Origin of the sequence: Catellatospora bangladeshensis, from assembly GCF_016862575.1 — a bacterium.
Classification (GTDB): Bacteria; Actinomycetota; Actinomycetes; order Mycobacteriales; family Micromonosporaceae; genus Catellatospora; species Catellatospora bangladeshensis.
This window is the reverse complement of record NZ_BONF01000029.1, coordinates 55437-112585: the sequence shown is the minus strand read 5'-3', so window position 1 is coordinate 112585 and position 57149 is coordinate 55437. Positions and strand designations below refer to the sequence as shown.

Annotated in this window: 49 protein-coding genes and 1 pseudogene (2 of these 50 cut by a window edge); 34 read left to right on the top strand and 16 right to left on the bottom strand. The window is 72.5% G+C overall.

From position 1 onward, the window contains the following. Positions 1 to 105, bottom strand: partial view of a phosphoketolase family protein gene (locus Cba03nite_RS24175; RefSeq protein ID WP_203750481.1) — the 5' portion only. The gene continues 2256 nt to the left of window position 1, outside the view; 105 of the gene's 2361 nt are visible here — the first part of the coding sequence; the start codon lies at positions 103 to 105; its stop codon lies off the left edge, out of view. Between the two features lie 213 nt (positions 106 to 318). Here Cba03nite_RS24175 and Cba03nite_RS24170 point away from each other — a divergent pair, with 213 nt between their 5' ends. The 8 genes from Cba03nite_RS24170 (at position 319) to Cba03nite_RS24135 (ending at position 10380) form a co-directional block, all read left to right on the top strand. Then, entirely contained in the window at positions 319 to 2877 is a 2559-nt protein-coding gene (locus Cba03nite_RS24170) for a cation-translocating P-type ATPase (protein ID WP_203750479.1), read from the top strand. A 474-nt stretch (positions 2878 to 3351) separates the two neighbouring features. Further along, entirely contained in the window at positions 3352 to 3438 is an 87-nt protein-coding gene (gene kdpF / locus Cba03nite_RS40675) for a K(+)-transporting ATPase subunit F (RefSeq protein ID WP_144119385.1), read from the top strand. A 23-nt stretch (positions 3439 to 3461) separates the two neighbouring features. Then, on the top strand, positions 3462 to 5132 hold the full coding sequence (gene kdpA / locus Cba03nite_RS24160) for a potassium-transporting ATPase subunit KdpA (protein ID WP_203750477.1): 1671 nt from the start codon (positions 3462 to 3464) through the stop codon (positions 5130 to 5132). A gap of 32 nt (positions 5133 to 5164) precedes the next feature. Next, complete coding sequence (kdpB, locus tag Cba03nite_RS24155) at positions 5165 to 7324, top strand: potassium-transporting ATPase subunit KdpB (protein WP_203750475.1); 2160 nt, start codon at positions 5165 to 5167, stop codon at positions 7322 to 7324. A 1-nt stretch (position 7325) separates the two neighbouring features. Beyond that, positions 7326 to 8207, top strand: a complete 882-nt coding sequence (locus tag Cba03nite_RS24150; RefSeq protein WP_203750473.1) for a potassium-transporting ATPase subunit C — start codon at positions 7326 to 7328, stop codon at positions 8205 to 8207. A 130-nt stretch (positions 8208 to 8337) separates the two neighbouring features. Then, entirely contained in the window at positions 8338 to 9027 is a 690-nt protein-coding gene (locus Cba03nite_RS24145; RefSeq protein WP_203750471.1) for a response regulator, read from the top strand. A 127-nt stretch (positions 9028 to 9154) separates the two neighbouring features. After that, the gene (locus tag Cba03nite_RS24140; protein WP_203750469.1) at positions 9155 to 9751 is read left to right on the top strand and encodes a ClpP family protease; all 597 of its coding nucleotides are present in this window, start codon (positions 9155 to 9157) and stop codon (positions 9749 to 9751) included. A 5-nt stretch (positions 9752 to 9756) separates the two neighbouring features. Then, positions 9757 to 10380: a ClpP family protease gene (locus Cba03nite_RS24135; RefSeq protein ID WP_203750612.1), complete on the top strand. Its 624-nt coding sequence runs from the start codon at positions 9757 to 9759 to the stop codon at positions 10378 to 10380. A 134-nt stretch (positions 10381 to 10514) separates the two neighbouring features. On the opposite strand, the pseudogene Cba03nite_RS40550 reads toward Cba03nite_RS24135, so the two are convergent. Next, positions 10515 to 10760, bottom strand: a pseudogene (locus Cba03nite_RS40550) (helix-turn-helix domain-containing protein); the annotation flags it as partial. Between the two features lie 131 nt (positions 10761 to 10891). Further along, positions 10892 to 12739, bottom strand: coding sequence for an RICIN domain-containing protein (locus Cba03nite_RS24125; RefSeq protein ID WP_203750463.1), 1848 nt, complete (start codon positions 12737 to 12739; stop codon positions 10892 to 10894). Between the two features lie 322 nt (positions 12740 to 13061). Here Cba03nite_RS24125 and Cba03nite_RS24120 point away from each other — a divergent pair, with 322 nt between their 5' ends. The 3 genes from Cba03nite_RS24120 (at position 13062) to Cba03nite_RS24110 (ending at position 15562) form a co-directional block, all read left to right on the top strand. Then, on the top strand, positions 13062 to 14327 hold the full coding sequence (locus Cba03nite_RS24120) for a sensor histidine kinase (RefSeq protein WP_203750461.1): 1266 nt from the start codon (positions 13062 to 13064) through the stop codon (positions 14325 to 14327). Further along, positions 14324 to 14971 carry a response regulator transcription factor gene (locus tag Cba03nite_RS24115; protein ID WP_203750458.1) on the top strand — a complete coding sequence of 216 codons (648 nt, stop codon included), beginning with the start codon at positions 14324 to 14326 and terminating at the stop codon, positions 14969 to 14971. The genes Cba03nite_RS24120 and Cba03nite_RS24115 overlap by 4 nt, the downstream gene beginning before the upstream one ends. A 126-nt stretch (positions 14972 to 15097) precedes the next feature. Further along, positions 15098 to 15562, top strand: coding sequence for a hypothetical protein (locus tag Cba03nite_RS24110; protein ID WP_203750455.1), 465 nt, complete (start codon positions 15098 to 15100; stop codon positions 15560 to 15562). A gap of 53 nt (positions 15563 to 15615) precedes the next feature. Here Cba03nite_RS24110 and Cba03nite_RS24105 read toward each other — a convergent pair whose 3' ends face one another. Further along, entirely contained in the window at positions 15616 to 17913 is a 2298-nt protein-coding gene (locus Cba03nite_RS24105) for an MMPL family transporter (RefSeq protein WP_203750452.1), read from the bottom strand. A gap of 211 nt (positions 17914 to 18124) precedes the next feature. Here Cba03nite_RS24105 and Cba03nite_RS24100 point away from each other — a divergent pair, with 211 nt between their 5' ends. Further along, positions 18125 to 18685 (top strand): TetR/AcrR family transcriptional regulator, encoded by a 561-nt coding sequence (locus Cba03nite_RS24100; RefSeq protein WP_203750449.1) that lies wholly within the window; start codon positions 18125 to 18127, stop codon positions 18683 to 18685. Positions 18686 to 18754: 69 nt separating this feature from the next. Here Cba03nite_RS24100 and Cba03nite_RS24095 read toward each other — a convergent pair whose 3' ends face one another. Continuing rightward, positions 18755 to 19369, bottom strand: coding sequence for a HemK2/MTQ2 family protein methyltransferase (locus Cba03nite_RS24095; protein WP_203750446.1), 615 nt, complete (start codon positions 19367 to 19369; stop codon positions 18755 to 18757). A gap of 177 nt (positions 19370 to 19546) precedes the next feature. Between Cba03nite_RS24095 and Cba03nite_RS24090 the strand changes: the two genes are divergently transcribed. The 6 genes from Cba03nite_RS24090 (at position 19547) to Cba03nite_RS24065 (ending at position 24059) form a co-directional block, all read left to right on the top strand. Further along, positions 19547 to 20593, top strand: a complete 1047-nt coding sequence (locus Cba03nite_RS24090) for an iron-containing redox enzyme family protein (RefSeq protein ID WP_203750443.1) — start codon at positions 19547 to 19549, stop codon at positions 20591 to 20593. Next, a complete protein-coding gene (locus Cba03nite_RS24085) occupies positions 20590 to 20853 on the top strand; it encodes a CDGSH iron-sulfur domain-containing protein (RefSeq protein ID WP_203750440.1) in 264 nt (87 codons plus the stop codon). Before Cba03nite_RS24090 ends, Cba03nite_RS24085 begins: the two co-directional genes overlap by 4 nt. Before the next feature lie 20 nt (positions 20854 to 20873). Continuing rightward, positions 20874 to 22019 (top strand): carboxylate-amine ligase, encoded by a 1146-nt coding sequence (locus Cba03nite_RS24080; protein WP_203750437.1) that lies wholly within the window; start codon positions 20874 to 20876, stop codon positions 22017 to 22019. A 124-nt stretch (positions 22020 to 22143) separates the two neighbouring features. Next, positions 22144 to 22593 carry a hypothetical protein gene (locus Cba03nite_RS24075; RefSeq protein ID WP_203750435.1) on the top strand — a complete coding sequence of 150 codons (450 nt, stop codon included), beginning with the start codon at positions 22144 to 22146 and terminating at the stop codon, positions 22591 to 22593. 10 nt (positions 22594 to 22603) lie between these two features. Next, positions 22604 to 23338 carry a phosphotransferase enzyme family protein gene (locus tag Cba03nite_RS24070; protein ID WP_203750431.1) on the top strand — a complete coding sequence of 245 codons (735 nt, stop codon included), beginning with the start codon at positions 22604 to 22606 and terminating at the stop codon, positions 23336 to 23338. Between the two features lie 46 nt (positions 23339 to 23384). Then, a complete protein-coding gene (locus tag Cba03nite_RS24065) occupies positions 23385 to 24059 on the top strand; it encodes a cytidylate kinase family protein (protein WP_203750428.1) in 675 nt (224 codons plus the stop codon). A gap of 101 nt (positions 24060 to 24160) precedes the next feature. Here the strand turns inward: Cba03nite_RS24065 and Cba03nite_RS24060 are convergent, their stop codons facing one another. From Cba03nite_RS24060 to Cba03nite_RS24040, 5 genes are all read right to left on the bottom strand, one after another. Continuing rightward, on the bottom strand, positions 24161 to 25123 hold the full coding sequence (locus Cba03nite_RS24060; RefSeq protein WP_203750424.1) for a phosphotransferase: 963 nt from the start codon (positions 25121 to 25123) through the stop codon (positions 24161 to 24163). Between the two features lie 93 nt (positions 25124 to 25216). After that, complete coding sequence (locus tag Cba03nite_RS24055; RefSeq protein WP_203750421.1) at positions 25217 to 26242, bottom strand: FUSC family protein; 1026 nt, start codon at positions 26240 to 26242, stop codon at positions 25217 to 25219. Positions 26243 to 26515: 273 nt separating this feature from the next. Next, positions 26516 to 27151 carry a carbonic anhydrase gene (locus Cba03nite_RS24050; RefSeq protein WP_275411614.1) on the bottom strand — a complete coding sequence of 212 codons (636 nt, stop codon included), beginning with the start codon at positions 27149 to 27151 and terminating at the stop codon, positions 26516 to 26518. Positions 27152 to 27376: 225 nt separating this feature from the next. Further along, entirely contained in the window at positions 27377 to 27784 is a 408-nt protein-coding gene (locus tag Cba03nite_RS24045) for a hypothetical protein (RefSeq protein WP_203750417.1), read from the bottom strand. A gap of 55 nt (positions 27785 to 27839) precedes the next feature. After that, a complete protein-coding gene (locus Cba03nite_RS24040) occupies positions 27840 to 29072 on the bottom strand; it encodes a serine hydrolase domain-containing protein (protein ID WP_203750415.1) in 1233 nt (410 codons plus the stop codon). Between the two features lie 447 nt (positions 29073 to 29519). On the opposite strand from Cba03nite_RS24040, the gene Cba03nite_RS24035 reads away from it, so the two are divergent. The 4 genes from Cba03nite_RS24035 (at position 29520) to Cba03nite_RS24020 (ending at position 32815) form a co-directional block, all read left to right on the top strand. Next, positions 29520 to 29942, top strand: a complete 423-nt coding sequence (locus Cba03nite_RS24035) for a nitroreductase family deazaflavin-dependent oxidoreductase (protein WP_203750414.1) — start codon at positions 29520 to 29522, stop codon at positions 29940 to 29942. 90 nt (positions 29943 to 30032) lie between these two features. Beyond that, positions 30033 to 30377, top strand: a complete 345-nt coding sequence (locus Cba03nite_RS24030; RefSeq protein WP_203750412.1) for a PadR family transcriptional regulator — start codon at positions 30033 to 30035, stop codon at positions 30375 to 30377. A gap of 1 nt (position 30378) precedes the next feature. Continuing rightward, positions 30379 to 31344 carry a hypothetical protein gene (locus Cba03nite_RS24025; protein WP_203750410.1) on the top strand — a complete coding sequence of 322 codons (966 nt, stop codon included), beginning with the start codon at positions 30379 to 30381 and terminating at the stop codon, positions 31342 to 31344. Between the two features lie 220 nt (positions 31345 to 31564). Continuing rightward, positions 31565 to 32815 (top strand): cellulose-binding domain-containing protein, encoded by a 1251-nt coding sequence (locus Cba03nite_RS24020; RefSeq protein ID WP_203750408.1) that lies wholly within the window; start codon positions 31565 to 31567, stop codon positions 32813 to 32815. 129 nt (positions 32816 to 32944) lie between these two features. Here the strand turns inward: Cba03nite_RS24020 and Cba03nite_RS24015 are convergent, their stop codons facing one another. Together Cba03nite_RS24015 and Cba03nite_RS24010 are read right to left on the bottom strand one after the other, a co-directional pair. Continuing rightward, entirely contained in the window at positions 32945 to 34207 is a 1263-nt protein-coding gene (locus Cba03nite_RS24015; RefSeq protein WP_239125982.1) for a hypothetical protein, read from the bottom strand. Positions 34208 to 34286: 79 nt separating this feature from the next. Continuing rightward, positions 34287 to 34826 carry an arsinothricin resistance N-acetyltransferase ArsN1 family B gene (locus Cba03nite_RS24010; protein WP_203750406.1) on the bottom strand — a complete coding sequence of 180 codons (540 nt, stop codon included), beginning with the start codon at positions 34824 to 34826 and terminating at the stop codon, positions 34287 to 34289. 47 nt (positions 34827 to 34873) lie between these two features. Here Cba03nite_RS24010 and Cba03nite_RS24005 point away from each other — a divergent pair, with 47 nt between their 5' ends. Beyond that, on the top strand, positions 34874 to 35443 hold the full coding sequence (locus tag Cba03nite_RS24005) for a helix-turn-helix domain-containing protein (RefSeq protein WP_203750403.1): 570 nt from the start codon (positions 34874 to 34876) through the stop codon (positions 35441 to 35443). Positions 35444 to 35491: 48 nt separating this feature from the next. On the opposite strand, the gene Cba03nite_RS24000 is transcribed toward Cba03nite_RS24005, so the two are convergent. Together Cba03nite_RS24000 and Cba03nite_RS23995 are read right to left on the bottom strand one after the other, a co-directional pair. Further along, on the bottom strand, positions 35492 to 37153 hold the full coding sequence (locus tag Cba03nite_RS24000; protein ID WP_203750605.1) for a cellulose binding domain-containing protein: 1662 nt from the start codon (positions 37151 to 37153) through the stop codon (positions 35492 to 35494). Between the two features lie 471 nt (positions 37154 to 37624). Beyond that, positions 37625 to 37975, bottom strand: coding sequence for a hypothetical protein (locus tag Cba03nite_RS23995; protein WP_203750400.1), 351 nt, complete (start codon positions 37973 to 37975; stop codon positions 37625 to 37627). A 505-nt stretch (positions 37976 to 38480) separates the two neighbouring features. On the opposite strand from Cba03nite_RS23995, the gene Cba03nite_RS23990 reads away from it, so the two are divergent. After that, positions 38481 to 39518 (top strand): hypothetical protein, encoded by a 1038-nt coding sequence (locus Cba03nite_RS23990; RefSeq protein ID WP_203750398.1) that lies wholly within the window; start codon positions 38481 to 38483, stop codon positions 39516 to 39518. Positions 39519 to 39582: 64 nt separating this feature from the next. After that, the gene (locus tag Cba03nite_RS23985) at positions 39583 to 39753 is read left to right on the top strand and encodes a hypothetical protein (protein ID WP_203750396.1); all 171 of its coding nucleotides are present in this window, start codon (positions 39583 to 39585) and stop codon (positions 39751 to 39753) included. Between the two features lie 13 nt (positions 39754 to 39766). Here Cba03nite_RS23985 and Cba03nite_RS23980 read toward each other — a convergent pair whose 3' ends face one another. Beyond that, entirely contained in the window at positions 39767 to 42406 is a 2640-nt protein-coding gene (locus Cba03nite_RS23980) for a helix-turn-helix transcriptional regulator (RefSeq protein ID WP_203750394.1), read from the bottom strand. 370 nt (positions 42407 to 42776) lie between these two features. Between Cba03nite_RS23980 and Cba03nite_RS23975 the strand changes: the two genes are divergently transcribed. The 8 genes from Cba03nite_RS23975 to Cba03nite_RS23940 all read left to right on the top strand — a co-directional run bounded on the left by Cba03nite_RS23975 (position 42777) and on the right by Cba03nite_RS23940 (position 52797). Further along, positions 42777 to 42959 carry a mersacidin/lichenicidin family type 2 lantibiotic gene (locus tag Cba03nite_RS23975; protein WP_203750392.1) on the top strand — a complete coding sequence of 61 codons (183 nt, stop codon included), beginning with the start codon at positions 42777 to 42779 and terminating at the stop codon, positions 42957 to 42959. Positions 42960 to 43069: 110 nt separating this feature from the next. Then, complete coding sequence (locus Cba03nite_RS23970) at positions 43070 to 46228, top strand: type 2 lanthipeptide synthetase LanM family protein (RefSeq protein ID WP_203750390.1); 3159 nt, start codon at positions 43070 to 43072, stop codon at positions 46226 to 46228. Then, entirely contained in the window at positions 46225 to 48453 is a 2229-nt protein-coding gene (locus Cba03nite_RS23965; RefSeq protein ID WP_203750387.1) for a peptidase domain-containing ABC transporter, read from the top strand. Before Cba03nite_RS23970 ends, Cba03nite_RS23965 begins: the two co-directional genes overlap by 4 nt. Further along, complete coding sequence (locus Cba03nite_RS23960; protein WP_203750384.1) at positions 48432 to 49007, top strand: flavoprotein; 576 nt, start codon at positions 48432 to 48434, stop codon at positions 49005 to 49007. Before Cba03nite_RS23965 ends, Cba03nite_RS23960 begins: the two co-directional genes overlap by 22 nt. Further along, a complete protein-coding gene (locus tag Cba03nite_RS23955) occupies positions 49000 to 49647 on the top strand; it encodes a DUF3105 domain-containing protein (protein ID WP_203750381.1) in 648 nt (215 codons plus the stop codon). Before Cba03nite_RS23960 ends, Cba03nite_RS23955 begins: the two co-directional genes overlap by 8 nt. A gap of 644 nt (positions 49648 to 50291) precedes the next feature. After that, positions 50292 to 51389: a phospho-N-acetylmuramoyl-pentapeptide-transferase gene (mraY, locus tag Cba03nite_RS23950; RefSeq protein ID WP_203750378.1), complete on the top strand. Its 1098-nt coding sequence runs from the start codon at positions 50292 to 50294 to the stop codon at positions 51387 to 51389. A 51-nt stretch (positions 51390 to 51440) separates the two neighbouring features. Next, a complete protein-coding gene (locus Cba03nite_RS23945; protein WP_203750375.1) occupies positions 51441 to 51803 on the top strand; it encodes a hypothetical protein in 363 nt (120 codons plus the stop codon). A gap of 112 nt (positions 51804 to 51915) precedes the next feature. Then, on the top strand, positions 51916 to 52797 hold the full coding sequence (locus Cba03nite_RS23940; RefSeq protein WP_203750372.1) for a Calx-beta domain-containing protein: 882 nt from the start codon (positions 51916 to 51918) through the stop codon (positions 52795 to 52797). On the opposite strand, the gene Cba03nite_RS23935 is transcribed toward Cba03nite_RS23940, so the two are convergent. After that, complete coding sequence (locus Cba03nite_RS23935) at positions 52794 to 55814, bottom strand: BTAD domain-containing putative transcriptional regulator (protein WP_203750370.1); 3021 nt, start codon at positions 55812 to 55814, stop codon at positions 52794 to 52796. The two genes, Cba03nite_RS23940 and Cba03nite_RS23935, sit on opposite strands and share 4 nt — an antisense overlap. Positions 55815 to 55925: 111 nt before the next feature. On the opposite strand from Cba03nite_RS23935, the gene Cba03nite_RS23930 reads away from it, so the two are divergent. After that, positions 55926 to 57149: the 5' portion of a S1 family peptidase gene (locus tag Cba03nite_RS23930; RefSeq protein WP_203750368.1), read on the top strand. It continues 45 nt past the right edge of the window; 1224 of the gene's 1269 nt are visible here — the first part of the coding sequence; the start codon lies at positions 55926 to 55928; its stop codon lies off the right edge, out of view.

Below are 57149 nucleotides of genomic sequence, written 5' to 3'. Positions count from 1 at the left end.
CATCAGGTAGATCTGCCCGACGGACAGGTAATTGGCGGCGCGCCAGTGGGCGTCGACGCGGGCGAGTTCCTGCGCGCCCAGCGGGGCGCCCTCCACGGTATGCATGAGGCAAGCGTGGCCATAGTGACCGCTGCGACGTAGGGCCTGCCCGCCCGACACCGAAGGACTTTGGTCCCGCCGCTCCAGGGCGGTGCAGGCCGACACCTGTGTCTCAGCAGAATCCGGGACTTTGGTCCCGTCAGGCGGGGGCGGTCGTCCACCCCGGCGCGAGGCCATCTGCCCTGGCCTGACGGCAGTGCCTGCGGCGAGGGTTAGCGTATGACGGTCACCGGCCTGCCTGGCGTATCCGGCACGACCCGGCCGGGCGGGCTCACCGGCGCCCAGGCGGCCGCGCGACTGGCTGAGGACGGCCCGAACGCCGTCGCCCGCCCGCACCCACCACGTCTGCTGCGCCGCGTCGGCGCCCAGCTCGCCGACCCCCTGGTGTCGCTGCTACTGGCCGCGGCGGCGGTCACCACACTGCTCGGCGACTGGGCGGACACCGCGATCATCGTGCTGGTCGTGTGCCTCAACACCGCGATCGGGGTAGCACAGCAGGTGCGCGCCGACCGGGCGGTCGCGGCGCTGGACTCGCTGACCGCCCCCACGGCCCGGGTGACACGGGACGGCGCCGAGAGCGTCATCCCCGCCGCCGGTCTGGTGCGCGGCGACCTTGTGCGGGTCGAGGCCGGCGACATCGTCGCGGCCGACCTGCTCATACGGGAGGCGTACCGCTGCCACGCCGACGAGGCGGCACTCACCGGCGAGTCCGTCCCCGTCGCCCGGGAGTCGGGGGACGAGCTCTTCGCGGGCACCGTGCTGGTCACCGGACGGGCGGTAGGCACCGTGGTGCGTACCGGCGCGGCCAGCGCGCTGGGGCGTATCGCACAGCTGGTCGCGACGACCAGCAGCGGCCCTACGCCGCTGCAGCGGCGACTGGCCCGGCTCAGCCGTGTCCTGGGCGCCACCGCGGTCGCGCTGTGCCTGGTCGTGTTCGCCACCGGACTGCTGGCCGGCCGGCCGCTGCTGCTCATGGCGCTGACGGCGGTCAGCCTCGTCGTGGCCGCCGTGCCCGAGTCCCTGCCGGCGGTGGTTACCCTCGCCCTGGCGCAGGGCGCCCGCCGGATGGCCCGCCACCGGGCCATCCCACGCAGCCTGCACGCCGTGGAGACGCTCGGCTCGGTCACCGTCGTCGCCTCCGACAAGACCGGCACCCTCACCGAAGGCCGGATGACCGTGCGGCGGGCCGTCGCCGGCGGCTTCCACGCGCGGATCACCGGCGACGGCTACTGCCCGCAGGGCACGCTCGGCGGCGTCTCCGACCCACCACCCGGCGCGCTGTCCGAGCTGGCCCGCGCCGGGCTGCTGTGCTCCGACGCCACCGTGCTGCCGCCCGACGCCGACCACCCCGGATGGACCGCGGCCGGTGACCCTCTCGAAGCAGCCCTGGTCACTTTCGCCGCCCGATGCGGACTCGACCCGGCCCGCACCCGCGCCGCCACGCCCCGGCTGGCCGAACACCCCTTCGACCAGGCCACCCGCCAGATGACCACCGTCCACCGCGACGGCGACGGCTACCTGACCGTCTGCAAGGGCGCACCGGAGACCGTCCTGGCCGCACCCGTCGTCGACCCCGCCGACCCCGACACGGCCGCCGCCCGCCGCGCCGCCACCGAGCTCACTGCCGCGGGACTGCGCGTCCTCGCCGTCGCCGCCGCCCGCACCGACACGCCGGGCAGCCCCATCGCACCGACCGGGCTGCGGCCGCTGGGCGTCGTCGGCATCGAGGACCCGCTGCGGCCGAACGCGGCCGCGACCGCCGCCGCGTTCGCCCGAGCCGGGATCCGGCTGATGCTGATCACCGGCGACCATCCCGGCACCGCCGCCCACATCGCCGCCCAGGTCGGCATCTGGGCCCCCGGCGACCCGGTCGGCACCGGCGACCGGCCTGATCTGGCCCACCAGGTCCACGTGTACGCCCGCACCCAGCCCGAGCAGAAACTGGCCATCATCACCGAGCTGCAGCAGCACGGCCACGTCGTCGCGATGACCGGCGACGGCGTCAACGACGCCCCCGCACTGACCCGCGCCGACATCGGCGTGGCCATGGGCGGCGGCACCGAGGTCGCCCGCCAGGCCGCCGACCTCGTCCTCGTCGACGACAACCTCACCACCCTCGAACACGCCGTCGCCGAAGGCCGCCGCGTGTACGACAACATCCGCCGCTTCCTGCGCTACGGCCTGGCCGGCGGCGCCGCCGAACTCGCCGTCATGCTCATCGGGCCGCTGCTCGGCCTGGGTGTGCCGCTGCTGCCCGGCCAGATCCTGTGGATCAACCTGCTCACCCACGGCCTGCCCGGCGTCGCACTCGGCGCAGAACCCGCCGAACCGGACGTGCTGCGGCGTCCGCCGCGCCCACCCGACGAGCAGGTCCTGGGCGACGGCCTGCTGCGCGGCATCCTCACCATCGGGGCGCTGCTGACCGCGGCCACCCTCGCCACCGGCGTCTACGCCCACACCGCCGGCTGGCCCTGGCAGTCCATGGTCTTCGTCGTGCTCGGCCTGGCCCAGCTCGGGATCGCCCTGGCGTCACGCGCCACCCGCCCGCCCGGCACCCGCTGGGCCAATGCGGGGCTGCTGGCCGCCGTCGCGCTGTCGGCTGCCGCGCAGCTCGCGGCCGTCGCCGTGCCGGGCCTGCGCACCCTGCTGGGCACCCAGCCGCTCAGCGGGTCCCAGCTGGTGTTCTGCGCCGTGGTCGCGGTCCTGCCCGGCGCGCTCGTCGCCGCCTGGCGCAGCCTGAACCGCCCACCGGCTGTCCCGCCCGTGCAGCGGCGATGAGCAGAACACCCACCACCCGCGACGATCTCCGCCAGCTGCTGCTGCCCGGACTTGGCCTGAACCACGCAGCTGTGCCCGCTACGGCCCACCAGGCGCGCATAGAGTTCCCCACCACTCCGGCGTCCACGTCGCCGACGAGATCGACACCGTTCCTGCCTGTCATCCTCCTGGCTCGCGCTCATTGAGGGCCCGGCCACGCCGTGTCGCTGTGAGCGCGGACACGCCGTCGTCAAACGCGCGTAAAGAAAGCGTCCGCGGTCGTATGGATGCCGTCAAGAACCCTCACCAGGGCGTTTTCGTGCAGTTGTATTGGCCCGTCCCGCCAATCCGGCATCCGCCGAAGCGGACGCAATGCCAGTAAAACGTGAAAACTAGCTCAAAAGGGAGGCAGGCGGTGGCCGATCTGGCTTACGTGCTGCTGACGGTGGGTCTGTTTGCAGTCCTCGCTCTCGTCGTACGGGGAGTGGAACGGCTGTGACCGCCAATCTGATCGGTCTGGTGATCGCCTGCGCGCTGGCGGTCTTCCTGGTCTTCGCGCTGCTGTTCCCCGAGAAGTTCTGAACTCCCGGAAAGAGCTGTCTGACATGACAACGGCAACCGCGGGAGTGCTGTTCATCCTCTCGCTCCTCGCCGCGCTGGCGGTCGCCTACCGCTACCTCGGCGACCACATGTTCCGCGTCGTCGCCGCCGAACACCACGGCCGCGTCGAGCGCGGCATCTACCGAGTCCTCGGCGTCGACCCGCATGCCGAGCAGTCCTGGGGCGGGTACGCCCGCAGCGTCCTGGCGTTCTCGCTGATCTCGATCCTGTTCCTGTACGCGTTCCTGCGCCTGCAGGACGTGGTCTTCAAGGTCCCGGACTTCGCGGCGACCATCGACGAGCGGGTCTTCCCGCACCTGGCGTGGAACACCGCGGTCAGCTTCGTGACCAACACCAACTGGCAGGCGTACTCCGGTGAGTCGACGATGACCCACCTGGTGCAGATGGCCGGGCTGGCGGTGCAGAACTTCGTCTCCGCCGCCGTCGGCATCGCGGTGGCGGTCGCGCTGGTCCGCGGGTTCGCCCGGCGCCGGACCGACCGGCTGGGCAACTTCTGGGTCGACCTGACCCGGATCACCCTGCGGATCCTGCTGCCCATCGCCGTCGTCGGCGCGGTGCTGCTGATCGCCGGGGGCGTGGTGCAGAGCCTCGGCGACGGCACGGCGGTCACCACGCTGACCGGTGCCGAGCAGCACCTGACCGGTGGGCCGGTGGCCGGCCAGGAGGTCATCAAGGAGCTGGGCACCAACGGCGGCGGCTTCTACAACGTCAACTCCGCGCATCCGTTCGAGAACCCGACGGCGTGGACGAACTGGCTGGAGATCTTCCTGATCCTCTGCATCCCGTTCGCGCTGCCTCGCGTGTTCGGCCGCATGGTCGGCGACAACCGGCAGGGGTACGCCATCCTTGCCGTGATGGCGACGATCGCGATCGCGAGCATCGCCCTGACCAACGTGTTCGAGCTGGGCGGGGCCGGCACGGTGCCGCAGGCGGCCGGCGCGGCGATGGAGGGCAAGGACGTCCGGTTCGGCCTGTCCGACTCGGCGACGTTCGCCGCGGCGACGACGCTGACCTCGACGGGGGCGGTGAACTCGTTCCACGACTCGTACACCGCGCTGGGCGGCATGATGCCGATCGTCAACATGATGCTCGGCGAGGTCGCGCCCGGCGGGGTCGGCTCCGGCCTGTACGGCATGCTCATCCTCGCGGTGCTCACCGTGTTCGTCGCGGGCCTGATGGTCGGCCGCACGCCCGAGTACGTGGGCAAGAAGATCGGCGCCCGCGAGATCAAGTTCGCGTCGCTGTACTTCCTGATCACCCCCACACTCGTGCTCATCGGGGTGGCCGCCGCCATGGCCACCGGCAACTGGCGGACCCAGCTCAACGTCGGCCCGCACGGCTTCTCCGAGGTCGTCTACGCGTTCACCTCCGCGGCCAACAACAACGGCTCCGCGTTCGCCGGCATCACCGTCAACACCCCCTGGTGGGACACCGCCACCGGCCTGGCCATGCTGCTCGGGCGGTTCCTGCCGATCGTCTTCGTGCTCGGCCTGGCGGGCTCACTGGCCGGGCAGAGTCCCGTGCCCGCCTCGGCCGGCACGCTGCCCACCCACAAGCCGCTGTTCATCGGCATGGTCGTCGGCGTCGTGGTGATCCTGGTGGCCCTCACCTTCCTGCCCGCACTCGCGCTCGGCCCGCTGGCCGAGGGCCTGTGAACGGCCGCGAGAAGACAAGACAAGGAACAAAGATGACCGTCACATCGGTGGCAACCCCGCACCCGCGGCCGCAGCCGCGCAAGGTCGGCGGCGGGCTGCTGGACCCCCGGCAGCTGTGGAAGTCGCTGCCCGACGCCCTGCGCAAGCTCAACCCGGCGACGCTGTGGCGCACCCCGGTCATGCTGATCGTCGAGGTCGGCGCGGTGTTCACCACGCTGCTGGCGATCGCGCAGCCGTCCGGGTTCTCCTGGGCGATCACCGGCTGGCTCTGGCTCACGGTCGTGTTCGCCAACCTGGCCGAAGCCGTCGCCGAAGGCCGGGGCAAGGCCCAGGCCGCGACGCTGCGCAATGCCAAGAAGGACACCATGGCCCGCCGCCTCACCGGCTGGTCCGAGGGCGCCCCGGCCGACCGGTACCGCGAGGAGTCCGTCGCCGCGTCCGCGCTGGCCCGGGGCGACCTCGTGGTCGTCGAGGCCGGGCAGGTCATCCCCGGTGACGGCGACGTGATCGAGGGCATCGCCAGCGTCGACGAGTCGGCGATCACCGGCGAGTCCGCCCCGGTCATCCGGGAGTCCGGCGGCGACCGCAGCGCGGTCACCGGCGGCACCAAGGTGCTGTCGGACCGGATCGTCGTACGCATCACCCAGCAGCCGGGGGAGAGCTTCATCGACCGGATGATCAGCCTGGTCGAGGGGGCGAACCGGCAGAAGACCCCCAACGAGATCGCGCTCAACATCCTGCTCGCGGCCCTGACGATCAACTTCCTGCTGGCCACGGTCACCCTGCAGCCGATGGCGAGCTACGCCAAGGCCTGGCAGGGCGCGGCGCCGGACACCCCGGCGTTCGGGGCCGACGGCATCAGCGGCATCGTGCTCGTCTCGCTGCTGGTCTGCCTGATCCCGACCACCATCGGGGCGCTGCTGTCGGCGATCGGCATCGCCGGCATGGACCGCCTGGTGCAGCGCAACGTGCTGGCCATGAGCGGCCGCGCCGTCGAGGCGGCCGGCGACGTCAGCACGCTGCTGCTGGACAAGACCGGCACCATCACCCTGGGCAATCGCCAGGCGTGGGAGTTCCTGCCCGCCGCGGGCGTCACCGTCGAGCAGGTCGCCGACGCCGCGCAGCTGTCCAGCCTCGCCGACGAGACGCCGGAGGGCCGCTCGATCGTGGTGCTCGCCAAGGAGCAGCACGGCCTGCGCGCCCGCGAGGAGGGCTTCATGCCCCACGCCACCTTCATCCCGTTCACCGCGCAGACCCGCATGTCCGGAGTGGACCTGAGCGAGGGCAACGCGGACCGGCAGATCCGCAAGGGTGCGGCCTCGGCCGTCATGAAGTGGGTACGCGACAACGGCGGCCACCCCTCCGACGACGTCGGTCCGGCCGTGGACGCCATCTCGGGTCAGGGCGGCACGCCACTCGTCGTCGCCGAGCTGGTCACCGGGCAGCCGGCCCGCGCGCTCGGCGTGATCCACCTCAAGGACGTGGTCAAGTCGGGCATGCGCGAGCGGTTCGACGAGATGCGCCGGATGGGCATCCGTACCGTCATGATCACCGGAGACAACCCGCTGACGGCCAAGGCGATCGCCGACGAGGCCGGGGTGGACGACTTCCTGGCCGAGGCCACACCGGAGGACAAGCTCGCCCTGATCCGCAAGGAGCAGGAGGGCGGCCGCCTGGTCGCGATGACCGGCGACGGCACCAACGACGCCCCGGCCCTGGCCCAGGCCGACGTCGGCGTGGCCATGAACACCGGCACGTCGGCCGCCAAGGAGGCCGGCAACATGGTCGACCTCGACTCCGATCCGACCAAGCTGATCGAGATCGTCGAGATCGGCAAGCAGCTGCTCATCACCCGCGGGGCGCTGACCACGTTCTCCATCGCCAACGACATCGCCAAGTACTTCGCGATCATCCCGGCGATGTTCGCGGTGGTCTACCCGAGCCTGGATGCGCTCAACATCATGCGGCTGTCCAGCCCCGAGTCGGCCATCCTGTCCGCCGTCGTCTTCAACGCGCTGATCATCGTCGCGCTGATCCCGCTGTCGCTGCGCGGCGTGCGCTACACGCCGTCCAGCGCGAGCCGGCTGCTGACCCGCAACCTGTGGGTCTACGGCCTCGGCGGCATCATCGCGCCCTTCCTCGGCATCAAGCTCCTCGACATGATCATCTCGCTCATCCCAGGGATCGGCTGACATGCGTACAACCGGTTGGATCTCCCAGCACCTGGCCGCCGTACGGGCCGTGCTCGTGTTCACCGTCCTGCTCGGCCTGGGATACCCGCTGGCCCTCACCGGCGTCGCCCAGCTGCCCGGACTGCGGGACAAGGCGGACGGCTCCGTCGTCGAGGTGGACGGCAGACCCGTCGGCAGCTCGCTGATCGGGCAGTCGTTCACCGACGCCGACGGCAACCCGGTGGCGAAGTACTTCCAGAGCCGCCCGTCGGCGTCCGGCTACGACCCCGGCGCCACCGCCGCGTCCAACCTCGGCCCGGAGAGCATCGAGGACACCCTCGGCGACCCGGCCCTCGACCCGGACTCCGCAGCGGGCGACGGCAGCAGGCAGGCCCTGCTCACCCAGGTCTGCGCCCGCAGCAAGGCGGTCGGCGAGCTGGAAGGCGTCAGCGGCGCCCGGCCGTACTGCACCCCCGACGGCGTCGGCGCGGTCCTGCGCGTCTTCTATAGCGACGGCCTGTCCGGACGGGTCACCCGCGCCGTCAGCGTTAACCAGGCCTGCCCCGCCACCCCGTTCACCGCCACCTACGAGGGCGTGCGCGTGGAGTGCGGCAGGTTCGGCGAGGACTACGGCAAGGGCGTGCTCGTCCCCGTGCGGGGAGACGCGCCCGAGACGTCCCCGGTCCCTGCCGACGCGGTCACCGCCAGCGGCAGCTCCCTCGACCCGCACATCAGCGTCGAGTACGCCAGGCTGCAGGCCAGGCGCGTCGCCGCCGCCCGCAGCCTGCCCGTCGAGCAGGTCGACGCCCTGATCGACGAGCACACCACCGGACGGGTCCTCGGGTTCATCGGCGAACCCGGCGTCAACGTGCTGGAACTCAACCTGGCCCTGGACCGCCGGTAACCGGCATCCGCCTCGGCGCCGGCCTCGGCTCGGCCCCGGCCTGCGGCCTCAGCGAAGCCATGGACGGCACACTTGTCCCGGAGATCACCCCGGGCACGACCACCGCCCAGCGAACGGAACAGGCGAACCGATGACGAAGGTCCTCATCATCGACGACGAACCGCAGATCCTGCGCGCGATGCGCATCAATCTCAAGGCCCGCGGCTACGACGTCGAACTGGCCGCCGACGGCGCCACGGCACTGCGGGCCGCGAGCGCGTACCTGCCCGACGTGATCGTGCTCGACCTCGGCCTGCCCGACATGGACGGCGTCGAGGTCATCCGGGGCCTGCGCGGCTGGTCGGCGACCCCGATCATCGTGCTGTCCGGCCGCACCGGCAGCGACGACAAGGTCGAGGCCCTCGACGCCGGAGCCGACGACTACGTCACCAAACCCTTCGGCGTCGACGAACTGCTGGCCCGCATCCGCGCGGTGACCCGCCGCCACGCCCCCGCCCCGGAGTCCCGGCGGTTCGTCCGCGTCGGCAGGTTCGAACTCGACGTCGCCGACCACCAGATCCGCGGCGGCGACGTCCGCCTGACCCCGACGGAATGGCAGCTGCTGGCCGCGCTGGTCCGCAACCCCGGCAAGCTCGTCAGCCAGCGGCAGCTGCTGCACGACATCTGGGGCCCGCAGTACGCCACCGAGACCAACTACCTGCGCCAGTACATGGCCCAGCTGCGCCGCAAACTCGAGGCCGACCCCGCCCACCCCCGGCAGCTGCTGACCGAACCGGGCATGGGCTACCGCTTCGTGCCCTCCGACGAACTGCCCGCGTGAGCCGCCGTCCCACCGGCGGCCCGCGGCCGCTCTGCCCTGGGCGAAGTCGCTGACAGCAGATCGCCTTGGTACACCGCCACCTCGGGCCTGATCGTGGAAGGAACGGCCCGAGAACAGGAGTGCACCCATGGGCGCCACCGCCACGCTGGACGACGAACTGAGCACGAGACTGCTGCACGAGCGGATCATCGTGCTCGGCTCCGACGTCGAGGACGACATCGCCAACCGGATCTGCGCTCAGCTGCTGACGCTGTCCGCCGAGGACCCGCGCCGCGACGTCGCGCTGTACCTGAACTCGCGCGGCGGCTCGGTGCTGGCCGGGCTGGCCGTGTACGACATGATGCAGCTCATCCCCAACGACGTGATCACCGTGGCGATGGGGCTAGCGGGGAGCATGGCGCAGTTCCTGCTGTGCGCCGGCACGCCGGGCAAGCGGTTCGCCCTGCCCAGCGCGCAGATCCTGATGCACCAGGGGTCGGCCGGGCTGGGCGGCACCGCGGCCGACGTGGAGATCTACGCCGGGCAGCTGGACCGGATCAGCAACCTGATGAGCGCGCTGACCGCCGGGCACACCGGGCAGCCGGTGACCGCGATCGTCGAAGACGGGCAGCGTGATCGCTGGTTCAGCGCGCAGGAGGCGCTCGACTACGGGATGGTCGATCACATCGTCGCGCACATCGACGACATCCGCCCGCGCGTGGTCAAGCAGCGGATGGGGGTGTGACCGTCGTGGGCCAGTACACGATTCCCACCGTCGTCGAGCGGACCTCGCGCGGCGAGCGCGCCTTCGACATCTACTCCCGGCTGCTGTCGGAGCGGATCATCTTCCTCGGCACGGAGATCACCGACGACGTCGCCAACGTGATCATCGCGCAGCTGCTGCATCTGCAGTCCGAGAGCGCCGAGCTGGACATCTCCTTCTACATCAACTCGCGGGGCGGCTCCTACAGCGCGCTGACCGCGATCTACGACACGATGCAGTACGTCCGCCCGGACGTCGCCACGCTGTGCGTCGGGCAGGCGTCCTCGGCCGCGGCGGTGCTGCTGGCCGCGGGTACGGCCGGCAAACGGACGGTGCTCCGGCACGCCAAGGTGGTGCTGCATCAGCCGTCCACGCAGGAGGGCTCGTTCGACGTGGCCCAGGGCACGCTGCCGGACCTGGCGATCCGGGCGCGGGAGGTGTCCCGGGTGCGCGCCGAGATGGACGGCATCCTCAGCCGGCACACGGGTCACCCGGCGCAGAAGATCCGGCACGACCTCGACCGGCACAAGACGTTCAGCGCCGCCGAAGCCGTCGCGTACGGCTTGGCCGACCAGGTCATCTCCACCGTGAAGACGACGCCGGAGGGCTAGGCGGCCAGGGCGTAGGCGTCGCCGGCTCGCCGGGCCGGCGGCGCCGCCACGTCGTAGCGGCCCGCGGCCGTCCGGTGGGCCGTGAGCACCGTCGCCGCGGCGTTGTTCGCCGAGATGTGGAAGGCGACGGCGACGAGCAGCTCGGACAGCTCGATGCCCAGCGCCGCGCACAGCGCCGCGAGCACCTCGGAGGAGACCTCCTTGAGGCCGCGTTCGACCTCGGACAGGTAGGGCATCGAGATCCGCGCGGTGACCGCGACCTCGGCCAGCGTGCGTCCCTGTTCGAGGCGCAGGCGCCGCAGTGACTCACCCAGCGCCGAGCGCAGCAGCACCCGACGCGGAGGTGCCTGGGGGTGGGCTCGCTCCGCCGGATTCGACATGGGTCCTTCATAGCAAGGCCCGCCGTCGTCCGACAGCCGAGTTCGCTACCGGCAGAGCGGGGGTGACCCGGTCCGGCACGCGTGGGCGAGGCCGGCCGGGGGCCCGGTCGGGCTCCCGGCCGGCCTGTCCCTTAGACGGGTCGCAGCGCCCAGATCAGGTCGCGGTTGTCTCCGGCGACGGTCTGCTGGCTGAGCGTCGACCCGGCGCCCGCGGTCATCGTGAGTGTCTTGCCGCTGTACCGGTTGACCAGGAAGTACGTGCCGTCGGCGACCCGCCGGAGCGTCCATTCCTGCCGGGTCGCGGCAGCGCACGTGGCCTGGCGTACGCCGATGCCCGCCGCCGTGCTCGCGCTGACGAGGTCGAGGCACAGGTTGCTGTTGACGTTCAGCAGCTTCCAGTACGACCCGCTGGCCTGCAGCTTCCAGCGCTGGCTGGTGGCCCCGGACGGGGCCGCGTGGGTGATCAGGGCCCCGGAGGCGGTGGAGGCCCCGGCGACCTCGGCGTTGTCGAGGTTGTTGATGCCCTGCAGGTAGTAGGCGCCGTTGTTGACCGGCCCCGGGTCGGTGATCCGGTTGAAGACCCACTTCTGGTTGGCGGCGCCGGTGTACGGCTGCTGCTGGACGGGGGTCGGGTAGGCGCCCGAGACCGTCAGCGCCAGCCCGGACAGCCAGTCGAAGATCGCGTACTGGCCGCTGCCGACGGGCAGGTAGGCCAGCCGCATGCCGTCCTGGCCCGCGCAGTAGTACTGCAGGGTGGTGGTGCCGGGGGTGGTGCCGCTGTAGGAGCTGTCCAGGCACATGCGGCTGCCGATGTTGATGAACTGCAGGCCGGTGGTGTAACCCATGAGCCACTTCTGGCTGGGGGTGTCCACCCGGGTCCGCTGGCTCAGCTCGACCAGCCCGGCGGTCGACGCGCCGATCGGTTCGAGCGCCTCTCCGGTGGAGACGCTGGTGATGGCGTACGTCCAGCCGACCTTCGGGTGGGTGGTGACGTCGGCGGTAGAACCCGCGATGAAGTAGGCGCTGTCGGCGGTGTTCCAGTGGGTGGCCAGGTAGCTGCCCGCCGTCGGGTTGGCGTTGAAGTAGTCGTCACGGTTGCAGTCGGGCAGCCGGTAGTCGTTCCACTGCAGGCAGCTCCAGGTCGGGGTGCCGCCGTAGCACATGAGGTCCCACTGGTCGAGGCAGTGCCAGCTGCCGTCGGTGTGCGGCGCGGTCAGCTGCGCCGCGCCGAGGGTGTGGCCCAGTTCGTGCGCGATGGCGTTGGCGCCGAAACAGCCGGGGATGGCGTCGACGCGGGCGAAGCTCTGCCCGTTGTTGAGGTTGCCCGCGCCGGTGGTCAGATCGTCCGGCTTGATCTCGCCCACGCCGCAGATCACCGTCGCCTCGGTCAGCATCAGGTACTTGCGGTCGTTGCTGTTGTACCCGAGGTTCTGCGCGGCGATCTTGCTGCTGTCGAAGGTGGCCAGCGAGCCGGCCGGCACGACGTGGTTGCGGACCACCGCGGCGCAGCCGCCGGACACCGCCGTCGTCACGAACCGCAGGTGGCGGCTGCGGTTGCTGACCGCGGCCTGGTCGTTGAACTGGTCGTCGGCGTTGGCCAGCCACGCCCGGAACATCGGCAGCAGCTGCGCGTACCGGTCGGGCATGGTGGCCTCACGCAGGTACAGCACCTCGATGCGCTTGCCGGAGGTGCCGTCGCCGTCACACGCGACCAGCTGCGGGCTGACCTGCTCGGCGGGCATGCCCCGGGCGGAGAGTTCCTTGTCCGACAGTGCCGCCGGGCCGGTCCGCTCGCCGATCCGGGCACCGGGGAAGACGTCGTACGAGGCGATGCCGCACGATGCGGGCTTGGCAACCCGGTCCGGGCCGGCGCAGGGGTCGGCGGCGGTGCCGCCCGCCACGGCCGGTGTGGAGGTGGCCAGACCGGCGGCCAGCAGCACACCGCTGAGAGCCACGCTGAGGTGTCGCCGAAGCAACATGATGCTCCTGTCGTTCGTCTACATAGGACTGGACGTAGATCATCCTGTCATCCGGCGCAAGCTATATCGAGCGCTGACAAATGATGCAAGATCCGCCACAAAGCATTGACAGCGGCGAAGCCGGCTCGCCGGGGGCCCGCGGCCGTGTCTTCGCCGGTGAACAACCGCCGGCCGCCTGGATCTACCAACGGTGTGCTGCTGTGCGCGCCACCGCGAAGCGCTGCGGCGGCTCGGCGCGCCGGGTGCCGGTGTCGCGGCCACGACAGTCGGCCTGCCGACCGATGCTGGCCGGGGCAGGAGGCCGGGACCAGCATCGAGCCCTATGGTTGATCTTCTTCGATGGCCGGTGCGGGTCACCGCCGTGGCGCTGGTTTGCGGCCCGCTGCTGACCGCCTACTGGGCGACGCCCTGGGAGCTGGCCTGCCTCGCCGCCGCCGGGTTGCTGCACGTCGAAGTAGGCCTGCGGCTGTGGCGGGACCGCCCGGACAGCCGCATGGGACCGCTGCTGGCCGGCTGCGGTCTGGTGTGGCTGCTCGACGCCTGGGGCCGTGCCGCGCTGCCCGCCCTGTTCGCCGGTGGCCTGCTGCTGAGCCTCCTGCATGACCCCATGCACCTGCACGCGGGCCTGATCGTCACCTCCGGCCGGCTGCGCGGGCGGTGGGACCGGGCGATCGCCGCGGCCGCGTATGCGTACTGGCCGGTGCTCGCCGCCGTCGCCCTGGCGGCCGGGCGGTTGAGCCCGGCAGGGCTGCTGGGTGTGCGGGCCTGGACCTATCCGCTGGTCGGGGTGTTCCTGGTGGGTGTCTTCACCGTGCGCTACCGCCGCGCCGGGGCCGGCGACCGGCGCGTCTACGCCCCGTTCTGGGCCGCGCTGGCCGCCAACGGGCTGTGCACCGCGGCGCTGAGTACCGTCACCTACGGCCCCAGGCACTGGCCCACCGTCCTGTACGCGCTCGGCGCGGCGCTCATCCCGGTGGGCGCCGCCCTCAGCGCCCAGCGCGCCGAACGCCGCCGCCTGGTCGACGCCCGCGACCGCGAACGCCGCCGGGTGGAACGTGACGTGCACGACGGGGTGCAGCAGCGGCTGCTGGCCGCGGCGATGATGCTGCGCCAGGGCGACCCGGCACTGGTGGCGCGTGGGGCGGCGGAGGTCGAGAACGCCATCGCCGACCTGCGTGACCTGGTCCGCGGCATGAACCCGGCCGTGCTGGTGTGCCACGGCCTGTCCGGGGCGGTGGCCGCCATCGCCGAACGCGCGCGCGTCCCCGTCGCCGTCGACGACCGCGTCGGGCACGTCACGCTGCCCGAACCGGTCGCCGCGGCCGCCTACTACGTCACCATGGAGGCCGTCGCGAACAGCGAGAAACACGCGGGTGCCGGGCTGGTCACCGTGACACTCACGACCGGCGACAACCGGGTCGAGGTCACCGTCTGCGACGACGGCGTCGGCGGCGCCCTGGCGGTGCCGGGCGGGGGACTGCACGGCCTGCGCGAACGGGTCGAAGCCTGCGGAGGGACGCTGCGGCTGTCCAGCGCCCACGGCAGGGGCACCGCGGTGCGCGCCGTACTGCCGCTGGGGGCGGCATGACCACCGCCGTGCTGGCCGACGACAGCGTGCTGCTGCGCGGCGGCCTGAGACTGCTGCTCGAACGGCAGGGGATCACCGTGGCCGCCGACGTCGGCGACGCCGAGCAGCTGCTGGCAGCCGTCGCCGAGCACCGGCCCGACATCGCGGTCGTCGACATCCGGATGCCGCCCACCTACTCCGTGGAAGGCGTGCGGGCGGCGCTGACGGTGCGCCGCCGCCACCCCGGCGTGGGCGTGCTGCTGCTGTCTCAGCATCTGGAGCATCGCGAGGCGCTGGCGCTGCTGCAGCAACCCGGTGGCGGGTTCGGATACCTGCTCAAGGACCGGATCACCGACATCGCCGCGTTCGCCGCCGACGTACGCGAGGTCGCCGCGGCGGGCACCGCCATCGACCCGGTGGTCGTCGACCGGCTGCTGCGTCGGCCCCGCACCGCCGCCGGGCTGGACGTGCTGTCGTCCCGCGAGCGCGAGATCGTGGCCCGGATGGCGGCCGGCCGCTCCAACTCCGGCATCGCCGCAGACCTCCACCTCGCCGAGCGCACCGTCGAAGCCCACGTCCGCAGCATCTTCGCCAAGCTCGGGCTGGGCGACGAGCCCCAGCAGCACCGCCGGGTGCTGGCGGTGCTCACGTTCCTGGCGGCCTGACCCGGCAGGAACGGCGACCGCCGGGTGACGCCCGCCCGACTCCGATTAGGTGCCAGCACTGATGTACCGCGACCTGCTGATTCATACCGTTAAAGACGTCAACGGCATCGAGAACAGGAGATTGAGATGAACATCATCCGCACCATGCTCGCCGGTCTGGCGATCACCGCGGCCGCCGCGGGCAGCGTCCTCGTCGGAGTGTCGCCGGCGCAGGCCGCGACGACGATCGTCTGCAGCGAGCACAAGGAGGTCGCGGAGTCGGACTGGGACGTCAACACCGGCTGCTGGCTGCAGGACGGCGACCGCGTGCAGATCAGCGCGGGCGGCTCGATCTGGGCCGGGGTGTGGCTCACCGGCAACAACGGCCCGCAGGGCTGGAGCAACATCGCCAACGACACGAAGTTCCCGATGCGGACCGCCCGCGCCTACTCGCTGCTGGCCAAGTCCAACGGGAACTACCGCTACGCCGGCACGGGCATCACGTACACCTACACCGGCACCGGCAGCTGGCTCTACCTGCGCATCAACGACGACACGCCGGGCAACGGCAACGGCGCGTTCACCGTCGACGTCACCGTGACCCGCGGCTGACCACGACCGGCGTGCGGCCCGGGAGCACTGCTCCCGGGCCGCACGCCGCCCGCTCATGCTCCGACCAGTTCCAGCTCCCGTGCGGGCTCCGCACGGTCGGCGCACCCGCCTCCGCACACGTGGTCCGCCTCCGGCTCCGCGGCCCCGGCGGCGGGACCCTGCGCGCCGGGCGGCGCCTCGACGGGTTCCTGCTCGGCGGCCAGCCGGTGGGCGAGCTGCTCGCCCTCCACGTCGATGTTCGGCAGGAGCCGGTCCAGCCACCCGGGCAGCCACCAGGCGGCCCTGCCCAGCAGCGACATCACGGCGGGGACGATGGTCATCCGGACCAGGAAGGCGTCGACGGCGACGCCGACGGCCAGGGCGAAGCCCAGGGACTTGACGATGGTGTCGTCGGTGAGGACGAACCCGGCGAACACCGAGATCATGATGAGCGCGGCGGCGGTGACGACGCGGGCGCCGTGGCGGGTGCCGGTGACGACGGCCTCGTCGGGGGTGGCGCCGTGCACGTACTCCTCGCGGGCGCGGGTGACGAGGAAGACCTCGTAGTCCATGGCGAGGCCGAACAGCACGCCGATGAGGAAGATCGGCATGACGCTGATGATCGGCCCGGTGGACTCGACGCCGAACAGGTCGGCCAGCCAGCCCCACTGGAAGACCGCGACCAGGGCGCCGAACGCGGCGGCGACGCTGATCAGGAAGCCGAGGGTGGCCTTCAGCGGCACCAGCACGCTGCGGAACACCAGCATGAGCAGCACGAACGCCAGCCCGACGACGATCGCCAGGTAGGGGCCGAGTGCTGCGGTCAGCTTGTCGGACACGTCGATGTTGAGCGCGGTCGCGCCGGTGACGGACAGGTCCGCGCCGGTGGATTCGGCCACCTCGGGCGCGTGGTCGCGGATCGCGGCGACGAGGTCCTTGGTCGCCTTCGTGCCGGGCCCGCTCTCGGGGATGACGGTCAGCAGGGCCGTGTCGCGAGCGGGGTTGATCGTCGGTGGGGTGACCATGACGACGTCGTCCAGCCGGGAGACGGTCTGCTGCGCCTGTTCCGCGGCGGTGCCGACGTCGCCGAGGTTGTCCTCGACGACCAGCAGCAGCGGTCCGTTGAACCCGGCGCCGAAGCCGGCGCTGAGCTGGTCGTAGGCGCGGCGCTGGGTGGAGCCGGCGGCGGCCGTGCTGTCGTCGGGCAGGGCCAGGTTCAGGTCGAGGGCCGGGATCGCCATGACACCGGCCACGCCCAGTGACAGCAGCAGGGCGGGAACGCGGCGGCGCAGCACCCCGCGGGCCCACCGGCCGCCCATCGGCATCGTGCCGGGGGAGCGGTGCCGGCCGATGCCCTTGCGGGCGTCCTTGGTGAGGATCCTGGGTCCGGCGAAGCCGAGCAGCGCGGGCACCAGGCTGAGCGTGATCGCGACCGCGATCGCCACCGTGCCGGCGGCGGCCACGCCCATCGCGGTGAGGAACGGGATGCCGGTCACCGACAGGGCGACCAGCGCGATGATCACGGTGAGGCCCGCGAACACGACGGCCGACCCGGCGGTGCCCACGGCTCGCCCGGCGGCCTGTTCCGGTTCGTGTCCGCCGGCCAGCTCGTTGCGGAACCGGGAGACGACGAACAGCGCGTAGTCGATGGCCACGGCCAGGCCGAGCATGGTCGCCAGGGCCGAGGTCGAGGTCGACAGGTCGAAGTAGCCGGTGGCGATCTGGATGCCGGCCATGCCGAAGCCGACGCCCAGCAGCGCGGTCAGCAGCGGCAGACCTGCCGCGACCAGCGAGCCGAACGTGATGAGCAGGATGAACGCGGCCACGGCGATGCCGAGGGCTTCGGCGGCGCCGCCCTCGGACTGCTGCTGGGTGGCCGTGCCGCCGAACTCGACCCCGAGGCCGGCCTTCTCCGCGGTGCGGCCGGCGGCGTACAGGGCGTGCCGGTCGGCGGCGGTCAGGTCGCCGGGCGCCACCGAGTAGGCGACCGAGGCGAACGCGGTGCGCTGGTCGCGGGAGACGGTCTCGCTCTGGAACGGGTCACCGACCTGCACGACGTGCGGCGCGGCCCGCAGTGCGGACACCGCCTCGCCGATCGCGGCCTGCTCGGCGGGGCCGGTCAGCGTGGCCTGGTCACCGGCGGTGAACACCACCTGCGCGGCCGCGTCGTCGGCCCCGACGCCCAGCTTGTCGCGCAGCACGGTCAGGGCCTGCGAGGACTCGGTGCCCGGGATGCTGAAGGCGTTGCTGGTCGGCCCGGACAGCGTCGCCGCACCGAAGCCCACGGCGGCGAGCAGCACCAGCCACAGGGCGGTGACCAGGCCGCGGCGGCGGAAGGAGAACCGGCCCAGCCGGTAGAGCAGCGTTGCCATGATCAGTTCCTTGCCGCGTTCAGCGGCCGGCTGCGGGGGTGCGCCGACCGGTTGACCAGGAACAATAGAAGCGAACTAAGCCGAGCGGCTAACATTTGCTTAGCTGAGAGGTGTACGCCACATTCCGGTGCCGTCGCACCGTCGGCGCCGCATACTCGCAGCTCAGGGCCCAGCGGCGGCCGGCAGGCGCGATCCGAGGAGGCCGACCCCGATGAGTGCCGTGCCGTCCCGCCGCCGCACCGGCCGCGACCAGCTACTGGCCGTCGCGCTCCGGCTGTTCGCCCGCGACGGCATCCAGGCGACCTCGCTGCAGGACATCGCCGACGAGGCCGGGGTCACCAAGGCGGGCCTCTACTACCACTACAAGACCAAGGACGAGATCGTCCTGGACGTCCTCAGACCCCTCTTGGACGCGCTGCCGGCGGTGACCCGCCGCGCGGAGGCCCACCGCACCCGCACCGCGCGCGTCGACGAGGTCCTCGGCGGGCTGATCGAGATCGCGCTGTACGAGCACTCCGGCTTCGCCGTGCTGATGCAGGACCCGTACCTCACCCGGCTGCTCGGCCAGCAGGAGTCGATGCGCCAGTGGTGGGACGGCACCAGCACCCTGATCCTCGGACCGGACCCGGATCCGCAGACCCGGATCGGCCTGGCCATGTTCATCAACGGCCTGGCCGGCGCCGGCCGCGACCCGGCGATGACACCGCTGGACGACCGCTCCCGCCGGCAGGCCCTGCTCGAATGCGGCCGCCGCCTCCTGCGGTGCGACTGACGCCGGACGGCGGTCACCGATCCCCGCCTCAGCTGCTCGGGCGGTGCGGTGGCGACGGCGATCCTGCGTTCACCGTGGGCGCGTTCCACGCACCACGACGATGTCCTCGACGTCGGCCACGCCGAGCTGCCCGCGGCGGCGCATCATGGCGGCCCGCTGCCTCATCACCGGCCCCAGCGGCCCGGTCCGCGACAGCACCACCTCCGCGCGCAACCCGGCCTGACGCATGGCGATCAGCGACTCGTCGGTGCCGCAGATCGACGAATGCACCAGCAGGATCGAGCCCCCGGGACTGAGGTGCGCGGGCGCGTCACGGCACAGCCGGTCGAGCAGCGCCCGGCCGCCCCGGCCGGCATCCAGCGGGATCAGCGCCGCGCGCCGCGGCGGCTCGTCGGTGGCGGCGGGAATGTAGGGCGGATTCGACACGATGAGGTCGAAGGTCTCACCGTGCAGCGGCTGCCACAGGTCGCCGCGGCGCACGTTCACCCGCACCCTGTGCAACCGCGCGTTCAGCACCGCGCAGCAGCTCGCCCGCCAGGTCAGATCGACTGCGGTGACCTGGCTCGCCCCTGCGAGAGCCGCGACGATGGCGAGCGCGCCGGTCCCCGTGCACAGGTCCGCGACCCGCGCGCCGGCCAGCGTCTCCCGGCCCATCGCCTCGGCGAGCATCCAGGTGTCGCTCACCGGGGAGTGCACCCCGGGAAGCCGAATAAGTCGCATATGACCCTATTCCCCGAGACGGCGGTGCTACGCGTCCACGGCCCGTCAGAATCCGCCGGAGGCTGCGCCCTCGGTTTGGCGTGCTGCCGTACGCGGTAATAGATCGCCCGGAGGCCAAGCACAGCGAGGCAGGAGCGGCCGATGAGACTTCCGGAGGCGCGGGGCGATCTGTCGGCTGCCGTGATCGAAGGCTTACGATCCGGACAGGCGGTCGAGGTCGCTCACCTCCCGAAGCTCCGCGACACCGACCCGCTGGCCGACGAGGACCTGCAGCTGGCCCTCACCGTCTGCTACGAACTGCACTACAGCGGTTTCGAGGACGTCGATGACCGCTGGGAGTGGCATCCCGGCCTGCTGGCACTGCGCGCCGAGATGGAGCAGCTGTTCGAGCGGGCGCTGCGGGCTTTGACCGGCCCCCAGCCGGCGGTCGGCGCCGCCGAGATCCCCGCCGCGCTGACGGCGCTCACCGCCGAGCACGACGGCCCCTCGCTCGGGCGTCACATCCAGTCGCACGCCACCATCGAGCAGTTCCGCGAATTCGTCGTGCACCGCTCGCTCTACCAGCTCAAAGAGGCGGACCCGCACACCTTCGCCATTCCCCGGCTGGCCGGGCGCGCCAAAGCCGCACTCATCGAGATCCAGATCGACGAGTACGGCTCCGGCCGGCTCCCGCGGATGCACGCCGAACTGTTCCGGACCACGATGAGCTGCCTGGGCCTGAACACCGAATACGGCGCCTACCTCGACCGGCTGCCCGCGACCACGCTCGCCGTCACCAACATGCTGTCGATGTTCGCCCTCCACCGGCGGCTCAGGGCCGCGCTCACCGGGCAGCTCGCCGCCTTCGAGATGGGTTCGAGCCTGCCCAACAGCCGCTACGCCAACGGCCTGCGCCGCCTCGGCGGCGACAGCCGGGCGACGCTGTTCTACGACGAACACGTCGAAGCCGACGCGGTACACGAGCAGATCGCCGCCCACGACATGTGCGGTTCGCTGGTCGCCGAGCATCCGGAGCTGTCGGCAGACGTGCTGTTCGGTGCCGCCGCGTCCGAGGCGCTCGGCGGCAGGGCCAGCGCCCACCTGCTCGACAGCTGGGCCGCGGGCGCCAGCTCGCTGCGGCCGGTGACCGGACCCGGCTCGGCCGGCCGGCTGCCCGAAACCCAACTGCCGGCAGGAGTGGCGTCATGACACACGAACCCGCGCAGGAACGCCGAGCGGCGACCGTGACGCCCTACGAAGACGGCCCGCTGCTGCTGCGCGGCGACTTCGAGATCGTCACCCCGGACGGTGAGCACATCGACGCAGGCAGGCCCACGGTCGCGCTCTGCCGCTGCGGCCGCTCGCGGATCAAGCCGTTCTGTGACGGCACGCACAAGCTCATCGGCTTCCGCGCCCCCGCCGACCGGCAGCCCACCCGGCCCGACCCGTCCGACGCCGAACAGCTCTGATCACAAAGGACGGCAGTGCCATGGACGCAGTTTCGAACGGGTACCGGCAGCGGGTCGGCATCGCGGACCGAAGCCCCATGACCGTGGGGGTGGAGGAGGAGTTCCTGCTGCTCGACGCCTCCAGCGGGAACAATCTCGCGGTGGCCGACCAGGTGCTGGCACAGCTCACCGGCCAGGCGCTGGAGCAGAGCCGGCACGAGTTCCGGCAGAGCATGATCGAGATGGTGACCCCGGTGTGCTCGGACCTCACCCAGCTGCGCGAGCAGCTGACCGCCGCACGCGCCGTCGCGGCCGCCGCCGCCGCGGCGGCCGGAGCCCGGCTCGTGGCCGTAGGAGCCACCCCGATCCGGGAAGCGGACATCACCAGGCCCGCCGCCGAGCGATACGAGCGGATCATCCGCCAGTTCGGGCCCGTGGCGCTCGACCCGGCCCTGTGCGGATGCCACGTCCACGTCGGCGTACCCGACCGCGAGCTCGCGGTCCAGGTCTGCAACCACCTGCGGCCTTGGCTGCCCGTCATCCAGGCGATCGCCGCTAACTCGCCGTTCCGCGCGGGAGCCGACACCGGCTACGCGAGCTGGCGATCGATACAGCTGGAACGCTGGCCCAGCCTCGGCCCGTCCCCGTACTTCGCCGACGCCGCAGAATACGATCGCACCGTCGAGCAGCTGATCACGGCAGGTGTGATGCTGGACGCCGGAATGGTGCTGTGGTACGCCCGGCCTTCGGCCCGTTACCCCACGGTCGAGGTGCGGGTCGCCGACGTGGCGCCGACAGCCGATGACGCGGTCCTCGTCGCCGGGCTCGTCCGTGCTCTGGCCGCCACCGTCCTCGACGACATCCGCGCCGGGCTGCCCGCACCCCGCCTGCGAAGCAGCCTGCTCGGCGCCGCACACTGGCGGGCCGCCCACGACGGGCTCGAGGGGCAGCTCCTGGACCCGGCCACCGGCGAACTCCGGCCCGCCTGGGACGTCGTCGACGACCTGCTGAGCTTCGTAGGCCCTGCGCTGATCAGGGACGGCGGCCTGGAAACGGTGATCGCGGGAACGGATCGGCTGCGTATCGAGGGCACCGGCGCCGAGCGCCAGCGACGAGTCCACCGCCGTCGAGGCGACATACGCGACGTGCTGGCCTACCTCGCCGGCGAGACGAGCGTCGACGCCTGACCGCCTCGATCCGCCGGACAGTGACGATAATCGTTTCCGGCCGGCGGACAGGGGCCTTATGCTGCTTGATCCCGGGTGACCGGTCGCAGGCCGGCCGCTGGTCGCTGACATCGAGGAGTCGCCGATGCCCCACGTGACGCTCTACGCGCTCGAGGAAGATCTGGCCGGGCGGGAACCCGGCCTCATCGGGCAGCTCACCAGCGCCGTCGTGTCGGTGTACGGCGAGTGGGCCCGAAGCTCGGTGGATGTCAGGCTCATCGGCATCCCGGCCGGCCGCTGGGCTCGCGGCGGAACCGCGGTCGCCACGGCCGCGCCCTCGGTCACCTTCGGCATGCGCGAGGAGGTGTTCGCACGAGAGGACGCGGCCAGGGTCACCGCCCGACTCGTCGCGGCCTTCACCGACGCCGTCACCGCCGTGTTCGGCGACGACTGCCGCGACGAGGTTCTCGTCGAACTGGTCGGCCAGCCCACGTCGCGGTCCGGGCTCGGTGGCAAGGTCATCGGCGACGGCAGCGCCACCGTTCGGCGCTCCGATCCGGATCTGCCGGGACGAGGTCAGCTCGGAACCTCGTAGGATCTGGTCCGTGGGATGGGAGGCACTCCGGCAGTGGGGTGACGACGCCGCTCGCATCGAACGGCTCACCGGCGGCGTCGCCAACGACGTGTGGAGCGTGCGCGTCAACGGGCGGCTCGCCGTCGCTCGGCTCGGCACCAGGAGCGACGCCGATCTCCGGTGGGAGACCGAACTCATCCGGCACCTCGACCGTGGGGGCCTGACCGTGCCGGTGCCGATCCCCACGACCGACGGCCGGCTGTTCGCCGACGGCCTGGTGGTGATGGCCTACCTGGAGGGCGGACCGCCCGAGACGCAGGACGACTGGCGCCGCGTGGCCGATACGCTCCGCGAGCTGCACCGGCTGACCCGGGGCTGGCCACAGCGCCCCGGGTGGCGGTCGTCGACGGACCTGCTGCACGCCGAGACCGGGACGAAGATCGACCTCGGGGCCATGCCCGCGGAGGGCGTGGCTCGATGCCGGGCGGCGTGGGCGCGGCTCGCCGGACGTCCGGCATGCGTCGTCCACGGCAATCCCGCCAACCCCGGCAACGTCCGCGTGACCCCGCACCGGGTCGCGCTGATCGACTGGGACGAGGCGCACGTCGACGTCGCCGACCTCGACCTCGTGCTGCCCGGCAACGCCGCCGGGCTCGACGGCGGCGCGTACGACATCGCCGCACAGGCATCGTCCGCTTGGGAAGCCGCCGTCTCCTGGGACGACGACTACGCGGTCAGGCGCCTCGCCGAGGTCCGGGCGGTCTGACAACGCGTCCGAGAAGTGAGATCGCCAGATCGGAACGAGGCAGGAGATGGATCAGGGCACCCGCGACGAGTTGCTCGGCTGCCTGGTTGAGGCGGTCGGGTCCATCACCGCCGCGCACCCGGCGCGGGTTGCCGTCGACGGACCGCCCGCCGCAGGCAAGACCACCCTCGCCGACGAACTGGCCGCCGTCCTGCGCGCACAGGGCCGCGACGTCATCCGCGCGACGATCGACGACTTCCTGTTCCCCCGGGCGCAGCGCTATCCGCGCGGCGAGTACTCGGCCGAAGGCTGCTACTTCGACACCCACGACCACCACGCGCTGAACCGGGTTCTGCTCGATCCGCTCGGCCCCGGCGGAGATCGGCGCTTCCAGTCCGCGGTGTACGACCACGCGGCGGACACTGTGCTGTCCCCGCCCGTCGCGACCGCCCCCGCCGACGCCGTGCTCGTCTTCGACGGCGTCTTCCTCCTTCGCCCCGAACTGATCGATCGGTGGGACCTGCGCGTCTTCGTGTCGACTGCGCTCGACAGGACCGTGGAACGTGCCGTGATCCGGGAGCGCAGTGTGTCATCCCGCGCCGAAGTCGAACGGCGCTGGCGCGAGCGCTACATCCCTGCCCAGCAGCTCTACTTCGCCATGGCCCGGCCGGCCGATCAGGCCGACGTCATCGTGCGCAACGACGACCCCGGGCTGCCGGTCTGGGAGACCCGAGCACGCTGACGGCACTCGGCTCGGCAGATCCTGCCCGGCTCCCGGATCCGGTCGAAGCGCGTCGAAGCTCCCGGCCGAAGGACGCCGACCCCGTTGTGCACGGCGGGCGGTCAGATCACGTCCGGGCCGAGGAGTTCCTCCAGCCACCCGTAGACGCCCTCGCCGTACTCGGCCAGCGCCTCCTCGGTGGCGTCGTGCAGCGAGCGCTGGTAGGACAGGGCCTTGCCGATCTTGGCGACCACGATGGCGTCCTGGCACAGCTCGCGCAGCTCGGCCAGGTCGCGGCCGTCGGCCGTCCACGCGGACAGGTAGCGGTCGCGCAGCTCGTACAGCAGCGGATCCTTCTTCTCGACCTTGGCGTCGCGGTGCACCACCCGCAGCGCGACCAGCATCGACCCGAACGGGTGCGCCACGCCGGCGTCGCCGAAGTCGAAGAAGCGCAGGCCGCCGTCGCCGTCGGCGAAGACGTTGCTCGGGTGCAGGTCGTCGTGCTGCACGCTGGGCGCGATGCCGTCGGCGGCCAGCCGCCGGCACATCCGCTCGATCCGGGGCACCCACTCGTGCAGCCCGGCCATCTTGTCCGCATCGAGGTTGGCCAGCACGTACGGGTCGGTCAGCAGCTTCTCGTACTGCGCGGCGACGGTGTGCGGACGGAAGTCGGGCACCCCGGCGGCCAGCATGGCGCCGGCGTGCGGGGCGGCCGCGCGCTGCAGGGCCGCGTACCGGTGCAGCAGGTGCTCCCAGCGGCCGCGGTCGAACGTGTCGGACGTGATCTCGCGCATGGTCGGGCCGCCGTCGGGCAGCAGCATCCAGCCGCGCTCGGTGTCGACGGCCAGCGGCACCAGCATGTCGTGCGGGGCGATCGAGGCCAGCAGCCGCATCAGCCCTGCCTCGTAATGCGAGCCGGCGTGGTTGTGCTTGAACCACGCTTGCCCGCCCGCTATCGGCACGCGGGCCGTCGTCGACCAGGGACGCACCCGGTCGACCACCGCCGGGCCGGTCGCCGGAGTGCCCCGCCCGGCCAGCGTCGCGGCGATCCACTCCTGGGCCTGTGCCCACTCCTCAGCACGCATCGGCCCAGGCTAGGGGCGCGTCCGCCCCGCGCGCGAACGGTTATCGGACGCGGCCGTGAACACCACCCGGCACCCTCTTCGAGCCCGATGCGGTCAGCCGTGAGGCGTACGCGTTCGCGCCATCCGGTCCCACAGGGGCAGGATGATCGCTCCGAACGCGACGGCCAGTGCGACGCCGTAAAGGTTCTGCACGATGCGCAGCCAGAAGGTGTCCCGGATCTCGGACTGGCCGGCGGTGCCATAAAGGATCATCGTGAGGGCGATGAAGGCGGTCGCCAGCGGGGTGACGTACCGGCGGCTGCTGCCCGCGCCGATCGTGGCGACCAGGTAGACGCCCGTGACGGCCGCTATCAGCGCGGGTGAGGGATACCAGCCCAGGACCGCGTACGCCGTCACGGCACCCGCGATGGTGGCCAGCGCGCGCCCGATGCCGCGTGCGGTGAGCAGGCCGATGTCCGGCCGCATGACCAGCAGCACGGCCGCCGCCGCCCACCCGGGGTGGGGCAGTGACATGGCCAGGGAGCTGGCTGCGGCGATCGCGGCGGCCACGCCGAGCACCACGCCGTAGCGGGCCGCGGCCGCGCGGTCGGGAAACGGCGGCGGCGCGGCGGCGGCCGGGGCGGGCCGGGTGGGCCAGGCCAGGGCGAGCAGCCAGCTCCACAACGAGCCGAGCAGGATCATTACCGCCAGCGTGACCGCCTCGCGCGGCTGCGGGATGCTCAGCCCGATCGCGACGGCGGGCACGACGAGGTTGAGCAGCAGGACGCCCCAGCGGTGCCGGGCCGCGGCCAGCGAGGCGAGCAGCGCCGCGGTGAACAGCGCCGCCACGGCGAGCGCCGGCTGCCCGCTGAGCAGCGACCCGATGATCATGCCGATGCCGAAGGCGGCGCCGATGGCCACGGCCAGGACCCGGCCGCACCGGGCGGGCGTGATGCCCACCAGCGCGGCAGGCAGGACACCGATCGCCGCCGCGGCACCCGGCACCACGTGCCCGGCGGCGATGAGCACGACCGCGGGCAGGACGCTGAGCGCCGCGTGGATCGCATCGCGCCACTTCCAGCCGCCGCCCGCGGGCCGGCGGCCGGCACCGGGCCGAGGGGCGTCGGGGGCTGCGCCCATCGGTCAGGTCAGCGCTCGGCGGGGGCCGGGGTGCGCGGCGCTGAAGAACGGGACGTCTCGGAAGCTAATGAGACGCCCGCGTGCCGCCGCGATCGTGTTCGTGGCCTCGCTCATGTGTGGATCCCCGCGTCCCGAGCGCGCGTCACTGCCGCGCAGATCGATGGCGAACGAGGTTCACGTTAGCGGGTAAATATGGCCAAAGAATGCTAAATCGGTAATGCGCCCAGCCGCGGGCACGCGGCCGGGCGGATCAGTGCGTTCGGCGATCTGGCCTCACCGGCGTGCGACTGCGTCGAGGCCCCGGGCGGCCACCACCTGGGCGCTGCCGTCGGCCAGCCGGTAGCAGAGCCCCACCACGGCGGCCCGGCCGTCCTCGACCCGCTCGGCCAGCACCCGGGAGCGATCCAGGAGCAGCTCGACCGTGTGCCGGACGTGCTCGGCCAGGATCTCGTCCGGCTCCACCCGGCCGGCGGCCCGCGCCGCCAGCACGCTGGGCGTCACCCGCTCGACGACGTCACGCACATAGCCGGACGGCGCCATCCCGCCCTCCAGCGCGGCGCACGCGGCGGCCACGGCGCCGCACGAGTCGTGCCCGAGCACCAGCACCAGCGGGCTGTCGAGCACGTCCACCCCGTACTCGATGCTGCCCAGCACCTCGGCGCCCATCACGTGACCCGCCGTACGCACGACGAACAGGTCGCCCAGACCCCGATCAAAGATGATCTCCGCCGCCAGCCGCGAATCCGAACACCCGAACACCACCGCGAACGGGCGCTGGGCAGGAGCGATCTCGGCGCGGCGCGTCGCGTCCTGATTCGGGTGCTCCGGCACACCGGCGACGAAGCGGTGGTTGCCGGCGAGCAGCAGCTCGAAGGCTTGCTCGGGGGACGGGGTCTTGATCTCGGCCATGCCCGAAGCCTAGTACGGCGGCCGTGTGGAACCGACCCGATGTGAAGCTTGCTCAACCCCGCTGCGCTCGAATCGCACACCCGCGCGGTTGGCCCACCCGTCCACCACGTAGATCACTCATGTTCCGGAGTCGGTGTGGCCACCTCCGCTTCGTCGTGCTGCGCGGTGATCGCCGTCGGCTCGGGTGGTGGCATGCCGGCCACCACCCGAGCGTGCGCTGTCGGATCAGGCGGTGGTGAGGGCAGTGGTGATCTGCCGGGTGATGGCGGCCATGGTGGGGCTGGGCTCGCCCCTGCCCGTCCCGGTCGCGGCCTGGATGGCGACGTCGACGATGCTGCGGAAGTTGTCGGCCTCGGCCGGGTCCTGCTTCTCCAGCAGGACCACGGACGCCACCAGCGCCGGCAGCACCTGGTCGGCGATCTCGGCCACGGACTTGCCGGTCACCTTCACCGCCGACTGGTCGGCGAGCACGTGCCCGACCGGGCCGGTCGCGGAGGCCAGGGCAATGCTGCCGTCAGTGGCGATCCGGTGCGGAGAGCCGCCGGCGGCACCGGCGGCGGCCAGCAGGGAGACGGCGCCGTACGCGGCGGTGCGCAGGGTCTGCTTGTCGTGGTCGGTCAGAACGATGGACATGATCGATCCTTCGGGTGAGGGGCGTCGGGGCGGGAGCGCCCCGCGGCGGCCCAGGTCAGTCGCTGACTGCCTGGTAGAGCGTGGTCCAGAAGTCGTGCATGGCCCGGATCGAGTCCGGCACGGACGCCCCCACCTGGGTGAGCAGGATCCCGGTGAGCTGCCTGCTCGGGTCGGCGTAGGTGGAGGTGCCGCTGCCGCCGTCCCAGCCGAACTGGCCGACGGACGCGTAGTCGCCGCGGTACGTGCGCACCGCCATGCCGAATCCCCAGCTGCCGTGCTGGCCCTGGCCGAACGAGATGTGGACGTTGTCGCGGGCCAGGACGTCCCGGGCGGCCTGCTGCCCGTGGGTGAGACGGTTGGTGGTCATCAGCTCGACCGCGGGCCGGGACAGGATCCGCTCGCCGCCGTGCATGCCGTGGTTGAGCAGCATCCGGTAGTAGGCGTGGTAGTCGTCGGCGGTGGAGACCAGCCCACCGCCGCCGCCCTGGAACGCCGGCGGCGCGCTGTGCCGGCCCCCCTCCGCCGGGTCCCACACGTGGAACTCCCCGGTCTGCGGGTCGGGGGCGTACAGCGGAGGCAGCCGGTCGAGCTTGTCCGCGGGTACGTGGAACCCGGTGTCCTTCATGCCCAGCGGGTCGAAGATCCGCTCCCGCAGGAACGACTCGAACGACTGGCCGGTGACCCGGGCGACGAGCACGCCGAGCAGGTCGCTCGCGATGTGATACTGCCACCGCTCGCCGGGGTGGTGCATGAGCGGGAGCGCGCCGAGACGGCGCAGCCACTCGTCCGGCTCGGGCATCGGCGTCGGCAGGTTGGGGGTGAGCCCCTGCTCGAAGATCGCGCCCATGATCGGGGTGCCCAGCGCCGTCATGTCCATGCCGAGGCCGAACGTGGAGGTGAGCACGTCCCGCACGGTGATGGGCCGACGGGCCGGCACCGTGTCGTCCAGCGGGGCGTCGATGCGCGCCAGGACCCGGCGGTCGGCGAGTTCGGGCAGCCACTGGTCGACGGTGTCGTCCAGCCGCAGCCGGCACTCGTCGAGCAGGACCATGGCCGCGGCGACCGTGACCGGTTTGGACGTCGACGCCATCCGGAAGATGGTGTCGCGGCGCATCGGCGGTCCGCCGTCGTGCCGCATCGTCCCGATCGTCTCGACGTGCGTCTCGTCGCCCTGGCTCACCAGCGCGACGAGTCCGGGTATCCGCCCCGACTCGACGTGCCGTGCGAGCACGTCGTGCATCCGGCGCAGTCCCGCCTGGGTGAGGCTGCTCCTGGTGTCTGTGTTCATACCGCTGATCTGCTTTCTGGAGTGGGGTTGTGGCATGAGCCGGCCGATTGCCCCCGCGTGAGGCGGAGCCGGGCCGGGCGGCGGCCGGGGACCGTCCGCGCCTCTGTGGCGGGGACGGATGCGAAGCCATGGGGCGGCGACAGGTCTGCTCCGGCGGTGGTGGACCTGTTCGAAGTCCGCCCACGGCTGCGGCGTCAGGACCGTGGTGATGAGGGGAATCGCGGCCATGGGCTCCAGCCTGGCCAGGGCCGCCGGCGTGATCAATGACGAGTTCGCGTACCCAGTGATAACCCGTGGGTTAACAGAACCCGCGGACCTCGGCGTACTGTGCCCGCACGCGTGACCTGGACGGGGCGCGCCGCGTCCGTGATCGGAAGCGGCGTCCGCCACGATGGCAGCGGAGACGGATCCACGACTCCTATCGACACGAACGTGAGGGTGCACCCGATGAGCGACTGGAACACCAAGGTGATCGAAGAGTTCCGGGCGAACGAAGGCCGCGTGGGCGGGCCGTTCACCGGAGCGCCGCTGGTGCTGGTGCACCACCGGGGCCGCAAGAGCGGGCGTGAGCTGGTCAGCCCGATGATGTACCTGCCGCACGAGACCGACGAGAACGTCGTCTACGTGTTCGCGTCCAAGGCCGGCGCACCACAGAACCCGGACTGGTACTACAACCTCGTCGCGGCCGGGCGCGGAGCCGTCGAGCGGGGCACCGAGACCTATTCCGTCAGCGTGCGCGAGCTGACCGGCGGCGAACGCGACCGCCGATACGACGAGCAGGCCGCGCTGTACCCCGGCTTCGCCGAGTACGCCCAGAAGACCGCGGGCATCCGCACCATCCCGGTCCTGGAACTCACCCGCCTTTCCTGAACCTTGCGGACGTCTGGTCGGCCGAGCGTGCGGCCGACGAGACGTCCGCTCACGTTGACCTACTGTGCGGCGCTATGTAGTGTAGGCCGCATGGTAGAAGGCCCCGTCGGGCAGACGGTGAAGCTGGAGCAGGACCTGCGCAAAGGGGTGCTGGTCCTGGCCGTGCTGTCGCAGCTGCGAACCCAGCAGTACGGCTACTCGCTGCGACAGGCCCTCGCCGAGCGCGGCATGCCGATCGAAGAGGGCACCCTCTACCCCCTGCTGCGGCGCCTGGAAAGCCAGGGGCTGCTCGCTTCCCAATGGCAGGTCGACGAAGGCCCGCCGCGCCGCTACTACCAGCTCAGCACGCACGGCGCCGAGGTCTACCGCGAGCTGACCGGGGCCTGGCAGTCGCTGACATCGGTCATGAACCGCCTAGTGGATGAGGAAGGCTGAGATGGACGACCCCAGAGCCGTCATCGAGACCTACGTCGGCGACGTGGTACGCCACCTGCCGCGCCGCCAGCGCCACGACGTGGGCTTCGAGCTGCGATCGCTGCTGAACGAGGACCTCGACGGGCGCGCCGCCGACAGTGGCCGGCCTGCCGACACGTCCATGGCCCTGGCGATGCTCACCGCCTTCGGTCATCCGCAGGAGGTCGCCGACCGCTACCGGCCGGCGGGCTTCACCGTCATCCGCCCCGCCGACGCCCCGCGCTTCGCCCGGCTCGCGCTCGGCGGCCTGGTGCTGCAGTGGGCGATCACGCTGCCCGCCGCCCTCACCGGGCCGGTCCGGACCGACGAGTGGATCTACGCCGCGACCTGGTGGGGGCGGCTGACCACCTGGTGGTTCACCTGGGGCCTGGGCTCGTTCTGGTGGCCGGGCTTCCTGATCACCCTCACGCTGATCAGCAGCGCGCTCAGCCGCCGCCGCGGCGAGACCAAGTCCTGGACGCCGCGGCGCACCGTGGACCGCGACCACGTCAACCGGCTGGCGATCGTGCTGGGCCTGGCGTTCGGCATGGCCGGCGCCGCCTTCATGACCGCGCTGCCCTGGCTCGCCGTGTGGGCTCCCGGCCTGCCGCAGCCGCTGCTCGACGCCCTCGCCTTCGACCCGCGGTTTCTCCAGGAGCGGGCGGTCTGGGTGCTGCCGCTGTGGGCCGCAGGCTTCGGCGTCCACACCGCGGTGCTGCTCGCGGGCCGCTGGGACAGGCGCACCCGGCTGGTCTCGCTTGCCCTCGGCCTGGGCTGGCTGGCGCTGCTGAGCTGGTGGGTCGCGGCCGGTCCGATCTTCGCCACCGAGGCCGCCGACGACACCGCCAAGCTCTGCCTCCTGCTGATCGCCGTGCTCGTCGCCGTCGACCTCGTCGCCACCCTCCGGCGCACCACCGCCTCGATCCGGCCGCCGGTGGTGCAGGCGTGACGCGCCAGGCGATCCCGTCCGCGAAAGCGGATACGGGATCGCCTGGACTCTCCGCGTAACCGACATTTACACTCATCCATCAGATCTGCATCTGCGACATCGCGATGCGGATCCGGGAGCCGGGGCTGACTCGCTCCAGCCGCGCACCGGGCGCCGGCTGGTCCACAGTGCACCCCGCCGCAGCGGCCACCTGCCGCGCGGCCTCCCGGAAGGACCATCCATGCACCTGTCCGCACGATGGCGCGCGTCCGCCGCCATCCTCGCCGCGGTCACCGCCGCCGGTGTCGGCGTAGTCGTCACCGCCGCACCCGCCGCCAGCGCGGCCGCCGCCTGCCAGGTCACCTACCGCGCCGACCAGTGGACCGGCGGTTTCGTCGGGTACGTCAAGCTCACCGCCGGAGACACCGCCATCCACGGCTGGACCATCGGCTGGACCTGGCCCGGCGACCAGAGGATCACCAACGCCTGGAACGCCACCGTCACCCAGTCCGGCACCGCGGTCACCGCGGTCAACGCCGCCTACAACGGCGACCTCGCGCCCGGGGCGTCGCTGGAGTTCGGCATGCAGGGCACCTGGACGGCGAGCAACACCGCCCCGTCCGCCTTCACCGTCAACGGGGCGCCCTGCGGCGCCACCCCGTCACCGGCGCCCAGCTCCGCCTCGCCCAGCCCGTCCCGTAGCAGCTCACCGAGCCCGTCGGCGAGCCCGTCCGGCAGCGCCTCACCGTCGCCGAGCAGCAGCCCCTCGGCGAGCCCGTCGCCGTCCGGGCCGCCGCCGGCCGGGTGCACCGGCGCGCTGTGGTGCGACGGCTTCGAGGACCAGACCGGCACCGTGCCGTCGGGTGCGTGGACGCTGGCGTACCCCGACTGCCAGGGCACCGGCACCGCCGTCGTCGACAGCTCCGTCGCCCGGACCGGCAGCCGCTCGATCCGCGTCGAGGGCGCCGCCGGCTACTGCAACCACGTGTTCGTGAAGTCGACCCGCGACTTCAGCGCCCTCGGCGGCGTCTGGTTCGGCCGGTTCTACGTACGGCACACCACCGCGCTGCCCGCCGCGCACGTGACCTTCCTGGCCATGCGCGACGCCGCGGACGGCAACCGCGACCTGCGCGTGGGCGGCCAGAACGCGGCGCTGCAGTGGAACCGGCAGTCCGACGACGCGACCCTGCCCGAACAGAGCCCGGCCGGGGTGGCGCAGAGCCGCCCGCTGCCGACCGACCGCTGGGTGTGCGTGGAGCTTCGTGTCGACGGCCCCGCCGGGCAGGTGCAGACCTGGACCGACGGCACGGAGGTGCCGGGCCTGCGTGTCGACGGCGTGCCGACCGCCGACGTGGACCGGCAGTGGCTCAGCCGCGCCAACTGGCGCCCGAGCCTGACCGACCTGCGGCTGGGCTGGGAGAGCTACGGCGTCGGCGCCGACCGCCTCTGGTTCGACGACATCGCCTGGGGCTCGACCCGGATCGGCTGCTGACCGGTGGACCGGGGCGCGGCATCGCGCCCCGGTCCGCTCATCGGTGGCTCGGCGAGTGAGGACGTGGAGACGCCGCGGTGCTGTTCCGCGGCCGTAGCCGCCGGTGACAGCCACGGTCCGGCCCGGCGCCTACTTGCGCTCGATGCGGTAGCGCAGGACGAGGAACGGCAGCCCGAAGACCCGGAACGCGTGGTCGGCCCGCAGCCGGCCGTCGCTCAGGTAGACGTCGAGCTGCTCGGCGAAGCCGTCGACCGCGACGGAGGTCAGCTCCTCGGTGTCCGCGTCGATGTAGGTGAGGTAGTGGCCGGGCTGGTCGAGGTCACTACGGCTGGTCAGGACCAGGCCGCCGCCGGGGCGCGGCAGCGGTGCCAGCGTCGCGGTGAAGCTGGCCTGCGGCAGCGGGAAACCGACGCTCACGTAGCCCTGCCCGGCGCGCCGGTAGGTGGTGTAGATGCCGACGTAGATCGGCTCGTCGGTGTCCGCGTGGGCCCGGATCCAGCCCCGCACGACGCCGCCGTCCGGGCGGGTGATCGTGTCGACGCGGCTCACGACGCCGCGCTGCGTCTCGCGCTGGTTCATCGGGACGTTCGCCTGCCCGAGCGGCCGCGCGACCAGATGGCGGTAGAGCAGGTAGCCGGGCCGCACCCACAGCCGCCACTCGGGCACGATGTCCAGCCGGAACCGGGTGGTGTGCTCGTAGAACTCGCGCACCAGGGGGTCGACCCCGGCCGGGTCGAACCCCGGACCGGCCAGCTCGTCGAGCGAAGCCACGATGCCGACGTCGGACGCCGCCGCCGTGTACTCGCCGCCGAGCGCCTGCGCCAGCTCGCGTACGTAGCCGGTGCCGACGTAGCCGGTGCGGGCCGCGAGCGGCACGACGAACGGCAGGTCGCCAGCCCCAGCCCGCTCGGCGAGCAGCCTGACCTGCGGTTCGCGGAACAGCAGTGCCGACAGCCCCCGGAAGGCCACCACCACGGCGAAGGCGACGGCAGCCGCAGGCACACCGGGCCACAGTGCCGACATCGCCCAGCCCACGGCCAGGCCCACGACGGGCCCGAGCAGCACCTTGTACGGCCGGATGCCGAGCAGTCCGGTCAGCAGGCCCGCGAGCAGCCCGACGACGACCGGCCCGGCCCCGGTGACCGCGGCGAACGCCCAGCCCAGCGGCGCGGCCAGTGCGGCGCCGGCCAGGATGCGCGACCACAGCGCCGGGATCTCGTTCGGCCGCTGCCGTGCCCTGGCGACCACATCGGCGGCCACCATCACGACAGCTCCGGCGACCGCTCCGGCGGCCAGGACGGCAGGTCCCCGGCCCGCCGCGAGCGACGCTCCGGCCGCCGCGCCGATCACACCGGCCACGACCCACGAACCCTGCCGCTTCGTCTCCGCCACGCGGCGAATGTACCCGTGCCCGTCGTGCCGCATCCTGTGCCATCGTCGCGGGGCGCGGCGGCACGGACCGCCCCGCAGGTCACCGCGGCTCGGCGGGCGGGGTGGTGCGGTCCTCGCCGGGGGCGAGGTCGAGCTGCAGCCAGGTGACGTCGTGCCAGGAGCCGAGCTTCCAGCCGACTTTGCGGTAGGTCCCGACTTCGGAGTAGCCGAAGGCGTGGTGCAGTCCCATGCTGGCCTCGTTGGGTTGGGTCACGCCGCCCATGACCCGGCGGTATCCGCGGGCGGCGAGGGCGGGCAGCAGCGCGGCGTACAGCGCCCGCCCGCCGCCGGTGCGGCGGCGTCCGGTGTGGAGGTAGATGCTGGAGTCGCAGGCCCAGCGGTAGGCGGCACGGGTCCGGTGCTCCGTGCCGTAGGCGTAGCCGACGACGGTGCCGTCCACCTCCAGTACGAGCCACGCGTGGTGGCGGTTGGCGGCCGCGATGCGGCGTCCCATCTCCGCCACGGTGGGCGGCTCGGTTTCGAACGTGATCGCGGTGTCGGTGACGTACGGTGCGTAGATCGCGGCGCAGGCGGCGGCATCGTCCGCTGTCGCGCGGCGGATGTTCCCATCCCCACTCATGGCCACTATAGTAGTCTTCATGTCGACTATAGTGTCAATGGATCGCCGTGACCGATGATCTCAGCAAAGCCCTGGCCTCCACCGTGCGCGCCGCACGCGAGGAGCGGGCGCTCACCGTCGCGGCCCTGGCCGACGTCTCGGGCGTGTCCCGCGCCATGATCTCAAAGGTCGAGCACGCCGAGGCGCAGCCGACCGCGGCCCTGCTCGCCAAGCTGTCTGGCGCCCTCGGACTCACCCTGTCGGAACTGATCGCGCGGGCCGAAGGCGCCACGGCGCACCTTGCCCGTCGTGACGAGCAGCCGGTGTGGACCGACCCCGAGACCGGCTATACGCGCCGCGCGGTCTCGCCGTCAGCGAGCACTGCCCTGGAGCTGGTCGAAGTCGAGCTCCCGCCCGGCGCCGAGGTCGCCTACCCGGCGCAGGCCTACCGGTTCATCAATCAGCAGATCTGGATACTCTCCGGGCGCCTGCGCTTCGTCGAAGGCGATCAGGTCCACGAACTCGACGCCGGCGACTGCCTGCAACTCGGGCCTCCGGCCGACTGCGTGTTCGTCAACCCGACCGGGGCCCCGTGCCGCTACCTGGTCGTGCTCGACAAGCTCGCCGTCGCCAGATAGCCGGCCGGGCCGGGGCGCGAACCGCGCCCCGGCCCGCCCGCCGGTGGCTCAGAGCGTGAGGACCACCGTGGAGATGCTGCGTGCGCCGACGGAGACGGTGACCTGCCCGCCGTTCACGCTGGTCGGCTGGCCGGCCGCGTTGGCGTTCTGCGAGGTCAGGTAGTGCTCCGCCTTCGTGACCTGCTGCGGCGCCTGGATCACCGCGTTGTTGACCGCACTCGAAGTCCGGTTCAGGATCACCAGCGTGATCTTGCCGTCGCCCTGGTAGGCGGTCACCTCCAGCGGCGAGGTCCGGGAGTTCTTCGTCAGGGCGACCCGCTGGTAGCCGGGGCGGACATACTTGGCGTACTGCGAGAACGCGAAGCCCCGCTTCAGCGGAGCCCCGGCCGTGGTCCCGTAGGCGGCCTCGCCGTCGCCGATGAAGGAGTAGTAGCGCTTGCCGTACCACCAGATGTAGGCGCTCCAGTTCGACTCCATCGACCTGTGCACCGTGCGCATGATGTCGTCGAGCGTCTCGTTCCAGGCCGCCAGGTTGGCGGGGTTGCCCCAGATGTTGGAGCCGCTGCCGTCGGCCGCGTGCAGGTTCCACTCCGTCATCCACACCGGCTTGCCGTACTGGGCGGCTCGCGCGTACGGCGCCAGCCGGCCCGCGGACTCGGTGCCGTAGAGGTGGCCGCCGATGTAGCCGATGTTGTTGCGGGCGCACGCGTCGTTCAGGGTCGGATCGGTGTAGCTGTAGTTGAGGTTCACCGCCTCGGCGACCATCAACTTGGTGTTCTGCACCTTCGCGCCCTGGGCGCACAAGAAGTTCTGCAGTTCGGTGCCGCTCCAGTCCATCGAGTCGTAGTCCGGGTGCCAGTCCGGCTCGTTCTGCACCGAGGTGACGTCGATCGCCACCCCCTGATTGCGCATGTACTGGACGTAGCTGTTCAGATGGAGCGCGTAGTCGTCGTAGTAGTCGGTCTTCAGCTTGCCGCCGTTGATCCGGCTGTTGTTCGTCTTCCACGCCGCGGGCGCCGTCCAGGGCGATGCGATGATCTTCACCGCCGACCCGTACGACTTCGCGGTCTTCAGGGCGCTCACGTGCGTGGACCACTCACTGGAGACCGGCGAGACGCCCGTCCGCACGATCGACAGACCCAGCTGATTGGGGCCGAGTCCGACCAGCGTCTGCGTCTCGGCCGTCGACCAGGCTCCACCCCAGATGGAGACGGCCGCCCCGAACCCGTCGATCAGCTGGTATCTGGTGGCGGTGTTCAGTGTGATGTCCGGCGTGGCATTCGGTGGAGTGCTCGGGGACGTGCTCGGAGACGTGCTCGGTGACGCGCTGGGTGTGCTGCTCGGGGCCGTGCTGGGCGAGGTGGTCGGCCCGGGACCGCCGGTGCAGGCCACGCCGTTCAGCGCGAAGCCGGCCGGGGCCGGGTTGCTGGTGGTCCACGAGCCGTTGAAGCCGAACGACACCGTGCCGTTGGTCGGGACGGCTCCGTTGTAGCTCAGGTTCCGGGCGGTGACCGCCGCACCGCTCTGGGTCAGTGCGGTGTTCCAGAACTGCGTGACGGTCTGGCCGCCGCTGTATGACCAGGTCAGGGTCCAGCTCGTGAGCGGGTCGCCGAGATTGGTGATGGTGACGTCGGCTCCGAAGCCACCCTGCCATTGCGACGACACCGCGTAGTTCACCGTGCAGCCTGCGGCTGCCGCCGTGGCGGGCATCGCGACGGCGACCGCGGTCGATGCGATCAGCACGGAGCCGAGCGCCACCAGGGCGCCGTGGACCGCTCTGTGGGTTCTCAACGATCTCTCCTCGGATTCGGGCCGAACCGCCCGGCGCGACCAGGCGGTTCAGGGCGTGACGTATCGCCGTGACCGGTCGCGCCGCAGCTGGGCACGGCTGGTCACGGTGTTGCTGCATACCCGGTGAGGACAAGCGGGGATGACAGTCCTAATGCACCGTGGAGCGCGTCATGAGAAGACGCCGCCCGCTCCAGGGGGTGCCTCCGGCGCTGCACCCTTGATGCGCCGGACTGTCCCGCCCATCGAATGTGACCGATAACATCGCGCGCGTCAAGGGCGGCGAGAATGTTTCGGACGGCCGGTGCGACCCGATCCGCTTCGGATCATCCGAAGCGGATCGGGGCTGGTGCCTCGCCGTGACGGCGGTGGGGCACCCTTTGCGGCGAGTGGTCAGAACGGCTCGGTCTGGTATACGCCGCCGTCCTTGAGGTCCGTGTGGGCCCGCATTCTCACCTGGTCACTCGCGTCGGTCCGCAGGGCGTCGGTGTAGTTGCGCCCGCCGGCCGTGATGGTGCGCCTGCCGAAGGCCTTCCAGTGAGCGCCGCCGTCGGTGGTGCGCTCGATCCAGATGACGTCGCCGGGCTTCGCCATGGTCAGGCGGGTCCAGACGTACTGCACGTGGTCGATGTTCCCGACTCGAAGCTCGAGCGTGCGGCCTTCGGCGCCCTTGGACTGGACGCTCTTCTTGTCTGTTGCGGCCGTAGGGTCGACCATCTGGTCCTGAGGCGTGGTGACAGACATGGTTCCTCCTCGGGAGGCTGTGTCTGAACGGGATTGCCGGATACCGGTCTCCGGGCGCCGGTTCGCGGAGGAGTGGCGGCAGGTGAACCAGGGCCGTGGCATCGCCTTGCCCATTGATCCTCGTGGCGGATCCGCTTCGGCCGCCGGATCCTGGGGGCCCCGTTGCGGGGAGCGTCTGCCACTGTGTACGGCTGCGGGTCAACTCCGCGTTCCGCCGGCATTGCTTTCTGGATGAAGTATGGCCTTCACCTGCCGTGTTCCGGGTGATCAGCCCGCTGACCCGGGTTCAACTTTAGCAGCTCAGGGTGCGTTTCCGGGATAGCCGGTGCGCTTTTTGCTGCTACCCGGGTACAAGCACAGTGGAACGAATGCGCGCGGCGAAGTCCGCCCGCTGAGTTTGCGTGGTGTCACGCGCATCGGCGACTTATCCCGTATACGTATAAACAAGATGATTTGCGCATAACAGAGGGATCGTGTCTTGCTCACGACGTAGCGGAGGTGCGGCATGAGGCCGAAGGTCTTCATGGACAGCGACCGCGACGTCGCCGGCTACCACCGGGCGTCGTCATGGTGGCAGCGCACGAGCGCGTACGTGGCCGAACTGCAGGCCCAGCTCAATACGATCAAGTCGCGAGGGCTCACGCCCGTGCAGCAGCAGATCGCCGACAAGGCGGACACGCATCTACGGGCCGCCAGGGACGCGGCGAACAAGAGAAGACTGCTGTGGCCGGACCTCGCCGGTTCCGACATCGACCGGGCGTTCGCCAACATCCACCGGGCCGAGCTGAAGATCCTGCGCCTGACGCCCACCGAGGAGCTTGCCGAGCTGGGCCCGTTCCTGGTCGAGACCGGCCGTCAGCACCTGAAGCCCACGGACCGGCGCCTCAAGGCGCTCGAGGAGCGGCTGGGCGGCAACGGTTACAAAGTCACCGAGGACATGCGGGAGCTGGCGGTGTCGGTGCTGCTGGCCTCCCAGGTGGCGGAGGAGCAGGAGAGGGCGCAGGCGCGTAGCTTCCGCAACATCCTGCTCGCGTCGATCCTGGTCACGTCGGCGATCGCCGTGCTGTTCATCCTGTGGGCGTTCAAGGACCCGATGCCGATCGCCTCGAAGCTCTGCTTCACCCCCAAGGACGACCAGACGTACGTGTGCCCGATCGGAGTCGTGCCCAGCGGCAGGGACGTCCTGCTCGTGGAGGCCTTCGGCGCCGGGGCGGCCGCGCTGGCGGCCGCGGTGTCGCTGCGCGGGATCCAGGGCACGTCGACGCCGTACTGGGTGCCGCTGATGCTGGTGCTGCTGCGGTTGCCGGTCGGTGCCCTGGCCGCGCTCATGGGCCTGGTGCTCATCCACGGCGGTTTCGTGCCCGGCCTGTCGAACCTGGACAGCCCGGCGCAGATCGTAGCCTGGGCAATCATCTTCGGCGTGGCGCAGGAGAGCGTCACGCGGCTGGTGGACATCCAGGGCAGGAAGGTTCTCGACAACGTACGCGGACCCGAGCGCGACGGCGAGGTGAGTCTCATCCGCGACGAGCACCCGCCTGCCTGACGTGCCGCCGCAGACTCGGATCCGGCACCGTTTGCGGACAGCGGCAGGTGGGGATATGCGCCCGGTGAGCCAACCAGATCTCGACCCCGAGCAGTACCCGCCGATCGACCCCTCGGCTCCCATCCCCGACGATCCGCGGGAGCTGTCGCCGGAGACCCCCGACACCCTGCCGGAGGCACCGGTCGAGCCCGAGCCGGGCGAGGGTGAGGCGGGCGGCGTACGCGAACCCGCGTAGCCGCCCCACCGCCTCAGCGGCCGGACGGGGCCGCCTCGGGCATGAGCGCGAGCCGCAGCTGGGTGCGGCCCGCCACCCCCAGCTTGTGGTATGCCCGCTGCAGGTGGTTCTCCACCGTGCGCACCGACAGCACCAGCCGGGCCGCGATGGCGGCGTTGTCCAGGCCGGACGCGGCCAGCTCGCACACCTCCTGCTCCCGCGCCGTGAGCGCGCTCGCGACCGGCGGCGCGGCGGGATGCCACTGCGGCCACCAGCCCTCGCACCGCTCGCGCACCAGCTGGATGCGATGCGTGACGGCGTTGGCCCGCCGCAGGTCGCCCCGGCGCTGGTACGCGCTCGCCGCAGGCGCCAGCGCCTCCATCGCCAGCCGCAGGTGCCCACGCTCCTCGAACGCGGTCGCGACGTGGTCGAGCACGATCGGATCACGCCGGGCCAGGCCGTCGGCGAGCTCGGCCCACAGCCCGAACAGCGGGCTGTCGCACTGGTGCGCGATCTCCCGCAGCCGCCGGGCGGTGTCGACGTCGGGGTCGAGGCGGGCCAGCAGGTGCAGGCGCTCGGCGGCGAGGGTGAGCATGCCCCGGGACAGGGACGCCTGCAGCTGCTCGCGCAGGGTCCGCACGGCGGTGTCGCGCTGCCCGGCGGAGACCGCGAGCCACGCCTGGGCCAGCGCGGCCTCCTTGGCGGGGGTGCCGTGCGGGGGCAGCGCGGCGGCGAGCTGGTCGAGGGCGGCGCGGGCGTCGTCGAGGTCGCCCTGCTGCGCGGCGGTCCAGGCGTAGGTGGACAGCACGTTCTCGCTGATCGGGAACAGGGTGTGCGGATCGATGAGGCTGCGGGCCTCGCGCAGCCAGCGGCGGGCGTCGGCCAGCCGGCCGCCGTGGTACGCGCACTTGCCGATGATCATCGCGAGCAGGGCGACGGCGTCGGGCGCGCCGCGGGTGAGCGCGTCGCGGTAGTACCCGGCGGCGAGTTCGGCGGCCCGGGGCGCCTGCCCGGCCAGCAGCAGGGCCTGCACGTGGCAGGTCTGGGCGGCGGCGCGCATGACCGGCCACACCTCGGGCGGGGCCGCCTGGCCGCTGTCGAACATCGCCGCCGCGCGGACGGGCTGCCCGGCGGCGATGAGCAGGTACGGCCGCAGCGGCGCGACCGCCATCCGCAGCACCAGGTCACGGGGCGGGTGCTCGTCCAGCGCGGCGACGGTCGACGCGGCGGCCGCGGCGGATCCGGTGAGCACGGCCAGCGCCGCCTCGGCGGCCAGCAGGCCGGGCCGGGCGTCCGGCGGGAGGGCTGCCGCGGCGGTGGCGAGCAGGTCCCGGGCGGTATCGACCTGGCGCAGGCCGAGGAAGGTGTTGAGGACCAGCAGCGCGGCAGCCTCGGCCCGCTCGTGCGGGTCGGTCAGCTGCTCGTACGCCGTGACCAGATGGGTCTGCGCGGCCTCGACGCGGTCCTGGGCGACCAGCGCGCGGCCCAGCTGCCAGGCGGCGTGCGGGCCTTCGGCGCGGGCGGCGATCCGGGCGGCGCGGGCGGCGTCGCCACGGGCCAGGAACCACTGCGCGGCGGCGACGGCGTCGGCGGCGGGGACCTGGTCGCCCGCCTCGCAGCGCCAGGCGGTGACGTGCATCGCGTGCTCGGCCGCGCCGTTCGAGGTCTGCGCCAGGGCGTCGGCCAGCTCGCGCAGCATGCGCCGTTCCCGCAGCGCGCCGGTGTGCGCCTGGGCGACCTCGGCGTACAGCGGGTGGGCGATGGCCAGCGACGCGTCGCGGCCGGTCCCGACGAGGTGGATGATGCCCCGTTCTTCGAGGCTCTCGGCGGCGGCGGGGTCGAGCAGCCGGTCCAGGGCGGTCAGCGGCGCGGCCCCGGCGCGGGCGATGTACTGCAGCGCCTGCAGTTCGGGCGCGGTGAGGGTGCCGCCGGTCTCGGCGATCATGTCGCAGCGGTGCGGGTGGTGGGCCTCGTCGACGGGCCAGGTCCAGACGCCGTGGTGGCGGGCCAGCTCGCCGCTGTCCAGGCCGCAGCGCAGGGTCTCGCGCAGCAGCAGGGGATTGCCCTGGGTGAGGTGCCACAGGGCGTTGCGGGTCAGCCCGTCGGCGGGGTCGCCGAGGGCGGCGCTGATGAGGTCGGCGAACCCGTCCTGGCTGAACGGCGCGAGGTCCAGGCGGTCCAGGCGGCTGTGGCGGCGCAGCGCCGCGACGGGGGAGCGGCCGAGGTCGCCGGTGCGGACGGTGGCGACGACGCGCAGCCCGGTCTCGGTGCTCATCCGCTGCAGCAGCGCGGTCGAGGTGTCGTCGAGCCAGTTGAGGTCGTCGACGCCGACCAGCACCGGACGGCCCTGCGCGAGCGTCTCGATGCGCCGCATCGCCTCGGTGAGCAGGTCGGTGGGGTGGGCGGCGGGCTCGGCGACCAGGTGCCCGAACGCGCCGAACGGCACCTCGTGCCAGCCGTAGGTCGCGGTGGCCCGCAGCACGAGGCGGCTGCCGTCGTCGGCGCCGGTGAGCACCTCGTCGAGCAGGCGGCTCTTGCCGGAGCCGGGATCGCCGGTGATCAGGGCGCCGCGTCCGCCGGCCAGGGTCCGGGCGATCGCGGCCCGTTCGGCCTGGCGGCCGGTGAACGGCCAGGGTCTGTCCAGTCGCGCGAGATGCGTCGGTGCGTCCGGCATTGTTCCCACCCGTCGTGCCCGGCGCGCGGTCCCGTACCGGCGCTTGCCAACGCTAACCGACGGCTACGGCTGGCTCACTGTGATAACGGTCCTGAGTAGCCGGTCGCGCAGCTGACAGTCCGCTGCTGAACTGGGTTTCTGAAGGTTTCCTTCACGCCGGAGATGACCTTGGAGTCAAGTTCCGGACAGGTGGCCGCGCATGCAACCCGTCGGCCGGCCGACAGCGACGGCCCCGGCGGCCGCCGCGGCCGCTCCGGAATGGAGTAGCCGCCACTCATGTGCGCACCCCCTTGCCCGGCCGATGCTCGATACCGAACGAGCCGCCCGCCAAACCGGCGAGCGGACGAACCGAGAAACAAAGGGGATCGCCATGTCGATCAGCGACGTCGTCCGCAACTGGACCGACGAGTTCCACCGCGCTACCACGCCCGAGCTGTCGCAGGCCGCCCACCCGGCCGGCCTGGTCGAGATGAGCCGCGACGAGCTGCAGACCGTCGCCGGCGGCGCGGCCATCGACGGCCACACCAGCATGTGCTGCCACTGCGTGTGCTGACACCGCCGCGCGCCCGGCACCGGGCACGTGCGCTCATCCGGGGGCCCAGGCCGGTGGACGGCCTGGGCCCCCGGGTCCACATCCGACCTGGAAAGAGGCATCAGACCGCGATGGCCCTGCACGCCGCACTCAACCTGCGCGAACGGCTGGCGCTGCCGGCCCCCGGCACCGGCGGAGCGGCCTCCGACCGCGCCCGCTGGCGGCTGACCCGCTGGCGCGAGCTGGACGCGTTCACCGGCACCGCGCTGTGGACTGAACGCCTCGCCGCCGACCAGCTCGACGAACCGGAACTGCTCCGGCTGCTCGACGACACCCCCGACCAGCTGCGCCACCGCGCCGGCGGGGACCCCGGCTGGATCACCGCCCTGCACCACCGCTACGCCGGGCCGGTGGCCGACCTGCCGCTCGAGGCTTCCACGGACCGGCCGATGGCGGCCGCCGCGGTGATCGCAGCGCCCCTGGTCGCCCACGCGACCCGGCAGGTCACCGAGCACGCCCGGCGGCTCGCCACGGCCACCCCGGACGCGCCGTTCGACCCGGACACCGTCGCCGCGGTAACCGTGCCCGGCCTGCTGTCCGAGCTGGTCGTGCAGCTGAGCCGGGCGGCCGTGCTCGAACTCAACATCGCCCGGCTGCACGAGCAGCAGCCGCCCGCCGACCCGGCCGAGCGCTTCCACACCTTCTTCGCGCGCCTGCGCGAGCCCGCCGCGGCACTGGCGTTCCTCACCGCGTACCCGGTGCTGGCGCGCCAGGTGCTGGGCACGGCCGACCGCTGGGCCGTACGCACCTGCGAGCTGCTCGACCGGCTGGCCGCCGACGCCGCCCTGCTGCGGCACACCTTCACCGGCGGCGCCCCGCTCGGCGTGCTCACCGCCGCCGACGAGACCGGCGACCCGCACCACGGCGGGCGGCGCGTGCTGCTCGCGCGGTTCAGCAGCGGGACCACCGTCGTGTACCGGCCCCGCGACGTCGCGGTCGAAGCGCGCTACGCCGACCTCGTCACCTGGCTGAACGAGCGCGGCGCCGACCTGCGCGCCTGCACCGTCGTGGCCCGGCCGGGCTACGGCTGGGCCGAGTTCCTCCCGGCGGACACGTCCACCGGCGACGCCGCGGCGTACGCCCGCCGCCGAGGCGGCCTGCTCGCGCTGCTGTACGCGCTGGGCGCCACCGACTTCCACGACGAGAACCTCGTCACCCACGGCGGGCACCCGGTGCCGATCGACCTGGAGACGCTGTTCACCCCTGCCGTGACCGAGCGGCGCAGCGCCGTCGCGGACTCCGTGCTCGGCGTGGGCGCCCTGCCGACCGGCGACGCCGTGGCCGCCGGGCGGGCCTGCGGCTGCACGCGGTGGGTAGGCGTCGGCACCGACCTGATGCGGCTGGAACTCGCCCCCGCGCACACCCACGCCGTCGCCGCCCCCGGCATCGACCTCGCCGGGTACGCCGAAGACGTCGTGCACGGCTTCCGGGTGACCTACGCGCTGCTGCGTGCAGCACGCGCCGAGCTGGCAGCCGAGGACGGCCCGCTGGCCGCGTTCGCCGCCGACGAGATCCGGGTGGTGCTGCGGCCCACCCGCACCTACCGCAGGCTCGCCGAGGCCGCCCTGCACACCGACCACCTGCGCGACGGCCTGGACCGCGACCGGCTGCTCGACTGGCTGTGGAGCGGCGTGGCCCAGCTGCCGCGGCTGCGCGACTTCGTCGCCGCCGAACGGTCCGACCTCGACGCCGGGGACGTGCCGCGCTTCACGGCCCGCGCCGGTGCCACCGGGCTGGGCACCGGGTCCGGCGACACGGTGCCGGACGTGCTGGTGCGCAGCGGGCTGGCCGAAGCGCATCGGCGGCTGCGCGGGCTGGGCGACACCGACCTGGCCCGCCAGGTCTGGCTGATCCGTGCCGCGTACGCCGCCCAGGCCGACGGGGCGGGCGCACCGCATGCCATCGTGCGCTGGCAGCTGCCCGACCTCGCCGTCCAGGTGACGGGGCCCCGGCCGGGCGTCGCCGAATCGGCGCTGCCGAAGGTGCGGCGGCGCGCGCTGGACGCCGCCGCCGCGATCGGTGACCGGATCGTCGAGCTGTCCGACGACGACGGCTGGTTCGCCCTGAACCCGGCGGGCACCGGCTGGCAGGTGGGCCGGGCCGCCGACCACCTCTACGACGGCACCGCCGGCATCGCGCTGTTCCTGGCCGCGCTCGGCGCCCACACCGGCGAGGAGCGGTTCATCGACACGGCCGACCGGGCCGCCGGGCGGCTGGCGGCCAGGATCGCCCAGCGGGCGGTCGCGGGCACGTCGATCGGCGCGTTCACCGGCTGGAGCGGCCTGTCCTACTGCTACGGCCACCTGGCCGCCCTCGGCCACCGGCCCGCCCGCACGACCGCCGAGCTGATCGCCGCCCGGCTGGACACCCTCATCGGGACCGGGACGGTGCTCGACGTCGTCGACGGCGCCGCAGGCTGCGTACTGGCGCTGCTGTCGGGGGACGACACCGACCGGATGTTTCCCCTGGCCCGCAGGGCTGCGGACCTGCTCCTACAGCCGCCGGACGGGCCGCGCCTCGGCGGCTTCTCGCACGGCACCGCAGGCCAGGCCGCCGCGCTGGCGGCGATGTGGCACGCCACCGGGCAGCAGCGCTACCTCGACGGCGCGCTGGCCGCCCTCGCCCACGACCGCAGCCTCTTCGACCCGGCTCGCGGCAACTGGGCCGACCTGCGTGAACCCGGCCGGTTCAGCCTCACCTGGTGCCACGGCGCCCCCGGCATCGGGCTGTCCCGGCTGCGCATCCGCGCCGCGCTCGGCATCCGCCCCGGCGCCGCTCCGGCCGGACTGCCGCAGGGGGCGGCGTCCGCGACCGGCGCCGCCCGATCGCTCCGCCCGGCCCCAGGTGGGTATCCGTCCAGCCCGGCCGATGTGCCCGGCGGCGAGCACGAGCGGCTCACCGCCGAGATCGCTGTCGCGGTGCGGACGACCCTGGCGGGCGGATTCGGGCGTAACCACTCGCTGTGCCACGGCGACCTGGGCAACCTCGACCTGCTGCTGGCCGCGGGCGTGCCCGACCCGACCGTGGCCGCCGTCGCCGAGGCGATCCTCGACGACGGCCAGACCTACGGCTGGCGCTCGGCCAATCCGACCGGCCATCCGTCGCCCGAGCTGATGACCGGCCTGTCCGGCGTCGGCTACGGCCTGCTGCGCCTGGCCTCGCCCGAGACGGTGCCCTCGCTGCTGATGCTCGCGCCCCCGACTACGACCACGACCTGGAGCAAGCCATGAGACGACTGCTGGCGAGCTGGTGGCGGCGCATCCGCGGCGTGCCCGTGGTGCTGCAGATGGCCGAGGCCGACTGCGGCGCCGCCTGCCTGACCATGGTGCTGCGCCGCCACGGCCTGCCCGCGACCCTGTCCGGCGTACGCGACGACATCGGCGTCGGCCGCGACGGCGTCAGCGCCTGGGCCGTCATCGACGCCGCCACCCGCCACGGCCTGACCGCCAAGGCCTACCGGGCCACCCCGCAGGCCGTCAGGCAGGTGCCGCTGCCCGCGATCGCGCACTGGGAGCACGACCACTTCGTCGTCGTAGAGCGCGTCGGGCGGCGCGGCGCTCGCATCGTCGACCCCGCGCTCGGCCGCAGGCTCATCACCCCTGACGATCTCGCGGCGAGCCTCGGCGCCACCGTCATCGCCCTCACCCCCGGCGGCGCCGCGAGCGCTCCGGCCCGCCCGGTCCGGGTCCCGGTGCGGCAGCGGCTGGACCGAGCCCGCGCGGCCGTCGGCCGGTTCCTGCCCGCGCTCGGCGCCGTGTTCGGCGTGTCGCTGCTGCTGCAGCTGCTCGGGCTGGCGCTGCCGCTGGCCACCACCGTCGCGTTCGACGAGATCATGCCCGCGCGCGAGACGTCGCTGATGCCGTACCTGGCCGTCGGCATCGGCGCGCTGGTGCTCACCCAGTTCGCCGTTGCGCACCTGCGGTCGATGATGCTGGTGAACCTGCAGACCCGCGTCGACCGGGAGCTGATGACCCGGCTGTTCGGGCACCTGCTGCGGCTGCCGTACGCGTTCTTCCAGCAGCGCTCCAGCGGCGACCTGATGCAGCGGCTGTCCAGCAGCATCCTGCTGCGCGAGCTGGTCACCGCGCAGGTGCTCACCGCTGTGATCGACGGCGGCCTGGTCACCGTCTACTTCGCCGTCCTGGCCACCCGTGACACCGAGTTCGCGCTGCTGGCGGCGGGCATCGGCCTGGCGCAGGTGCTGGCGGTCGCGGTCGTCAACAGCCGCCTCATCCGGCTCAGCCACCGCCAGCTCAACGTGCAGGCCGAAGCCGAGAGCGCGCTGATGGAGGCGCTGTCGGGCATCGCGACCGTCAAGTCGATGGGCGTCGAGCGGCAGGTCTACGACAGCTGGCTGACCCGATACGACGCGGCGCTGCGGGTCGACCGGGCACAGAACCGGCTGACGTCCACCGTCGGCAACGTCACCGCCGCGGTCGGGCTGGCGGGGCCGCTGGCGCTGCTGTGGCTGGGCACCGCCCGGATGTTCGAGGGCGGCATGAGCCTGGGGGAGATGCTCGGCCTGCAGGCGCTGGCCATGTCGTTCCTGGTGCCGCTGTCGTCGCTGGTGTCCAGCGCGCAGGTGCTGCAGTCGGTCGTCTCGCACCTGCAACGGCTGCGCGACGTGTTCGCCGCCCGCCCCGAGACCGGCGACGGCGAGGCGCTCGACACGCCACGGCTGCGCGGCGCGATCCAGGTGCGCGGGGTCAGCTTCCGCTACGACGCGCAGAGCCCGTACGTGCTGCGCGACGTCTCGTTCGACATCCTGCCCGGACAGAAGGTCGCCGTGGTGGGCGCGTCCGGCTGCGGCAAGAGCACCCTGGCCATGCTGCTGACCGGCCTGTACCGGCCGACCGAGGGCGAGATCAGCTTCGACGGGGTGCCGCAGGCACGGATCGCGCCGCAGGCCCTGCGCCGCCAGTTCGGCGTCGTGCTGCAGGAGAGCTACCTGTTTCGCGACTCGATCCGCCGCAACGTCGCGCTGGCCGACCCGGGCGCGACCGCCGAGCGGATCCGCGCCGCCGCCGCCATCGCCGGCATCGACGCCGACATCGACGCCATGCCGATGGGCTACGACACCCGCGTCGCCGAGCGCGGCCAGGCCCTGTCCGGCGGGCAGCGCCAGCGGCTGTCCATCGCCCGCGCCGTCGTCGGCGATCCGGCGGTGCTGCTGCTCGACGAGGCCACCAGCCACCTCGACGTCGCCACCGAACGCCGCGTCGACCAGGCGATCTCCGCCCTGCGCTGCACCCGCATCGTCATCGCGCACCGGCTGAGCACCGTACGCAACGCCGACAAGATCATCGTCCTGGCCGGTGGCCGCATCGCCGAGCAGGGCAGCCACGACGAGCTGCTCGCCGCCCGCGGGGTGTACGCCGAACTCGTCGCCAGCCAGCTCGACGGCTCCACCACCCCCGCCGAAGGAGAACTGCCGTGCCTGCAGCCCACCCGGTGACACCGTTCCGGCGGGTCCTCGTGGCCGCCTGCGGATCCAGCGATGTGGTCACCCTGCCCCAGTCCGTCCTCGCCATGCGCTTCGCGCTCGGCCTGCAGGTGCGCGTCGTGCTCTCGGCCGCCGCCGCGTCGTTCGTCACCGCGAAGGCGTTCACGGCGGTGACCGGCGAGCCCGCGTACGACGACGGCACCGCTGAGGCGCCCGGGGTCGCGCACCTCGACCTGGGCCGGTGGGCCGACCTCGTGCTGGTCATGCCCGCCACCGCCAACACCATCGGCAAGGCCGCCCACGGCATCGCCGACAGCCTGCTCACCACCTGCGTCCTCGCCGCCTCCGCGCCCGTGGTGTTCGTGCCGTCCATGAACGCGGCGATGTGGGACCGCCCGGCCGTGCAGCGCAACATCGAGCAGCTGCGCGCCGACGGGCACGGCGTCGTGCCGCCCGTCGGGGTGCTCGCCCTGAGCACGGGCACGGTCACCGGCCGCGGCGCGCCGCCCATCGGCGAAGTGCTGCAGTGGGCCGCGACGTTCGTGGGGGAGCGCCGCGATGGCTGAGCCGAGGATGTCCCGTACCGCCGTCGCGGCGGCCGCGGTCGGGCTGGGCCTGCTGGCCGCCGCGGCGGTGCCGTTCGTGCGGGCGTACGCCGAGTCGCCGCGGCACCGGCCCGCCGCCTCGTTCGGGGTCGCCGCCGAGCAGGCCGGCTGCGACGCGGAGCTGACCGACCCGGTCTCCGGCGTCGGCATGCACGTCGGACCCGGCACCTCCCAGCCGACCGCCACCCGCGTGGGCTACGAGACCGTGCCTCCCTCGTCCGGGCCGCACTACGTCTACCCCGCCCAGCGGGCCCGGCGTTTCTACCTGCCGCAGGACCGGCCGGCGATGGAGGAGCTGGTGCACAACCTCGAACACGGCTACACCGTCGTGTGGTACACCGGCACGCTGCCCGCCGACGAGGTCGAGGAGCTGCGCGAACTCGCGGTGAAGCTCGGCGGCGACGCGTACGGCGAGAAGTTCATCGTCTCGGCCTGGGACGACAGCTACGGCGCCTTCCCGGCCGGGCGGCCCCTGGCCATGTCGCACTGGGGCCGCACGGCCGGCTACCGGCAGTTCTGCGCCCGCGTCAGCGGCGCGGCGATCGAACGGTTCGTGCTCGCGCACCCGGCCACCGACGCTCCCGAGGTCGACGGCATGTGACGGAGTGCCGCGGTCACTTCTTGATGATGATCGCGGGTGCGGCGAGCGTGTACAGCGTGGTCAGCACTGCGGCCACGGTGAGCACGGCACCGGTGACCTTGACCGCGGCGCGGTCCTTGCGCGACTTGTCCATCGGAGTCCTCCTTCGATTCAGCCTGCGCACATCATCGGTACGCCGGTGCCCGCCGTCAATGATCGACATCGATGTCCTTGCTGCGCGGCCGGTGGTGACTTCGTGCGTGTGCGCCATGCCGGGGAATCCTGGCGACGGGCGACGATCCGGTGGGATCGGCGCAACAGTGTGCGGCGGGTCATCGGGCGCCGTCGCGCGTTGTGACGCGGGCGTCAGATGTGGCGGTCCTGTGAAGATGTCGCGGCGTTCCCGCCTGGTCCTGCGACGCGGCCGCCGGGGGCCGTCCGCCCGCGGGTGCGCGCGGGGCCCGCGGTCGTGACCTGTGCGATCGCAAGCCGGGTGTCGCTTTCAGGCGAGGTTCGAGGTCGCCTGTCTCTCGACGAGCGATCAGGACTTATCGGACATTCGGCCGCTTCGTGCGGCTGCCGAGGTCCGGCGCAGGCGGGCGCGCGCCCATACACTGTGCGGCTTAGTGATCTTGCCTGCTCCTACGCCGGGAGGTACCCCGCCGATGATCTCCTCGGTCGTCGCTGCCGCCGTCGCGTTCGTGTTCGCTCTGATCTGTACGCCGGTGGCCACCCGCGCCCTGGCCCGGCTGCGCGCCGGTCAGCCGATCCGCGACGTAAATCCCGCCGCGCATCAGGCCAAACGCGGCACTCCCACCATGGGCGGGCTGATCTTCATCGTCGGCACCGTGCTCGCCTACATCGTCGGCCACCTGGTGATGAACGCGCTGCCGTCGGCGCAGATCGTCCCACCGGGCCCGACGATGACCGGGTTCGTCCTGCTCGGCCTCATGGTGTTCTGCGGTGGCATCGGGTTCGTCGACGACTTCCTGAAGGTCACGAAGAAGAACACGGCCGGGCTGAGCGGGCGCTGGAAACTGGCCCTGCAGCTCATGGTCGGCACGGGATTCGGCGTGGTGGCGCTGGGCTTTCCGAGCACGGCCGGGTGGTCGGTGGCCGGCACCCGGCTGTCGTTCGTCCGCGAGATCAGCTGGCTGAATGTCGGCCAGGTCGGTGCCGTGGTCGTCTTCATCGCGATCGTCATGGCGAGCACGAACGCCGTCAACCTGACCGACGGGCTCGACGGCCTGGCCACCGGCACGTCGATCATCGTGCTCGCCGCGTACGGGCTGATCTCGTTCTGGCAGTACCGGCACTGGTGTGCCGATCCGGCGATGCAGTCGGCGTTCTGCTACGAGGCCCGGGATCCGCTGGAGACTGCGCTGATCGCCGGTGCCGCGGCCGGGGCGCTGCTCGGTTTCCTATGGTGGAACACGTCACCGGCGCGGATCATCATGGGCGACACCGGTTCCATGGCCCTCGGCGGGCTCATCGCCGGGCAGGCGGTCGCCACCCGGACCGTGCTGCTGCTGCCGGTCCTGGCCGCGCTGTTCGTGATCATCACGATGTCGCGGATCATCCAGTACACGTCCTACAAGACGACCGGCAGGCGGGTGTTCCGGATGTCGCCGCTGCATCACCACTTCGAGCTGGTGGGCTGGCACGAGGTCACGATCGTGACCCGGTTCTGGATCATCGCGGGCACGGGTGTGGCCGCCGGGCTGGGCCTGTTCTACGCCGACTTCCTCGCCCACCTGCCCTGACCCGCCGCGAGCGGCGCCGTGCGGTGCCGGCGCCGTTTGTACGATGCGCCGATGACCGTGCAGAGCATCCTCCTCCGCTTCTCCTACTTCGAGCACGACTGGATCACCGAGGACATCGACGGACCGGAGGCGGGCGAAGCGGTCCTGATGCGGGTGGTGTCCGAAGGCGACTGGTTCGAGGTCGAGGGCTCCGGGCCGGAGGAGTTCGACACCCTCGACGCCCTCGCCGAGCGGGCCGAACAGGTCATCGCCGGGGAGTGGCAGATGCCCGCGGCGGCCGTCCACCTGCCGATGGAGAAGCTCCGCACGCTCATCGCCGAAGGCGGCTGGACCTTCGCGGCCGGCGAGTTCACCGAGTTCGTCGGCAACCACCACGACACCGAGATGCTCGTCAGGCTCGTCCGCGACCGCTGACGCGCCGGGCTCCGCGCCGTGTCGGTGAATCGGGCCATTCATTCAAAGCCGTAGATTAACTTGGCACGCGTTCCACAAGCTCGCCACAAGCTCGGTGCCCGATGATTCGTCGATGACGATGAAATCGAGGATGCTGCCCGCGCTCGGCGCCGCTGTCACCGCCCTGGCCGCCGTCATCGCCGCCTCCGCCGTCGCGGACCTGCCGGGCGCGGCCGCCGACTGCCAGCGGTCGGTCGCCATCGACCCGCAGGTCACCGTGTCCGAGGCGGCAGGCACGCTGACCTTCACCGTGTACACCGCATCCTGCGCGGCGGCGGGATCGGTGGCCTACACCGTCACCGACGGCACCGCCCGCCGGCCCGGCGACTACCAGCTCGCGAGCGGCGTGCTCCAGTGGCCGGCCGGGGACACCGGCAGCAGGCAGATCCGGGCCACCGTCAGCGGTGACGTCCTGACCGAGGCTCTGCTGGAGGACTTCACGGTCACCCTCGGCAGCCCCAGCCAGAGCGTGCGGATCGTGAGCGCGTCCGGCCGCGGCCGGATCTTCGACGACGACACGCAGCTCCGGGCGGCGACCATCGACCACCGGCTGTGCCTGCTGGAGCCCCGTACCTCTCCGCCGCCGCCCACCGCGCTGCCGTCACCGTCGCCGACAACCAAACCCGACCCGGACCCCGGCTCGGGCACGCCCGCGACCCCGTGCACCATCGAATCCGGCAACATCATCAGCTCGCCGTTCGGCCTCAACACGCCGCTGACCGCCGACGCGACGGTGCACTTCCGGACCTCCGACGGCGACCTGCTCGCCGGGCTGGACTACGTGGCCGTGGACCGCACCATCACCATCCCCGCGGGAGCCACCACCGTCGCCGTCCCGATCCAGCTGCTGCCGCACGCGTTCACTCAGCAGGGCAGGCACTTCGACGTCGTCATCTCGTCCTTCTCCGGCGGTCAGGTCGTCTCCGGCAGCGCACGGGTGACCGTCTGGCGTTAGCCCAGCAGCGCCATGTTCGCCAGCGTCGCCGACTCCAGGTGCGGGTCGTCGATCTCGCGGGACAGCGCGAGCGCCCTGCCGAAGTGGTCCAGGGCGCTCGCGTGCGCGCCGCGCGACAGCTGTAGCAGGCCGATGGCGTTGGCGGTGCCGGCCTCCCGGCGCTTCTCGCCGATGCGCCGCCGGATCGCCAGCGCCAGCTCGAAGTGGTGCAGGGCCCCGTCCTCGTCGCCGTCGGCCAGCAGCGTCTCGCCGAGGTTCTGCAGCACGGCGCCTTCCAGGTGGGCGTTGCCGAGGTCGCGCGCCAGGCGCAGCGCCCGCCGCAGCGCGCCGAAGGCCGCCTCGAAGTCGGCGAGCTGGGTATGGATGTCGGCGAGGTTGTTCAGCGCCAGCGTGACGCCGGGCAGGTGGTTGTCCGCGGTGTGCAGCGCGAGCGCCTGCTCGAACGCGTCCCGGGCCGCGGGGAGCCTGCCGAGCTGGGCATGGGCGTGGGCGATGTTGTTCAGGGCCATGCCCTGCCCGCGCTGGTCGCCGCCCTCTCGCATCAGCTCCAGGGCACGGGTGAGCTGCTGCAGGGCGTCTTCGTGGCGGTGGGTGACGTTGCAGGCGACACCCAGGCCGCTGCGCATGAGCCGCTCGCCCACCGGGTCGTCCAGGCGCAGCGCGGCGGCCAGGCCCTCGCGGCAGATCTCGGTGTAGTCCGACCAGCGGCCGCGGTGGGTGTAGTAGCTGGCCAGCAGGTACGTCAGCTGCCAGGTGATCCGGGGGTCGCCGTGGGTCGCGGCGAGCCGGGCGACCGGCAGCAGGCTGGGCCGTTCGTCGTCCAGCAGGTCCAGCGCCCGGGTGGCGTCCGGCAGCGGCGGCAGGCTCGGCGGCGGGTCCTGCCAGGACAGTTTCACCCGGTCGCGAGCGGGCTCCAGCAGCTGGTTGGCGGTCTCGCCCAGCGCCAGATACCAGGTGAACAGCACGGTGCGGGTCTGCGCGGCCTCGTCGGGACCGGCACAGCCGAGCGCGTACAGGCGGATCAGGTCATGGAAGCGGTATCGGCCCTCGGCGACCTCGGTGATCAGATGTGCCGCGGCGAGTTCGTCGAGCGCCGGTGCGGCGGGCTGCCCGGCCACGGCCGTGGCCAGGTAGGTGGTGAAGGTCGGGCCGGGATGGTGGCCCATCCGCCGGAACAGCGCCGCGGCCGGCGGGCTCAGCGTCTGGTAGGTCGCGGCGAACACGGCCCGGACCCCACCGGGGTGGCCCGCCACCGACAGCGCGTCGAGGCGGTTCCCGCCGGTCAGCTCGCCGACCAGCTCGGCGAGGCTGCGCAGGGGCCGGGCGGCCAGCTTCGCGGCGGCGATACGCAGCGCCAGCGGCAGCCCGCCGCAGAGGTCCACCAGCAGGGCGGCCTGCTCGGGCTCCCGATCGACCCGGTCGTGGCCCAGCACCCGGCGCAGCAGCAGCGATGCCTCGGCCCGCGGCAGGGCGTCCAGGCTGACCGCGGCCACCTCGTGGTCGACGGCGAGCGCCGGGAGCTGGTGGCGGCTGGTGACGATCAGCAGGCTGCCCGCGTCCGGGGGCACCAGCGGCGCGACCTGCTCGGCCGAACCGGCGTCGTCGAGCAGGATCAGCATCCGGCGCTCGTGCAGGGCCGAACGATACCGGCCGGGATCGCACGCGGCCGCGTCGGCGGTGACACCCAGCGCCCGCAGCAGCTGGCCCAGGGCCTCCTGGGCGGGCATCGCGGTGGCCGGGTCGTGGCCGCGCAGGTCGAGGAAGAGCTGCCCGTCCGGATAGCGGTCGAGGACCCGCCGCGCCCAGTGCACCGCCAGCGCGGTCTTGCCCATGCCGCCGGGCCCGGAGATCACCGCGATCGGGCCCGGCCGGGCCAGCAGCGTGTCCAGCGCGGCCTCCTCCGGCCCTCGGCCGGTGAAGTGCCCGGCCGCGGGTGGCAGCTGGGCCGGTCTGGGCGCGCTCGGCGGGCCGTCGAATCCGGCGGCGGCGTCGCGGCGCAGCACCGCCTGGTGCAGGCGCTGCAGTTCCGGCCCCGGCGCCACGTCGAGCTGCTCGGCCAGGTGGCTGCGCAGCCGCTGGTATGCCCGGACGGCGTCGGCGTGCCGGCCCGACCGGCACAGGGCGAGCATGAGCAGCCCGACCAGGCGCTCGCGTCCCGGGTCGGCGGCGAGCAGCCGCTCGATCTCGTCGACTGCGGCCACGTGTTCACCCAGGCGCAGGCGGGCGTCCCAGAGGTCGTCCAGGCAGCGCATCCGAGCCTCGGCCAGCCCGCGCACCTCCGCGGCCGCCCAGCCGGCGGGTTCGGCGTCCTCGAAAGCCTCGCCGCGCCACAGCCCGAGCCCGTCGAGCAGGTAGCCGGCCGCCTCCGCCGCGGCACCGCGGGCCAGGGCCTGCCTGCCCCGCGCGGCGTCGTCGTGGAAGCGCGCGACGTCGACGTCGCCGGGGCGCAGATCCAGCAGGTATCCGGAGTCGCGGGTGACCAGGATCCCGGGCAGCCCGCAGTCCTCCAGGGCCTGGCGGACCCGGGCGATGTGGGAGTACAGCGATCCGGTGGCGGTGCGGGGCGGCTGCTCGCCCCACAGCGCCTCGGTGAGCCGGGCGTGCGAGACCGGGTTGCCCGCGCGCAGGCCGAGCAGCCCGAGCAGGGTGCGCTGGCGGCCGCCGATCAGCGTGGCGCGGCCGCGGGGGCCGGTCACCTCGACCGGGCCGAGCAGCCGGACGGTCTGGGTGCCCGGCGCGGCCGGCTGCCGCCGGTCCTCGTCGACGCGGTCACGCAGGGTCGCGAGCCTGCCCTGCTCGGCGGGGGAGGCGCCCAGCAGCCGGACGAGGGTGTCGAAGCGGTCCGTCGGCGGCAGGGTCTTGCCGGTGAAGTAGTGCGCGATGATCCCGGTCGACCAGCCGGTCCGGGCGGCCAGCGCACGGTAGGTCACCTCGGTGCCGCCCCGCCGCCGGGCGTCGCGCCGTTTGAGCTGGCGCAGCATCCGGGCGAGGTCCTGCAGGGTGCCCCCGTCGGCCATCACACTCCTCGATAGACGAAGCCGCATGTCCATCGTACGTGCGATATAGCGATGTTCAACGATGTTCAGGATCGCCCCGGCCGCCGCGGGACCTCTCCGACCATGGCTGCCATGACTCACACACCGTCCCGCCGTGCCAGGACCGGCTGGAGCGTCGCCGCGCTCCTGGTCATGGCAGTGCTCCTGCCCCCCACGGGCGCCTCGGCCGCCGAGGAGCCCAAGACCGAACAGCCCGGCACCGCCCCCGCAGAAGCCGTCCCCGGCGGCTTCCGCACCTGGGAGGACCTCAGCGAGGCGCAGACCCGCCTCAACACCGCCGCCGACGACATCCTCTCGGTGGACTCGCCCGGCTACGCCGGCACGATCGCCGCCCCCGAGAATGGCGAGCTGCACATCTACTGGAAGGGCGAGGTCCCCGCCGACGCCCAGGAGCGCGCGGCGCGCACCGGCGTACCCGTCAAGTTCCTGCCCGCCCGCTACAGCGAGGCCGAGCTCGCCGCCGAGGTCGACCGGCTCGGCGCGGACAGCCGCGTCGGCACCGCCGCACCCCAGGTCGACGGCTCGGGCCTGGCCGTCACCGTGAGCACCGACGCCGACCGCGAGGCGATCCTGGCCGAGGCCCGCCTGCCGCTGTCGGTGACCGTCGAGCGCAAGCCCGACCTGCTGTTCAACCGCCAGGCCGACATCTCGCCGTACTGGGGCGGCGCCCGCTGGAACAACCTCAGCACGGGCGGCTCCTGCTCCACCGGCTTCAGCGTGAACTGGGCCGGCCAGCCCCGCATGCTCACCGCCGGCCACTGCGGCAACAACGGCCAGGTCGCCCGGATCGGCACCGCCACCCAGCCCAACACCACCATCGTCGCCGACGTCAACGCCCGCGACACGCAGATGCTCAACCGGCCGCCCAACCGCACCTTCGCTGGGCGCATCTACACCGGAGCGTGGAACAGCTCGTCGAGCATCCGGGTCGGCGGCTCCACGGTGGACTACGTCGGCAACTGGATCTGCACCGGCGGCTCGTTCAGCGGCGAGCACTGCAACGCGAAGGTGTACGCGGTCAACACCAGCGTGCTGGGCATGGCGCCGATGACCTACGCGGCGAAGGTGCCGGGCACCCCGGCCGCGGGCAACTGCATCGCCGCGCCCGGCGACAGCGGCGGCCCGGTCTACTCGCACGGCCTGTTCGTCACCTGGCCGTTGAAGATCGAGATCGCGGCACTGGCCCGCGGCACGATCACCGCCGGCTACCTGGACACGCCCTGCGTGTCGCTCGGGGTGTGGAAGACCGGCTCCTACCGGGTCTTCTACGCACCGGTCCGGCGTCCGCTGTTCAGC

Coding starts and splice junctions, on each gene's coding strand:
- Cba03nite_RS24170 (WP_203750479.1), top strand. CDS start 319: ATGACGGTCACCGGCCTGCCTGGCGTATCCGGCACGACCCGGCCGGGC.
- kdpA (WP_203750477.1), top strand. CDS start 3,462: ATGACAACGGCAACCGCGGGAGTGCTGTTCATCCTCTCGCTCCTCGCC.
- kdpB (WP_203750475.1), top strand. CDS start 5,165: ATGACCGTCACATCGGTGGCAACCCCGCACCCGCGGCCGCAGCCGCGC.
- Cba03nite_RS24150 (WP_203750473.1), top strand. CDS start 7,326: ATGCGTACAACCGGTTGGATCTCCCAGCACCTGGCCGCCGTACGGGCC.
- Cba03nite_RS24145 (WP_203750471.1), top strand. CDS start 8,338: ATGACGAAGGTCCTCATCATCGACGACGAACCGCAGATCCTGCGCGCG.
- Cba03nite_RS24140 (WP_203750469.1), top strand. CDS start 9,155: ATGGGCGCCACCGCCACGCTGGACGACGAACTGAGCACGAGACTGCTG.
- Cba03nite_RS24125 (WP_203750463.1), bottom strand. CDS start 12,739: ATGTTGCTTCGGCGACACCTCAGCGTGGCTCTCAGCGGTGTGCTGCTG.
- Cba03nite_RS24120 (WP_203750461.1), top strand. CDS start 13,062: ATGGTTGATCTTCTTCGATGGCCGGTGCGGGTCACCGCCGTGGCGCTG.
- Cba03nite_RS24115 (WP_203750458.1), top strand. CDS start 14,324: ATGACCACCGCCGTGCTGGCCGACGACAGCGTGCTGCTGCGCGGCGGC.
- Cba03nite_RS24110 (WP_203750455.1), top strand. CDS start 15,098: ATGAACATCATCCGCACCATGCTCGCCGGTCTGGCGATCACCGCGGCC.
- Cba03nite_RS24105 (WP_203750452.1), bottom strand. CDS start 17,913: ATGGCAACGCTGCTCTACCGGCTGGGCCGGTTCTCCTTCCGCCGCCGC.
- Cba03nite_RS24100 (WP_203750449.1), top strand. CDS start 18,125: ATGAGTGCCGTGCCGTCCCGCCGCCGCACCGGCCGCGACCAGCTACTG.
- Cba03nite_RS24090 (WP_203750443.1), top strand. CDS start 19,547: ATGAGACTTCCGGAGGCGCGGGGCGATCTGTCGGCTGCCGTGATCGAA.
- Cba03nite_RS24085 (WP_203750440.1), top strand. CDS start 20,590: ATGACACACGAACCCGCGCAGGAACGCCGAGCGGCGACCGTGACGCCC.
- Cba03nite_RS24080 (WP_203750437.1), top strand. CDS start 20,874: ATGGACGCAGTTTCGAACGGGTACCGGCAGCGGGTCGGCATCGCGGAC.
- Cba03nite_RS24075 (WP_203750435.1), top strand. CDS start 22,144: ATGCCCCACGTGACGCTCTACGCGCTCGAGGAAGATCTGGCCGGGCGG.
- Cba03nite_RS24065 (WP_203750428.1), top strand. CDS start 23,385: ATGGATCAGGGCACCCGCGACGAGTTGCTCGGCTGCCTGGTTGAGGCG.
- Cba03nite_RS24060 (WP_203750424.1), bottom strand. CDS start 25,123: ATGCGTGCTGAGGAGTGGGCACAGGCCCAGGAGTGGATCGCCGCGACG.
- Cba03nite_RS24055 (WP_203750421.1), bottom strand. CDS start 26,242: ATGGGCGCAGCCCCCGACGCCCCTCGGCCCGGTGCCGGCCGCCGGCCC.
- Cba03nite_RS24050 (WP_275411614.1), bottom strand. CDS start 27,151: ATGGCCGAGATCAAGACCCCGTCCCCCGAGCAAGCCTTCGAGCTGCTG.
- Cba03nite_RS24045 (WP_203750417.1), bottom strand. CDS start 27,784: ATGTCCATCGTTCTGACCGACCACGACAAGCAGACCCTGCGCACCGCC.
- Cba03nite_RS24040 (WP_203750415.1), bottom strand. CDS start 29,072: ATGAACACAGACACCAGGAGCAGCCTCACCCAGGCGGGACTGCGCCGG.
- Cba03nite_RS24035 (WP_203750414.1), top strand. CDS start 29,520: ATGAGCGACTGGAACACCAAGGTGATCGAAGAGTTCCGGGCGAACGAA.
- Cba03nite_RS24030 (WP_203750412.1), top strand. CDS start 30,033: ATGGTAGAAGGCCCCGTCGGGCAGACGGTGAAGCTGGAGCAGGACCTG.
- Cba03nite_RS24025 (WP_203750410.1), top strand. CDS start 30,379: ATGGACGACCCCAGAGCCGTCATCGAGACCTACGTCGGCGACGTGGTA.
- Cba03nite_RS24020 (WP_203750408.1), top strand. CDS start 31,565: ATGCACCTGTCCGCACGATGGCGCGCGTCCGCCGCCATCCTCGCCGCG.
- Cba03nite_RS24010 (WP_203750406.1), bottom strand. CDS start 34,826: ATGAGTGGGGATGGGAACATCCGCCGCGCGACAGCGGACGATGCCGCC.
- Cba03nite_RS24000 (WP_203750605.1), bottom strand. CDS start 37,153: ATGCCCGCCACGGCGGCAGCCGCAGGCTGCACGGTGAACTACGCGGTG.
- Cba03nite_RS23995 (WP_203750400.1), bottom strand. CDS start 37,975: ATGTCTGTCACCACGCCTCAGGACCAGATGGTCGACCCTACGGCCGCA.
- Cba03nite_RS23990 (WP_203750398.1), top strand. CDS start 38,481: ATGAGGCCGAAGGTCTTCATGGACAGCGACCGCGACGTCGCCGGCTAC.
- Cba03nite_RS23980 (WP_203750394.1), bottom strand. CDS start 42,406: ATGCCGGACGCACCGACGCATCTCGCGCGACTGGACAGACCCTGGCCG.
- Cba03nite_RS23975 (WP_203750392.1), top strand. CDS start 42,777: ATGTCGATCAGCGACGTCGTCCGCAACTGGACCGACGAGTTCCACCGC.
- Cba03nite_RS23970 (WP_203750390.1), top strand. CDS start 43,070: ATGGCCCTGCACGCCGCACTCAACCTGCGCGAACGGCTGGCGCTGCCG.
- Cba03nite_RS23965 (WP_203750387.1), top strand. CDS start 46,225: ATGAGACGACTGCTGGCGAGCTGGTGGCGGCGCATCCGCGGCGTGCCC.
- Cba03nite_RS23955 (WP_203750381.1), top strand. CDS start 49,000: ATGGCTGAGCCGAGGATGTCCCGTACCGCCGTCGCGGCGGCCGCGGTC.
- mraY (WP_203750378.1), top strand. CDS start 50,292: ATGATCTCCTCGGTCGTCGCTGCCGCCGTCGCGTTCGTGTTCGCTCTG.
- Cba03nite_RS23945 (WP_203750375.1), top strand. CDS start 51,441: ATGACCGTGCAGAGCATCCTCCTCCGCTTCTCCTACTTCGAGCACGAC.
- Cba03nite_RS23940 (WP_203750372.1), top strand. CDS start 51,916: ATGACGATGAAATCGAGGATGCTGCCCGCGCTCGGCGCCGCTGTCACC.
- Cba03nite_RS23935 (WP_203750370.1), bottom strand. CDS start 55,814: ATGGCCGACGGGGGCACCCTGCAGGACCTCGCCCGGATGCTGCGCCAG.